This window comes from Algoriphagus boseongensis (assembly GCF_004362805.1).
GTDB lineage: Bacteria > Bacteroidota > Bacteroidia > Cytophagales > Cyclobacteriaceae > Algoriphagus > Algoriphagus boseongensis.
In genome coordinates, this window is sequence record NZ_SNYF01000009.1 from 57,672 (window position 1) to 115,342 (window position 57,671).

The window sequence follows — 57,671 nt, forward strand, 5'->3', positions numbered from 1 at the left end:
AGGCAGATGAGTTTGATCGTTCTTTCCTTCGTCTACATCCGAATGAAGCTGTTTTGACTAGTGCCGATCCAGACCATTTGGATATTTACGGAGATGAATCAACAATTTTAGAAGGATTCAGGGAGTTTATCCGCTTAGTGGATAAGAAAGGCAAGCTCTATCTCCAGTCCCATGCCTGGTATAGACTTGGGGAAAACTTGGGTACCGTCGGAGGAATTAGAGAATATGGACTCAGATCCAATGGAATCCACGCGGAAAATATCATCGCCAAGCCGGGAATGTTCCAGTTTGATTTCATGGGGATAAAGAACCAAATCAAAGGTTTGGAATTGCATATTCCAGGATTTCACAATGTAGAAAATGCCTTGGCTGCGATAGCTATCGCCCTAGATCATGGCGTAACAGAAGATCAGATTCGTGCAGGAATTAAGTCTTTCCGAGGTGTGAAGAGAAGATTTGAGATTCATTCTTCAATCCCTGGAAACATCTATATCGATGATTATGCTCATCATCCTGAAGAAATTAAGGCTTGTCTGAGTTCGGTCAGAGCCATGTATCCGACCCAGCGCTTGACGGTGATTTTCCAGCCTCATTTGTTCACACGTACCCGAGATTTTGCAGAAGGATTTTCTGACAGCCTTTCTCTGGCAGATGAAGTGGTGCTTTTGGATATCTATCCAGCTCGGGAATTACCAATTCCTGGAGTGACTTCTGAGATGCTTTTGGTAGGCATTCAGGCAAATAAAAAGACTTTAATCAACAAAGCTCAGGTAATGGATTACCTGAAGGAATCCCAACCCGAAGTTCTGGTGACGATGGGGGCGGGAGATATTGACCGGTTGGTGCCGGGGATAGCAGATTGGATGAATTCAAGAACTAAACCTACGGTAGCATGAATTGGAGAAAAATTAAGCGAGTAGCAGGAGTGATTTCTCTGGGATTGATTCTGGTGGGATTCATTGGTTTTGTGGAAAAGAAAAGCCTGGAAAAAACTTTCCAAGGATTGGATATCCAAATCAAAGCCGTCAGCGGACTCTACTTTGTGGAGGATAAGGAAATCAATTCCATCATTTCCTCAGGTTTTCCTGAACTAAAAGCAGGACTTCCCTTGAAGGAAATTCCATTGGCAGAAGTGGAGGAAAGATTAGAAGGGCATCCTTTTGTCAAACATGTGGATGCATCTCTTGGACAAAAGGGAATTCTTCGTGTGACTTTGGAACAACATGAACCCATCGCAAGAATTGCCCGACCATTGGCAGCAGATGGCTATGTCACCACGGAAGGATTGATCATTCCTACTTCTAATTCTTATACCAGCCGGGTTTTGATTTTGGAAGGAGAATATATCGAGAAGCTGATGGATCAGGGGAATCTGGATCAAATGCCGGAGCTCATGCCTCTAATTGAATTCATTGTTAAAGATGAATTTTGGAGCGCTCAGGTCACCGAGCTGGAAATCAGAAAAAGAGATGATATCCACTTGCACCAGCAAGTTGGTAAGCAGGTGATCGAGTTTGGAGATGCCTTGGATTTTGAAAGTAAGTTCAAAAGAATCGACGTGCTCTATAAGGAGATTTTGCCGAGAAAAGGCTGGAATGCCTACGATCGGATCAGCGTGAAATTTAAGAATCAAATTGTTTGTGAATAAAGCTTGGATATGGAAAACGACAAACTAATTGTAGGTCTAGACATCGGGACGACTAAGATCTGCGCCATCATTGGCAGAAAAAATGAATTCGGTAAGCTCGAGGTCCTGGGAATGGGCAAAGCTGTATCGGACGGTGTCGATCGTGGGATTGTCACGAACATCGAAAAAACTGTCAATGCCATTCAGAAGGCGGTGACAGACTGTTCCAATATGGCTGATGTGGATATTGCCGAGGTCATTGTTGGGATTGCCGGACAGCATATCCAGAGCAAGATCATGCATGGAAGTATCATGCGACCACCATCCGAGGAGGAAATCACCATTGAGGATGTCCAGCGCTTGACTGCAGACATGCACAACATCGTCGTTCCTCCAGGAAATAGCATCATCCACGTAATGCCACAGGATTACACAGTGGACTACGAAGGAGGAATCAAGGACCCAGTTGGAATGGCGGGTGCCAGACTCGAGGCGGATTTCCATATCATCACTGCCCAGACTACCGCTATTCACAACATCAACAAATGCGTTAAGCGCGCAAATCTTACCTCAAGCCAGTTGATCCTTGAGCCATTGGCTAGTTCGCTATCCGTCCTAAGCGATGAGGAAAAAGAGGCCGGTGTTTGCTTGGTGGATATTGGTGGAGGTACTACTGACATTGCCATTTTCTACGAAAATATCATTCGCCATACCGCAGTAATTCCCTTGGGAGGAAATATCATCACCTCGGATATCAAGGAAGGCTGCATGCTGATGCAAAATCAGGCAGAATTGCTTAAAACTAGATTTGGAAAAGCGATCTCCAAGGAGGCCAATACCAATGAAATCGTGTCCATTCCAGGCCTGAGAGGTAGACCACCAAAAGAAATCTCCGTGCATAACCTGGCCTGCATCATTGAAGCCAGAATGGAGGAAATCATAGAGATCGTTCAGAACGAAATCATGCAAAGTGGCTATTACAAGAAACTTGCAGGCGGGATAGTCCTTACTGGTGGTGGATCTCAGCTTCAGTGCATTGCTCAGCTTTTCGAATACATGACAGGGTTAGATACCCGAATTGGCTATCCAAATGAGCATTTGGGTAAGTCGGTGATCGAAGAAATCAAGAGCCCAATGTATGCTACTTCGGTAGGATTGGTTTTGGCAGGATTCAAATCCCTTGATAACAGAGAGGAAGAATACCTCAAGCGAAAAGCTAATAGCGGAAGAAAGCCAAAAATCATGGAAAAGCGAGAGCTGATAGCCAATAGCTTCTTTAAAAACATCACAGACAGATTGAAAAATATGATCTCCGCTGATATCGGGGACGACGATAATTATAACAACTAGGGCTTATGATTGGGGGAGATAATCGGCCCTGCGGATTATTTCCCTTTTGTTCCCTTTCACCAAAACAACTAACAAAAAGAAATTTTCACCAAACCTAAAATATGTCAGATAACATGAAAGATTACAGATTTGATCTCCCAAAGAATCAAAAGTCAATTATCAAAGTAATTGGCGTCGGTGGCGGCGGCAGCAATGCCGTAAATCACATGTATGCCCAAGGTATCAAGGATGTGGAGTTTGTGGTAGTCAATACCGATGCCCAAGCGCTAAAGTCTTCCCCGGTACCTTTAAGACTTCAGTTGGGCGCCAACCTAACCGAAGGACTTGGAGCAGGAGCTAATCCTGAACAAGGAAGAAACGCAGCAATCGAATCTCAGGATGAAATTAGAGAGCTGCTTTCAGACAATACCAAGATGGTGTTTATCACAGCTGGAATGGGTGGAGGAACCGGTACCGGAGCCGCTCCTATTGTAGCTAAAATTGCCAAAGAATTAAATATTCTAACTGTTGGTATCGTGACTGCCCCTTTCATGTTTGAAGGGAAAAAGAAAATGGCGGTAGCCCAGGCAGGAATCGAATCACTTCGTGAAAGTTGCGATACCGTATTGGTTATCCTCAATGACAAATTGAGAGAAATCTATGGTAACCTCGCTATCCGTACTGCATTCAGCAAAGCTGATGATATTTTGACTACTGCGGCTAAGTCTATCGCAGAAATCATTACCATTCATCAAGATGTAAACGTCGATTTTGAAGACGTGAAGACCGTAATGAAAGATGCCGGTGCCGCTGTAATGGGTTCATCTACAGAAGAAGGAGAAGGCAGAGCTATCCGTGCAGCTGGTGCTGCGATTTCCTCTCCTTTGTTGAACAATGTAGATATCAAAGGGGCTCAGAAAATCTTGCTTTCCATCATGTCTGGTGAGGAAGAGGAGCTTTCAATGGACGAATTGAGCGAAATCACAGAATATATCCAGGAGAAAGCTGGTGATAACGCAGAGGTTATCTTCGGTCAGGGTATCGATCCTGAATTGGGTAAAGCTATCCGGGTGACTGTAATTGCTACCGGATTTGAAATGGATAAGCTTTCTGACAAGCCTGCCAGAAAAGAATTTGTTGCACCTGTTTCTGCTTTCGCAAATCCAGTTTCTAAAGTAGTTGAAGAGGAAAAAGAAGCAGTAAAAACCGTGATCAACTTGGATTCAGGAAAATCTCAGCAAGTAAAAGAAGAGCCGGTTTCCGGAGCTACTTTCTCCTTCAATTTCCCTAAGGCTCCAATTGCTGCTACCCCAACTCCTCCAAGCCAGGAAGAAGATGACTTCACTTTTGAATTGAAGCCTTTGGAAGAGGAAAAAGTAGAAGAAATCAGAGATGAAAAGGTCGTAATTGATCTTTATGAAGAAACTGAAAAACCTAAGGCAGAACTTCCAAAGGAATCTGAGCCGGTACCAACTCTTTTTGCAAATGATTACTATGAGCAAATGAAGCAGAAGGCTATCCAAAGAGCTCATGAAAGATTCGAGAAGCTAAAAGGAAAGCGTTCTTTGAACCCTTCTCCAGAAGAATTGAAGGAGAAAATGGAGGTTCCAGCTTATCAGCGTAAGAATGTTGTGTTGAACGAGCCTCAGCATAGCTCTGAGCCTGCGATCAGTAAGTATAACCTAAATGACGAGAACGAAATTCTCGGCAACAACAGATTCCTGCATGATAATGTGGATTAATTCCTAAAACTCAAGCAGCATGTCTGCCTGGGTATGTAGGAGTTCTACATACAGCCTGTTGGTGAGCAGGTTATCTGACATATTTTGCTCGATTTTGGCAAGCTTCGGCTTGAGAGCAAGAACATGCATACCCAGATAATGGAATATGTCGGTGAGGTGGCTCAATGCGATGCCACCTCCCCCAATTCCAGAGGAGATGCCTACTAAAGCACATTTCTTATTTCGAAAGGTGTTTGGATAAGTCATCCCGTCAATAAATGTTTTTAGTATCCCGGGGAATGAGCCGTTGTACTCAGGAACTATAAAAATGAATTTTTTCCCATCTTTAACCCGGTCGTGAAAGGCATTGTAGCCCGGATTTTTACCGTTGTTTTCATAAAGTGCCGTAGCCGCAAAATCAGCCGGCAAATCTTCTAATTCCAGAATTTCAGCATCCGATCCTTTTTCTCTTAAAATACCCTGATAGGTTTCAGCGATTATTTTTGAAACAGAGTTTTTACGGTTGGTGCCTACGATAATTTTGATCATGGGAAAATAATTTCTGTCCACAATACACGGAAGTAGGGGTAAAAGTTCTAAGCAGAGGGTAAAATTCTATATTTACACTCCTTTGAATAGAAAAAATGGAGTATCTAAAGCAAATAGAAGAGGCTGAAGCCTATATCAAACAGGTGCATCCTGAAGAGGTGCCCATCGGAATTATTTTAGGAACTGGGCTAGGCAATCTGGGAGATCAGATTGAAGTCGAGCAAGAAATTGACTATGGATTGATTCCTCATTTTCCTATTTCTACCGTAGAAAGCCATTCAGGTAAACTGATTTTTGGTACCCTCTCGGGGAAAAAAGTGGTAGCTATGAAAGGCCGCTTTCATTACTACGAAGGCTATTCTATGAAACAGGTGACTTTTCCTGTTCGAGTGATGAAAAAACTTGGGGTTAAGACGCTTTTGGTTTCCAATGCCTGCGGTGGCCTTAATCCCGATCAGGAAGTGGGTGAGGTCATGATCATTTCGGATCACATCAATCTTTTCCCAGAGAATCCCCTTCGAGGAAAAAATTACGAGGAATTGGGTCCAAGATTTCCTGACATGAGTGATGCCTATTCTTCAAGATTAATCCATCAAGCTTTAGAGATCGGAAAGAAGCATAACATTAGATTACACACTGGAGTCTATGCTGGAGTTGACGGACCTAATCTGGAAACTCCTGCAGAATACAAATACATGCGAATCCTTGGAGCTGATGCTGTCGGAATGAGTACTGTACCCGAAGTTCTCGTAGCCAGACATATGGGAATTGAGGTATTTGGAATTTCTGCGATTACCGATCTGGGTGTACCGGGTAAAATTCACCAAATCAGTCTTCAGGATGTTTTGAATGCAGCTGCAAAGGCAGAGCCTGTAATGAGTCTGATTATCCGGGAATTGGTGAAATCCTTATAAAATGAAAAGTCCTGCCTCAATTGGGCAGGACTTTCTTTTATTGTTCAGGAAGCTGATCAAGGGCTAGGATCAGTTTATTCATAAATGGCTTAATCTCTTCCGGCCAAAGGGAAGGATCCTTACCTACCTGCCACCACAACACTCCGGTTTTGTTTTCAAATGCCAGATAATAGGCGCCTTGATCTACGCATTCTGGACAAGCAATTAGGTTGTTTCCTAAGGGTCGAAGGAATGTTTCCGGGAAAGAAGTTCTGAGGTCTTCTACTAAAGAATTATACTGGGATGCCAATGGCGTACTTTTGTAAGTGATCACCGGCGCATCTCTGAATGAATTCAGGTTATCGATATAGAGCTTACCTTGATCATACTTATAAATCTGTATGCAATTCCCTTCACAGAAGAAATTCCATTCTCCAAAGATGAAGGCTTCCACATTGGGTTCTTCTTCCTCCTCTTTACAGGAAAAGAGCAAGGGAAGAGACAGGAATAGAATAAGAAAGAACCGTTTCATATAGCTATCTTTTTTCTGCATCAAGTAACGATTGTATGGGTCATTTCGTTACGGCAAAATAAGCCAATTTGAATGATTTATTGTTTATTTCAGGGTATGCGAAAATTTGGATTTCTTTTTTTAGTTCTTACAACTCTTATTGCTTTCTCGGCTTTTTCACAGACAGATTCTCTGGTCTATTCTTTTGGGAAAAAGTCCACAACTCTACCGGCTTCCTATATTTTGACAGGTAAAGTAACGATCAAAGATTCCGGGGAACCTTTGGCTGGAGTCGGGCTGCATGTGGATGGACTCTTTTCTGGAGTAAGTACGGATAGGTTTGGTACGTATTACATCAACATTCCCCCAGGCAACCATAAAGTCACTTTTCGGCATATTTCACATATTCCGATTTTTACAGAAATCAATCTCTACGACAATGGAGTGATTAATCTGGAGATGACTGAGAAAAATTTCGAGCTTGAAGGGGTAGTGGTGATGTCCGATGAACCCGATAGAAATGTGCGTGAACCCATCACAGGAATTACCAAACTCACAACCCGAGAGCTCAAAGCCATTCCGGCCTTCCTTGGAGAGGCGGATATTTTCAAAGGGCTACAGCTTTTGCCGGGGGTTTCTTCAGTTGGGGAAGGTACTTCAGGGATCAATGTTCGAGGAGCCAAAACGGACCAAAACCTGCTTTTGATGAATGAGGCCTTGGTGCTGAGTTCCAACCATGCCTTGGGATTTCTTTCTGCTTTTAATACCGATGTCACAGAGACTTTTACCCTTTACAAAGGCAATCTTCCTTCTACTTTTGGAGGACGTGCAGGATCGGCTTTGAATATTCTGATGAGGCCCGGAAGCATGGAAAGTTGGGGAGGTCAGGCTGGACTGGGTACTTCCAATGGAAAGCTTTTGCTGGAAGGGCCTATCCTGAAAGATAAAGTGAGTGTGATTGTAGGAGGTCGGATTTCCAATGTGAATTGGTTGTTGAATCAAAGCAGAGATTTGGACATCCAAAATAGCCGTCTCAATTTCTATGATGGATATCTGGGGCTGAATTGGAAAATTGCCCAGGGACATACCCTGGAATTCAACACCCTAATGACTAGAGATGAGTTTCAGTTTTCTAATCAGTTTGGCTACGAATGGGAAAACCGAGTTAGTTCACTCCGTTACAAAGGAATTTTAGGAGAAAATCTATCGCTCAATGCGCTTATTGCGGATGGAGATTTTGATAATGCATTTTTGGATCCTGAAGGAGTGGAGGCAGCGAAGGTCCAAAATGGAATGACTTACCAGCAGGGAAAAGTTTATGCCACTTGGGCAAATGAACAATTGGCTATCACCGGAGGACTGGAAGCCATTCGCTACAATGGAAAACCAGAACGATTGAATCCATTTGGTGAAACCTCGGCAGTCCAACCCGAGCAAGTGGGAAAAGAGCAGGGAATTGAGGCTTCCGGATTTATTTCTTTGGAATATGAATTGGGAGAAAATACAGGTTTCGTGGCTGGATTGAGGTATTCCACTTATTCCCAATTAGGGACTGATACCGTGTACCAATACAATCCGAATGCTCCGATCAGTGAGAGTGAAATTGTGGGTCAGACGCCTTTTTCTTCAGGAAAAATCATTTCCTACTCCGGGCTAGAACCTAGATTTTCTCTTCGACAAAATCTTACTTCCACAGCTTCTCTCAAGCTGAGCTACGCCAGATTATTCCAATACGTGCAGTCTGTTTCCAATACGTTTGGTCCGACTCCTATTGATTTGTGGCAGTTGAGTACGACGTACATTCCTCCCCAGCGCTCGGATAATTTCTCTTTGGGGATATTCAAAAACTCGGAGGATAATACATGGGAGTATTCTGTGGATGCTTTTTATCGGATAGGAAGCAATCAAGTGGAATACCGGGATTTTGCCAATATTTTCCTGAATCCGCACATGGAGACCGAGTTGGTATTTGGTGAAGGAAAGGCTTATGGGGCGGAATTTATGATCAAGAAAAACCTTGGAGTGGTCACCGGCTGGTTGGCATACACGTATTCCCGCTCTTTTTTCAGATCCCAAAGTGAGTTTGAAGATGAGCAGATCAATCAGAATGAATGGTTTCCATCCAACTATGACAAGCCTCATGAGGTTAATTTTATCCTCAGCCGAAAGATGTATCCCCGAGGCATGTTCAACTTTACCGTAAATTATTCCACAGGCCGTCCAGTCAGTGCGGTGAATGCTTCCTATTTATTGAATGGAGGGCTGCTGGTTCCGGATTACTCAGAAAGAAACAAATACCGAATCCCGGATTATTTCCGGGTGGATGTCTCCTATACGGTTGAGAAGGTCTTTTCCAAGAAAGGGGATAGCCTCAATTTCAGCATTTATAACTTGTTTGGAAGGCGAAATGCCTATTCTGTCTTTTGGCAAAAAGACGGGGATTCTCAGAAGTTGAGACCGTATCGCTTGGCAATTTTGGGATCCATTTTCCCATCGATCACTTATAGCATTCAGTTTGGAGGTGCAAATGAATAAGCTTAGAATTTTCGTCCTTGTCCTTCTCTTTTTGGGTTTTAATTCCTGCGTGGATCAGATCAGTTTTCCTTTGGAAAAGCCGGAAACCGAGCGACTCATCGTTTCTGGACTTTTCACAAATCTGGATGAGCCGCATACGGTATTTTTAAGCCAAACCACTTCTCAAGCAAGAGAGCCTTTATTTACAGGTGGGTTTTTTACACTAAATGATGAGCCAAGACCAGTTAGAGGTGCCATCGTAAGGTTGGTTGTTCCGTCCTTGTCCACTTCCTTTAACTACAATGAAATCAGACCCGGGGAGTATGAATTGGGGAAAGTGGGCATAACTCAAGAGGGATTGGAGTATTATCTTCAAATAGAAATCCAGGGGAAAACCTACCGATCTGTTCCTCAAAAAATGCCAGAGCTGATTGGTTCGGATGAATTGAGCGTAGCAGTGGAGCGAGCAAGGCTGGAGGATAATCCAGATGCTGCTTTGGCAATAATTAGCACAGCATACACTTTGCCAGAGGTAGTTGGGGGCTATTACCTGAGATGGACAGTGGATGAAGCTTATTTCTGGGATTTGACCTTTTTCCCCAATCCTTTCAATAAACCTCCTCCCAATTGCATTGTTTTTGGTTTTCCTGATCCGGAGCGGATTACCTTAGTCAATGGAGATTTATTGAATCAAGCTGGCGCAAAAAGCACCCAAATCGTCGCCAAGCGCCTGATCGATCAGTCCTTCTTGAGCCGTCACTATTTCAATGTGCGCCAACTCAGCATCACCAAAGAAACCTACGAGTACTGGAGAAAAGTAAGAGAACTGGTCAATAACACTGGCTCGGTATTCGATTCTCCTCCGGCACCAATTCGGGGGAATATCTACAATGTTTCTGATCCTGATGAGGTGGTTTTGGGCTATTTTGAGGTGGCAAAAGCTAGTGTAGAAAGAATCTATACGACTCGGGCCGATATTCCTTTTTTCATTGAAAAAGAATGCGAATATATCCCGGGAAAATCTGCCCAGCTCTACGAACCTACCTGCTTAAGTTGTTCTGTTTTTCCTCGAAGCCAGGAGCCATTTCCAGAATGGTGGTTTGATCAGTAAAATAAAACCCCTCCCGAAATCTTTCAGGAGGGGTTTTTCTATGGACTATAGTCAATAATCTATGGGCTAATCACTTCTTCTTCCCCATATAATCCACCACCAAATAGCTGAGGGATTTTACTCCCAACACAAATCCATCTTCCTCAATATGGAACCCGGGGGTATGGTGAGAAGGGACTTTAGCTGGATCTTCCCCCTTTTTCATCGCGCCGAGCATCATGAAAAAACCAGGCTTTGCTCTTTGGAAAAAGCTAAAGTCTTCTGCTCCTGTGATAGGATCCATGATGACCACATTTTCTGAGCCAATCGCCGCCTGTAAGGAAGGAATGGCTTGGGCGGTAAGCTCGGGCTGGTTTACTGTAGAGGGATAAAGTTTTCGAATGTTTACATCGGCTTTAGCACCTGCACTTTCGGCGATATTGGTAATGATTTCGGTAATTCTTTTATGCACCAAAGCCTGCTGCTCGTCTCCGAAAGTTCGAATGGTTCCGATCATTTCTACTTTCTCCGGAATGATATTGTGACGGATACCTCCATGAATTGCTCCTACAGTTACTACCGCTGGGTTTTGGGTAATATTGACGCTTCTGGATAGAATGGTTTGAAGACCGAGGATAGCTTGAGCGGAGGTGACGATTGGGTCTACGCTGGACCAAGGAGAAGCTCCGTGCGCTTGTGTTCCGGTAATGGTGACATTTAGATCATCTACAGCAGCCATGAATGGACCTGATCGATAACCAATCTTCCCAGTTTCCAATTGAGATTGGATATGAAGTCCAAAGATGGCATCCACATCCTCCATTACACCCTCTTCCACCATTTGCTTAGCTCCAAAAGTGGTGACTCCCGGTTCATAGATTCCTTCTTCAGCTGGTTGGAAAATAAATTTCACCGAGCCTTCCAATTGGTTTTTCATCCCTGCTAAAACCTCAGCCACACCCATCAAAATCGCCACGTGGGAGTCGTGCCCGCAAGCATGCATCACCCCGGTTTCCTGGCCATTGTAGGTCGAGGTATTGACGGATTTAAAGGGAAGGTCGTTTCTTTCGGTTACCGGTAGGGCATCCATATCGGCGCGAAGTGCGACCATAGGACCTGGTTTCCCACCTTTTAGAACTCCCACGACACCAGTGACTGCTACGTTTTCAGTGACTTCCATGCCCAAAGCGCGAAGATGATCTGCCACGATCTTAGCGGTTCGGAATTCTTTATTCCCCAATTCAGGGTATTTGTGAAAATCACGTCTCCATTCGATCACTTTGGATTCGATGGCAGCAGATTTCTGATCGATTTCTGGGCGTAGTTTGGATTGGCCTAAGGCAGTAATGGAAAGTAAGAAAAGAGGTAGAATTAGCTTTTTCATAGGATTCTGTTTGGTAGGTTTAAAAATAGAAAAAATCTCGCCCGAATATGGAATTAAAATAAAACCCCTCCTGAATTCCCTAAAGAATGGTTTTTCTGTGGTTTGCCGACCAAATTCTAAATCGAATCCGGACTAAATTGGATAATTCTAAACCACATAGACACATAGAAAATTAAGACAAGGATGCTCAAAGGGTCTCCCTATATGTCCTTATGTCTCTATGTGGTTTAATCCAAAAAATAAATTAGGTGAAAATCAGATTCTTATTAAATTTCTTTTAGTTCGCTATTGACTTTTTAGTTGGGGGGGGTATTTTCCGATAACTAATTTAATTTTTATGAAGAATACTTTTAAACAGGGCCTTTCTGGGGCCGTATTCTTGATGGCCATTTGGTCGTGTACTTTGGAGGAGATCGAGACTCCTCAGCAATCGGCAATGCTTGATCCTATTCCATTGGCTCAGGCATTTTATGAAACGGAGAAGCCCAAGCAGGGGAATTTCTACGGTAGAATTACTTCTGATTTGGAGGTTTTTCCACATTGGGAGGGAGCGAAGAGCTATTCGGATGGAAGAATTCTGATTGTTCCGGCACATCGGAAGGTAAAAGCGACCTATGCCCAGGGATATCTAAGAAGACTCGTCTTTCAGGTGGATGAATCTGGCGAAGTCATCCGCGGAGGAATCTTAGAAATCGCAGGAAAAGACGGAGATTTTCTTTTGGACAATGAGGAAGTGCTGATCGAAGGATTTCTCTCCGGTGTGAAATCTTCCCAACTGACCTATTTGTGGTCTGATTTTGGTTCCAAGCCCTTGGACGGAATGCAGGCCAATGGACGGACCGTCGAGCGATCGATAGATCGGCTGCTTAATTCCAGAAAAGGAACCGAAGGATTCAGCTTTGAGAATTGCATCGATTGGTACTGGGTGTACAGCATTGGCGGGGTAGTGGTCTATGAAGAGTACAGCCATACGACTTGTGGGGGGGAAGGATGTGGAACTGGTGGATTACGTGTTACCAATCAAAACGATGCCTGCTTAGATGATGGTACGAATGGAGGGGGAGGAGATGGAGGTCAGATAACCTATAAAATTGAAAACAAAGTCCAGAATCCTTGCATTTCAGGACAAGTGGACAAAGCAGTTGATTCTCAATTTAAAAACCAAATAACCAATTTGATTAATAATGCATTTGGACAAAGCGAGAAATTTAACATTCTATTGGAAGACATGGATCTCAATGATAATTCAAAAGACGGAATCACAGGGACATCTTTTACAGATATGGCTGTAACCTTTACAATTACAATAAATTCAGGAGTATTAGCTTCTTCCTCCCAGGAATATATTATGATTACAGTTTTTCATGAATTGCTCCATGCTTAAATGAATTATTTAGGTATTAATATGTCATCAAATTCAATAGATCATGTAAATATGGCTAATTCATACCTTACCTTATTAAGCCAAGCATTAATGGAACATTTTGAGATTGGAGCTGTAGATGCCTACCATTTGGCTTGGGGAGGATTGCAAAATACTCATAAATGGTCTGAATTATCCCAAACACAAAAAGACCATATCGCTGAAACAAATCAAAAATACCGGTCTGGAGTTAAAGGCAATAAATGCAATTAGAAGATTATGAAAATAAGATTATGTTTAAAATTAGGTTTGATAATTTTTCTTAGTTCGTTAAATCAAGTTCAATCTCAATCCTTTGAGGAGGATCAGTTTTACGCAGAATTAAAGAAAATAGTATCTAAGACAGCGATGCTTAATCCATTTGATTCCACTGGGAGAAAATATATTAGTTTTTCCTATGAGTTGAGAATTGGAAATGAGGCAAGAGTCAAAATAAGTGAAGATGCACCTTGGGGGGCGAAAAATAGAATAGAGAAATTAGGAGACGATTTGGTTAATTATATTGAAAGCCTAGGAAAGGGATTTGATAATGAGTTGATCATTATTTATCCCGTGCTTTTTAATTTTGACTATTTGATGGATGATTCAAATAGTTTAGGGGCTGCAGTCCAATCTTTGATTAAAGGTTCGGACCTGAAGAATTGCCCCAGAATTGAGGCGCCAATTTATGTGGTTTCGAAAAAATCAATTGTAAACTAGAAGTCAAAACTATTAGGTAAAAACCCTCTCAAATCTTCTGGGAGGGTTTTTTCTTTGAACTAAAGCCCGTAATCCTGTAAACAAACCAAACCAGGACTTTAATCAGTGCAATAAATAAGAAACCATATAGCCACATAGAATACATAGACTATGTGAACCTATGTGTCTATGTGGTTTAATCCTTTTTTGAAATCGAAAAAAGTTCTTTTGCAAATCCTAAAATAAGGGTTTCTCTATAGTTTAAATTCGGTGGTCTATGGTCTGTCGACCGTTGATCAAAAAATAAATTAGTTTAAAGTCAGGGACTTACTAAATTTCTTTTAGTTTGCTATGGACTTTTTAGTCATAGGGGAAGGGTGTTCTCCGTTAACTAATTTAATTTTTATGGAGAAAACAGAAATACCTTTTGCCATGAGAATAAATAGTCCAAAATGATACATGAGGAATTCCAAAATGTCCAATACAAGTCATACAAATAGCCAAATATTAGAGAAGATCAGGTTCATTTTCATTCTTTCAGTGATTTCTATGTTTTGCTTCAGCTGTACTTCAAGGGAAGAAAAAGAGATCAAGGAGCTGATGAATGCCGTATTTGAATGGGAACTTAATCGGGGCGAAGAAGTCATCGTGTTTGCGGAAGCGGAGGAGAATTGGGAAATCCCTTGGCTAGACTCTTGTTCGGTAGAAGGCATACTGAGTTTGCAAAGTGACTTCCATTATAAAGTTTTGTTCAAGGATGTGTTCACAGAAGCAGACGCAGAAAAGATTTGCAGGGAAGGAAAGCAAGCTTTCCGATTCCAACAGGATATGTTTCCGGCAGGAGTGAAAGTCTCTTCTGAAAAGGGGAGGTACGACAGTTTGTCAAATGCCTATTAAAATGCTTTAGGTAAGCCGGAAGTAGTCGAACTTGATATGGAATTGAAGAAATACATGAGCTATAAGACTATTTCCAAACCTGTGTTTTTGCAAGATTACCAATATGCATTTCTATATGTTTTTAGTGAAGGAACCGGGCTTTTGATATATAAAAAGCAGAATAATAAGTGGGTTCATTACTTTACCAGTACTTTGATGCTTATATAGTAGAAATATTAGAATAGGATTAGGAGAAAGATGAAGAGAGTTATAGGGATTTTATTGGTTTTCGTTTCAGTTTTTTCTTCTTGCGGAAGCGGATCTGAAGAAGATTGTTTCACACTCTCTGAACTTTCTGATCAGCAAAGCCTAGATACTTTACTTATTGCCTCACCCAATCGAAACTCAATCTATCATGCCGAACTCCGATTTTCAGGAGAGGTTAAAGACACCATAAGTATTGCCTTTGAATCAAATTTTCAGCTGAAGCTGGCACCAGGAAAATATGATTCCTTGATTTACAAAGGAGATTGGTATGGCGATCCGATGGTGGTGAAAACTTCAGGAGGGGAAGGTAGTGTTGGTGAGTTTTGCGCAAGGTTTTTTTATTAAAAAATTAGAAACCCCCTCCTGAAATCCTTCAGGAGGGGGTTTCTATGGACTATGGTCTATAATCTATGGTCTAATCACTTCTTCATCCCCATATAATCCACCACAAAGTAGCTTAGTACTCGCATCCCAAGGACAAATCCTCCCTCGTCAATGTAGAAGTCAGGGGTATGGTGGGAAGGAGTTTTGGTAGGATCTTCCCCTTTTTTCATCCCTCCCAAACCGATAAATAATCCGGGTTTTTCCCGCTGATAAAAGCTGAAATCTTCTGCCCCGGTTACTGGGGGATTGTAGTTGATGTTTTCTTTTCCAGCGGCAGCTTCCATGGAAGCAACCATTTTGGAAGTGAGTTCTGGATCATTGACCGTGGAAGGGTAGAGCTTTTGGATATTCACCTCGGCTCTAGCTCCGGCACTTTCGGCAATATTCGTTGCGATCTCAGTGATTCGCTTGTGAACCAAAGCCTGTTGCTCGTCACCGAAGGTTCGGATCGTTCCGATCATTTCTACTTTCTCCGGAATGATATTGTGACGGATACCTCCGTGAATAGCTCCCACAGTGACCACGGCGGGGTTTTGGGTGATATTGACACTTCTGGATAGGATGGTTTGAAGTCCTGTTACAATTTGTGAGGAAGTCACAATCGGGTCCACACCGGACCAGGGAGAAGCTCCGTGGGCTTGAGTTCCATGGACGATGATTTCCAGGTTATCCACTGCAGCCTGAGCAGGACCGGAACGATAGCCAATTTTCCCCACTTCGGTCTGGGAAGAAATATGCAAACCGAAAATCGCATCCACATCTTTCATTACGCCTTCTTCCACCAGTTGCTTGGCTCCCCAAGAAGTAACTCCGGGTTCATATATGCCTTCTTCAGCAGGCTGGAAGATGAATTTCACCGAGCCTTCCAATTGATCCTTCATTCCTGCCAGGACTTCTGCCACGCCCATCAGGATGGCCACGTGAGTATCGTGTCCGCAAGCATGCATGACGCCGGTTTCCTGTCCATTATAAGTGGTGGTGACGGTAGACTTGAAAGGTAAATCAACCCGTTCAGTAACAGGAAGGGCATCCATATCCGCTCGAAGTGCGACGGTTGGTCCGGGTTTGCCTCCTTTTAAGACACCGACTACGCCAGTCACGGCCATTCCCTCGCTCACTTCTATTCCCAAGGAGCGAAGATGATCGGCTATTTTCTTGGCAGTTCGGACTTCGTTATTGCCGAGTTCCGGATGTTGATGGATGTCCCGTCTCCATTCGATCACTTTGGATTCGATGGAAGAGGCTCTTTGATCAATGGTTGGGCGAAGTTTACTCTGCCCAAAGGCTGTTCCGCTTACCAGGAGTAAGGGTAAAATAAGTTTTCTCATAAGGTCTGGAGGTTGAGCTGGTGATTGACGAATGATTATGCTGTTGAAAAATAAAACAGAAGCTTTGAATTTCCTTGGCCAATTTGATAAAAAGCAGGGGAGGGAGAACTTTTGGGGTTGATTTTGCTTTAGATAAAGGAGTATTCATAAACTCAAAGCGGGATTTTCGGAGATCAAATCCCCCTTACCACCTTAAAAAGGGGGAATTAGCTTACGTTGATCCTCCAGTCCTGAATGGGTAAAATACTGTCTTAGATTTTAACTAGTTGAAAAAGTAAAAATGGAATTGAAAAATAAAATTGCCGTAGTCACCGGAGTCAGCAAAGGAATTGGCTTGGAAGTGGTGAAACTTTTGGTAGAAAAAGAAACAATTGTAGCTGGTTGGGGAAGAACTCAGCCGGATTTCCAGCATCCGAATTTTCATTTTTTCACCTGTGATGTTTCCAATGAAAGCAGTGTGGAAGTTGCCTACCAGGCGACCCTTGCCAAGTTGGGGGCAGATATTAGAATTCTGGTGAATAATGCAGGTTTTGGCGTTGCAGGACCTTTTGAAGAAATGAGTTCAGCCGATTGGAAATCCATGTTTGACACGAATGTGCATGGAATATTTTACGTGAGTAAGCGCTTGATTCCTGCCATGAAAGCTGCAGATGAAGGACATATTCTTAATGTAGCTTCAATTGCAGGCTTGAATGGGGTGGCCAATTTTGCTGGCTATGTAGGAACCAAGCATGCTGTGCGAGGAATTTCCCATTCTATGTACATGGAGTTGAGGGATTTTGGAATTAAGGTTTCTACAATCTATCCGGGCTCTGTTCAGACCAATTTCTTCGATGAGATTCCTGGAATGAGGGCTCATGAAAACATGATGCGACCTCAGGATGTGGCTTTGACGATTGTCCAGACTTTGGAAACCCACCCGAATTACTTTGTGGCGGATGTGGAGTGCAGACCTTTAAGACCGAAAGGGAAGAAGCAGTAATCAGAAGGCAGTAGGCAGTAAACAGTGGGCAGTAATCAATTCTGCCAACTGCTCACTGAAATCTGCTCAATGAAACCTTGCCTTTCCCCCCTCATTTCCTATTTTTGCCCAAGACCTGACCAAAGGGGATTTTACCCCTGCCATGCGGGTGATTTTCTCTTTGGTCCTTCTTTTTATGTCACTCGAAGTCTCCCGTCTCAGTAAACTTTATGGTTCCCAGAAAGCACTGGATGAAGTAAGCTTTTCAGCTGCTCCGGGGAGAATATTGGGTTTTTTGGGGCCAAATGGTGCCGGAAAATCCACCACCATGAAAATCATTACAGGATACCTTGAAGCTGGTGGGGGCGAGGTGAAGGTTTTGGGAATTAATGCCCTCGAAAACCCCAAGAAAGTAAGCCCAAGCATAGGCTATTTACCGGAGCACAATCCTTTGTACTTAGACATGTACGTGCGTGAATTCCTTGAATTTTCGGGAGGAATCTATGAGATGAAACCAGCGGATATCAGAAGAAGAGTTGCCGAATTGATCCAGAAAACCGGACTCCAACCTGAGCAACACAAAAAGATCGGACAGCTTTCGAAGGGTTATAGACAGCGGGTTGGTTTGGCAAGAGCCTTGATCCATGATCCACAAGTGGTGATTTTGGATGAACCCACCACAGGATTAGACCCTAACCAGTTGGTGGATATTCGAAACCTTATTCGTGAAATAGCCGCCAATAAAACCCTGATCCTTTCCACCCATATCATGCAGGAAGTAGAGGCTATTTGTCAGGATGTGGTCATCATCAACAAAGGAAAAATTCTGGCGGCAAGTCCTCTTTCTGAGCTTAAGGCTGCTTCTTCTCAGACCGAATTGATTTTGGAGACTGAAGAGGAAATGGAATTGGACTGGTTTGAAAATCTGGGAAAAGCTCGATTCGGGGCCAAAGGAAAAAAGGAACTGATTTTAGAAACTTCCGATCCTGCAGAATCAAGAAAGATTCTCATGCAGGTGATTGCTTCCAAAAACCTCAATTTGACGAGTTTGAATCAGGGAAGAAAAAACCTTGAAACGCTATTTAGAGAAATCACCCAAGCCCAATGAAAAGCCTGTTTTTCAAAGAAATCAATGCATTTTTGGGTAGCTTGACCGGTTACCTGATCTTGATTTTGTTTTTGGTTGCTTTGGGTTTGATCGTTTGGGTTTTTCCGGAAAGTTCGGTTTTGGACTACGGCTTTGCTGATTTGGAGTCGCTTTTTTCCTACACTCCTTACGTGTTTACATTCCTGATTCCTGCCATTTCCATGCGGACTATAGCTGAGGAGAGAAAGAATGGCACTTGGGAATTGTTAAAAACCTCCCCTCTTTCACTGATTCAGATCATTTTGGCCAAGTATTTTGCCTTATTAGCCTTGGTGATTTTGGCAGTCTTGCCCACCCTTTTGTACGCGTTCTCCATCAGTCAGCTGGGAGATCCTCCAGGAAATCTGGATTGGGCTGGCTTTTTCGGAAGTTGGATAGGACTACTGATGATCGGGGCGACTTTTGCAGCAGTGGGATTATTTGCAAGTTCATTGACTGCACAGCAAGTTGTAGCTTTTGTATTGGGAGTCTTTCTTTGCTTTGTCCTTTATTTTGGATTTACTGCCTTGTCAGAAATGCTCACAGGCGAACTCGCCTACTGGGTGGAGGAACTCAGTTTGAGTTACCATTACATCAGCCTCAGTCGGGGAGTGGTGGATAGCAGGGATATTTTCTTCTTGCTGGGAATGATTGGATTGTTTTTGGGTGCCTCATTTTTGACTTTGAAAAACAAATGAGAAAGAGTCCTATCCGTCGTTTGCTGTCTTTTTTGATACTTCTGGGAGGAATTTTGCTCCTGTTTCTCCTTGCCCAGTTGGTACGATTCCGATTGGATTTGACAGAAGAAAAGCGATTTTCCCTTCATCCAGCTACCAAAGAATTATTGAGCGAGCTGGATCGACCCTTGCACGTGGATATCCTGCTGACTGGGGAAAATCTGCCCGGGGGCATGCGTCGACTCCAAAAATCCATCGAGGAAACAGTACGAACCTTCAATGCCTATTCGGCTGAAAAAATCACGGTTTCTTATTTCGATCCGCTTTCTGTGGTAGATTCTCTGAAGGAAGATTTCATCTATACCTTGGCGGATTACGGAATCAACCCGACCAATCTTTTTGTGAATCAGAATTCCGGTCAGCAAGCCCAATTGATCTTCCCCGGTATTTTGGTCAGTGATGATGAGTTTGAAGTTGGTGCTTTGGTGTTGAAAGGGGAGTTGGGTATGAGTCCCGATCAAATTCTCAATACCTCCATAGAAAACCTCGAATTCGAACTGAGCAATGCTATTCGTAAGCTGGTGAATCCCGAACAGGGAGCAATTGCGATGGTCATTGGCCACGGAGAGCTTTCCGAAGATGAGGGATATGGCATGGTGGAAGCGCTGGATGGGCAATTTGAGCTTTTCAAAGTTCCTTTGGAACAGGCCAAAACCGTAGCTGATTTGAAATCATTCGGAATCCTTTTGATCCTTGGGCCTAAGTCTAGCTATACAGATCGAGAGCTTTTCCTTTTGGATCAATACGTGTTGGGAGGTGGGAATTTGGTTGTAGCAGCCGAAGGAGTAGAGGTTGATCTTAGCCAGGCTGCCGGAGAGGGTACGGTTTCTTTTCCTTTGGAAAATGAGTTGGACCGATTGCTTTTTCGCTATGGAATACGGATCAATAAGGACCTGATTCAAGATTTGAACTTTGGATACCTTCCCATCATGGGAGGTAATTTTGGCAATCAGGAGCAAATGGTTCCTTTGCCTTGGCCCTATTATTTTAACGCAGGAAGGGTATTTCCTCATCCAATTACCAAAGGATTGGATCAGGTTAATTTCAGATTTGCCAGTAGTTTGGATACCGTTTTGGCACAGGGAATCCGAAAAACTCCTTTGATATTCGGGTCCGATAATTCCAGAATTCTTCCCGCTCCTTCTCGAATTGCCTTTGCAGATATGCAGCAGGCACCGGATGTAGAGGCTTTTGGCTTGAAAAATTTGCCATTGGCCTACCTCTTGGAAGGCGAGTATACTTCGCTTTTTAAGAATAGATTTCGACCAGATGAATTTGCTCAAGCGGATTTTCTGGAATCGGGATCAGGGAAAGTTGTTGTATTTGGCGACGGATCAGTTTTTCAGAGCCAAAGCAGCCTTCAGGGTAACCAGCCTCTCACTTTGGGCGAAGATCCATTTGCTCAAACAACTTATGCAAACAAGCAGCTTCTCCAGAATTTGGTCCAATACCTGATCGACCCGGATGGGATAATCGCCTCACGGGAAAGGAGTTTGAAGATTCGTCCATTGAATCGGATCAAAGTTTCTGAGCAAAAGTCTTTTTGGCAGATACTCAATATTGGTCTTCCGATTTTGATTTTGGGAATAATTGGAGGCACAGTTGTCCTTTTGAGGAAAAGACGATTTAGCCAAAAAGCTAAAAGCTGAAGCTGAAATTTAATTAGAGAAATTTTCCAGGAAAGGGGAGAGCGATCCCTCGAATTTGCATTTTATTTCTAAATTTACCCCATTGGTTAAAATTTACAATTAAGCCCTACGATATGAAATCGAGCATGAGGAAGAACTTCTAAGGAAGTGATTGTTTTAGACCATGCGAGATTCCATATGGCCCTAGATAAAAACTAAAAACATATGAAATTTATTGTTTCCTCTTCTGCTTTGCTGAAGCAGCTTTCGGCCATCAACGGTGTTGTCACTACCAATCCGGTAGTTCCGATTTTGGAAAATTTCCTTTTCGAGATCAAAGACTCCGAATTGACCATTACAGCTTCCGATTTGCAGACTTCCATGATGACACAAATCCATGTGGAGGCGAAAGAGGATGGAAATATTGCTGTGCCTGCAAGGATTTTGATCGAGACCTTGAAAAATCTACCAGAGCAGCCGGTTACTTTCAGCATCGACCATGATACCTATGCTGTTGAAATTAGCTCCGATAATGGCCGTTACCGATTGGCTGGGGAGAATGCGACTGACTTCCCGAAAATCCCGACAGTAAGCAATGCTACTTCCGTGGATATGTCTACCGAGGTTCTTTCTTCGGCGATTGCAAACACAATTTTCGCAACTTCCTCGGATGAGTTGAGACCAGCTATGACTGGTGTTTACATCAACTTGAGTCCTACCAATACGACTTTCGTTGCTACGGACGGTCACCGTTTGATTCGTTACAGACGAGTGGATGTGGCTTCTTCTAATGGAGCAAGCTTGATCATCCCAAGAAAAGCCTTGAACCTACTGAAGTCTACTTTACCTTCTGAGAATGTTCCAGTATCTGTGGAATTCAACCAAAGCAATGCCTATTTCAAGTTTGGCAACATCAAAATGATCTGCCGTCTGATTGACGAAAGATTCCCGGATTATGAAAATGTAATTCCTGTAGATAACCCGAATAAGATGACTATCGACAGAGCGGAGTTGTTGGGTTCATTGAGACGGATTGCGATTTATGCCAATAAGACTACCCATCAGGTTCGTTTGAAATTGACAGGAAGTGAATTGATGATTTCTGCTGAAGATTTGGATTTCTCTAATGAAGCCAACGAAAGACTTTCCTGCGATCACGAAGGTGAAGACATTGAAATCGGATTCAATGCGAAGTTTTTGGTAGAAATGCTCAATAACCTAAGCTGCAAAGAGGTGAGCCTGAAGTTTTCTGCTCCTAACCGTGCAGGTTTGATTTTGCCAGTTGAGCAGGATCCTAATGAAGATATCCTGATGTTGGTGATGCCGGTGATGTTGAACAATTACGTATAATCTTGACCACAACCATAAAACGAAAGCCCGAATCATTGATTCGGGCTTTTTCGTTAGCTCTTTTTGATGTCTCTCAGCATCTTCAAATACAAACCTTCCACTCTTTCCCTTGCCCAGGGAGTTTGTCTGAGAAATTTAAGACTGGAACCCACAGAAGGATTGTGGGTAAAACAGCGGATAGGTATTCTTTCCCCAAGTTCTTTCCATCCGTAAAATTCAATCAGCTGCTGAAGCATGGCATCCAGGCGGACACCATGCAAAGGATTGTTGGGTTGAGAATTTTCAGGGTTTGAAGTCAAAATCGTTGTTGATTAATGAGTTTTGGGCTTTTGTAAAACCCCATTTTTATTCGGTAAAGATAAGGCAAAGAGTCGTTCACAATTCCGGAGCTATCTGGATGATTCAATCTTGAGAGTCTGGATTAATTTGAAAGTAGCCGATTCTTCCATTTCGACATTCCAAAAGAACTGAACCCCCTTTATTCTGGTCCCAGATCTTTTGAAGTTCCTCCAGGGTGTGGATTTTTTTATCATTGGCTTTAACAATCAGTTCTCCCAGTGGCCATTCCATTTCATCTGCCTGTGAACCCTGGTAAATGTGCGTCACAGCCAGCATCGGCTCATCCTGATCAATGGTTTTCAACATTTCGATTTGCGCATGCGGATCGAATTCTTGAATAGCCTGAATTATCTCGAAGCTTAAGGGCTGGATGATCATGCCAAAAACCTCTAGATAATTTCTTTCACTAAGTAAAGGATTGGAGATGATTCCTTTTTCGGGATTCCGCATGGCATGCGCCTTGGTGGTTTTTATTTCTCCGTTTCTTAGATACTTTATCTCCACTTCCTCGCCAATTGGCACCAGTTTCATGACATCAAAAATGTTTTTGTGTCGGTATAGACCCTCCTTCCCGATAACAATCCCATGCCGATCAAATTCCACATTGTTGATGGAAAGAATCACATCTCTTTGCTGAATCTGGGCTGCTTCCAAAAATCCTTTTGGAATAACCTGAGACACGATCACTCCTTTGGCACTTGACTGTTTTAGGAGAGGGTTAAAATTTTCAGCATTCTTCTGGAGTTTTCCTCCTATGTCTGCAAAATGAGGCTCATTGAGTAGCAGAAGGTTTTCGATGATGATTTTCACGAAACTCGCCGGAGTGATAAAACCTATATTTTCGGCATCAATCATCACCGCGGTATTTAGACCTACGACTTTTCCATCCTCATTGATGCTTGGACCTCCTGAGTTTCCCGGATTTATCGCAGCATTGGTCACAAATCTTTCGGTGGTAAATTCCGAACCCGAAATGAAATTTGTGATTTCCCCACCGGTAATATTAGGCTCAACCATGCCTAATGGGTAACCGATCGCCTTAATAGCCTCTCCTCTTGAAGGGCTTGTTCCTTCCCGAAGTTCAAGGTATTCAATAGGTTGGATAGCAAGTTTCTTGAACCGAATCAGCTCTTTTTCGGTCAGTTTGATTAAGGCAACATCAGGTTCCAGTTGTTTTACCAAGCCAACGACCTCAGCTTCAAATCGTTCTTCACTGGTCAGCATAGAACTGATTTCCACTTTCACAGAGTTTCTTACGACATGTGCGTTAGTGACAATGTAACCTTCTAGCTTTTTGTATTTTACAAAAAATCCCGAACCAGTCCATATGCCCGGGATTTTTATGGAGGGATTTAATACTGACTGAATGTCCTCTTCGATATACCCTTCAACATGAATTTGAACGACACCGCTCATCATTTGCCGGGCAACATCAGTGAGTTTGCGTTTAGCTTTTGTCATGGTTACCTCAAGTAAATGAATCGAATGATTAATGACAAGCTAAAAGCGGGATCGAACATTTTCAGCATTAGTTGTTCGGCTGGATTAAATCCCAAAGATTACCATACAAGTCTTTGAACACAGAAACGATTCCATAGGCCTCTTGAGCAGGTTCTCTAATAAATTCCACACCCTTAGAAGTGTAATTTTCATAATCCCTATAAAAGTCATCGGTATATAAAAATAAGAAAACCCGACCTCCGGCTTGAAGTCCTATTTGAGCAATTTGGGCTTCATTAGCGGCTTTGGCTAAAAGTAAATGGCAGGAAGATCCCGGTGGTGATACCCTGACCCAGCGCTTGGTTTCACTCATTGGAGTGTCTTCAAGAAGTTCAAAACCCAAAACCTGGGTGTAATATTGGATCGCTTCGTCATAGTCTTTGACGAGAAGTGAGATTTGTCCGAGTTGTTGCTTCATCACTTCTTCCGCTCTCCTCTAAATGTACCATTCGGCTGGATAAAGCTTACAGCTGTAATCTCACCCTCTTTTTCCTCAAACTTCACTTTGAAGCCTTCCAGTATTTTCAAGCTAAATTCGTGTTCTCCGATATTCACCAATTCATATTCGGGTTGGCTGGGAACTAGGGCGAAAAGCTTTTCATTTTTGATATAAAACTTCACCTCCTGAACGCCCATCAGCAAATAGGCTCCCTCGTACTTTTTCAGATCATCTACAGAAACTTCCAGAGCTTTCGGTGTGCGCTTGAATTCAATGGGATCGAGGGTAGGTTCAAAAGCCGCGTTCAACCCAGAGATATCTCCAGTCATATTGCTGACAAACTGAAACTTGAATGGATTATCCCGATTGGGTTTCCCTTGGTAGATCAGAATCATGTCAAAAACATCGTAATGCTTGTGGTCTAAAAATCCACCCAGAAGGCCAGTTTGCACAAAAAGGGTGTCATTCTTCAGCGTGATTTCCATTTTTCCATAGCCCGGATTGTCATATGATCCGGTGTAGTCGATCTTAGTATGTGAAGGCTTGGTATTGGAAATAGCTGTGGAATCCGCTTGGGCTTTTGCTTTGGCTTGAGCTTCTTTCGCTTCCTCCAATCGCTTCACTGCCTCTCCCAACCAATCTGCAGCTTCCAATTTGAGCATCTTATCGGCTACCATATTGCGGACTACTCCAGGGAGCGCCGAACCGTTTTGATTGGTCAAAACCATAATCCCTAAACTATCTGTAGGGAAAAAAGAAGCCGATGCCGAAAATCCGTCGATATTACCTCCATGCTCTACTCGGTAGTGACCTCGGTAGGAAGACAAAAACCAGCCATAGCCATAATTCGAAAAATGGGCATCCGGATGCTCCTTTGAAGGAGTTCCTGCAGATACCACCATTTGGGCACTCATGGCTTCCTTGACGTAGTCTTCAGGAATGATTTGTTCTCCTTTGAATTTTCCACCATTGATCCAAGTGATCAACCAGTTTGACATTTCGAAAACACTGGAATTGATCGCTCCTGCTGGTCCCATGGCGGCGATATTGTAGTAGTCCATTCGAGTGGTTTTCCCTTCTAGATCCACTGAATAGCCAAAGGATTTATCTCCGTCCTTCTCCAGTTCAGGAATTCGGAAATTACTTCGGGTCATCCCCAATTTGTCAAAAAAGAGCTCTTTTACGTTTTGCTCCCAGCTATCGCCCGTAATTCTAGCGCCTATTTCTCCTTGGAGGAAAAACATCCAGTTGTTGTAATACCACTGCTGTCGCAATCCTGTGAAAGGTTCTTGAAACTCTAATCGTTTGATCAATTCGGACTTGGATTCTGAAGGAAACATAAACCAGGAAAAGTCATGCCTAGGCAAGCCAGTTCGATGGGCCATCAAATCCTTGACGATGATTTGCTCATTCATCCATGACTCTTTGAACCGCAGTTCGGGGATGTATTTTCCCGGTCTTTCGTCAAAGTCGATTTTTTCATCTTTTCTCAAAACCCCCAAAACTGCTGAAGTGAAAGCTTTGGAAGAAGAGCCGATGGCGAAAAGCGTGTTCTCCGTTACCAGAACCTGATTTTCGAAGTCCTTATAGCCAAATCCTTTCGCATAGACAATTTTATCCTTTTGAACAATGGCCACCGCAAAACCTGGTGCCTTTAAGGCTACTCTGGCCTTTTCAAGTTCGGTGTCGAGGGTTTTAAAAACATCTTGGGTTTTTTGAGAAAAGGCATTGACGGATAAAAACCCTACAAAAAGTACTGCAAGTAAAATTCGTTTCATGGTTAGCTAGTTTTTTTCAATATACCGCAGATGGAAGAGAAAAAAAAAGCTCCTGTTAAGGAGCTTTTCACTTAGGCATTTTCTAATGTCCTTCGGACTTGATCCAGATTGACCCGAACCTCTTCGATGGTTTCCCATTCCCGACCTCGCTCTCCATGCTCAATTCCCACATAGCCATGATAGTTATGCGCAAGTACGATCTTCATCATTCGTTCATAGTCCAGACCGGTTTCACGACCCTGATCATCCCAAACAGTCGGCTTCAAACTTACCCCTTTTGCATAAGGCATCAGTTCATCTACACCTCGATAGGAGTCGTAGCTCAAGATTCCATTTGCATCTCGCTTCATGGCAAAATTTCCAAAATCAGGAAGGGTTCCTGCTCGTGGATGGGCAGTTTGCTTGATCAGTTCAGCCAGCCATTTTCCGTTGGAAGAGTATCCCCCATGGTTTTCGATGATGACGTTAATCTCGAAATCATTCGCGAATTCACAAATTCTCCTCAAGGTAGAGCTACAAACATCAATCGCCTCCTTTTCCAATTTCGGATCTTGGCTAAAAGGCACCGCCGTGTAAGCATTTACCCGTATGGCATGGCAACCTAGGAACTTGGCAGCCTCTACCCACTTCTTGTGATTTTCTACGGTTTGTCTTCTTTCATCAGGAGTGGCAGCACCCAATTGCCCTTCTCCATCGACCATGATGAGTACATTGGTCACTCCCTCTCCATCCGATCGAGTTTTCATTTCTTGAAGATAAGCCTTGTCTTGAGCTTTGTCCTTGAAAAACTGGTTGACATACTCCACGGCTTCGAAGTTGTGCTTCTTAGCCTCGACGGCAAAGTCCAGATTATCCATTTTTCCACCAAAAAGCAGGGGATTGAGTGACCACTGTGCCAAAGAGATTTTAAAAATCGGGTCTGCTTTTGTTTTTGCCATGGCAAATTCAGGTAATCCAAGCCCTAAAGCTGCAGCTGCCAGGCCTGTTGTTTTGAGAAAGTTTCTGCGGTTTTGCATAAGGTTGTTTTGGTTGGGTTAAAAATTAGGAGTAATAAGTTAAGATTTTTATTTCTAAAAATCAGAGGATTATATTTCCCATCCAGACCGATACTCACGAATCAGGAATTGGTTGGCTGATTCATCATTGGTGATATTGACCAGATTGGAATCGAATTCTACCTTTTTTCCGGCCCTCAAAGCAACAGCTCCTAGATTGATGGTATCTGTGATGCACTGGGCTCGGGTAAAACTGCCCGGAGTCTGCTTGCCTTCGAGCATGGACTCTACCCAAGAATCTCTCATCCGTTCAACCTCCCTGGAATTGATCCTCTCCGAATCTCTTCCCTGCATCTTGGTTGATTCTGGAAGTAAGACTGGGTTTTCCCCTCGGAAACCTCCCAAAATTTTCCCCTTGGTACCTACGATCATCAGTCCTTCCTCGGGAGTATCTTTTCCATCTACTTCCAGTTCTTCACAGGCAAAAGGTTTCATGCCTCCGTCATACCAGAAAAGGTCAAAGGCTGGAAGTGAAGCTTGGGCCGGAAACTGCCATTTAATGGTGCAACTTGCGGGAAAGGCCACGTCATTTTTTACCCATTGGTAGACCTGATTGATTTCTTCTCTTGTGGTCGTGCCAAAGGCTCTTGCTGAGAGTGGACTTCGATTTATTCCCAGAGTTTCAAAAAGTGGAAATAAGCTGTAGTGCCCCATGTCCGCCACAGAACCTCCCCCGAATTCATACCAGCCTCTGAAGACATTGTGTGTATAATTTTTATGATAAGGAAGATTTGGGACAGAACCCAGCCAGAGTTCCCAATTTAAGCCCTCAGGGATGGGTTGAGATTCTGTGGGTTTTTTGGTCCATTGTTGCCAAACAGGCCTATAAGACCAGTTGTGGATTTCTTTTAATTCCCCAATCAATCCCGCATCCATCCAAGCTTTGATCTGTCGGTATTCGGGGCGATCTGACCAGGCTAGTAGATGGGTGACCAAGCCGGAGTCCTTTGCTTTTTGAATCACTTTTCTTCCTTCTAGCAATCGGTTGGCGATGGGTTTGTGCGTGACCACATGCATTTTGTTACTCATTGCTGCTAAGGCAATAGGGGCATGAGTATGATCAGGAGTCATGATTTTGACTGCATCAATTCCTTTTTCTTTAGCAAAAAGCTCCCGATAATCTTCATAAGATGCACATCCTTTATATTTCCCGGAAGGTTTGTTTTTGGAGTAGAATTTTTCCACATACTCCTGACCGATATCTCTACCGCCAGGAATTCCGGGTTTTCCTTCCCACCATGTTTCATCCCCGATCGTTTTTCGGATATCATCCCGGATACCGTAAGGAGACCAGTCAAAGTAATCCGTTGAAAATTTGTTCACATCACATACTGCCACCACTCGGACTTTAGGGTTTTGGAGCAATGATCCCATTTCTCGTAAGCCTTGAGTTCCACAGCCGATATTCGCCACAGCTAATTGGTCGGATGGGGGGATTTTACCCAAACCTGCAATCACATTGGAGGGTACAATGGTAAATGAGGCGGCGAAAGTAGCTGCTGAACTTAAAAAATCTCTTCGGTTGATTTTTGGGATATTGTCCATGGGGTATCATGTTGTCAAAAAGAAATTTAACCAAAAAATCTCTAATCCCTTATTTTGAATGCGTAATGATTTGCAAGTCAGGGGAGTAAAGGAATGTAAAATATTCTGAAAAGTTTATCTTGTAAAATACAACCCAAAATCCCCAAGTTCATGCGAATCTTCCTTGCTGTATTTTGTCTCGCCCTTGTTTTTTCTTGTTCAACTAAACAGCCTGAGGTAAAGGAAATAAGCTATCCCGAGCGGCCCAATATTGTCTGGATCGTGGTGGAAGATATGTCACCTGAGCATTTGGAAACCTATGGAGGAACCGGTGGAAAGACTCCTAATCTGAACGCTTTAGCAGCTGAATCTTTGCAATATCAAAATGCATTTTCCACGGCAGGAGTTTGCGCACCCAGCAGGGCGGCATTGATCACCGGAGCTTACCAAACTTCCATCGGGGCCATGCATATGCGGACCTTGGGAATGTCTGCCAATGCCCTAGATGCCTATCCTCCGGGTTTTAAAAGTTACTCAACTGTGCTTCCTGAAGGGATGTGGCCCTATCCGGTTCATTTGCGAATGGCTGGATATTATGTGACCAACAATGTTAAGGAGGATTATCAGTTTAGAACTCCGGTTGTGATGTGGGATGAAAGCAGCAACAAAGCCCATTGGAGAAATAGAAAAGATCCCAATCAGCCTTTCTTCTCCATTTTCAATTTTACCACCACCCATGAATCTCAGGTTTGGGCGAGAGAAGGTCAGGACAGCTTACTAGTTGATCCAAAGGATGTAAAAGTGCCTCCTGTTTACCCAGATGATTCCCTTACCCGAAGAACTCTGGCTCGCTTCATTACCAATGTGATGCGAATGGATCAGCAAGTTGGAGAAGTGATAGCGCAACTGAAAGAAGATGGCTTGTACGAGAATACCATTATTTTCTTCTATTCCGATCACGGGGATGGAATGCCTTATTTCAAGCGGGAGTTATACGATCGGGGATTGAAAGTGCCACTTTTGGTGAAAGCACCTTGGTTGGAAGGGGGGACGAAAACAGATGAATTGGTCAGCTTTGTGGATTTTGGACCGACACTACTTTCTCTGGCAGGAGTACCAATTCCTGAATCCATGCAGGGGCAGGCTTTTTTAGGAGAGCAAAAAGCAGAACCGCGAAAATACATTTATGCTGCCCGTGACCGAATGGATAGCGAATACGATAGAGTGAGAGCTGTTTCGAATGGGAGGTTTAAATACATCCGAAACTATATGCCCGAAAAACCCAACTATCAAAATATTCAATATCGACTTCAAAATCCATTGATGGGTCACCTGTTGGAATTGAATGAGAAAGTACAGCTCAATGAAAATCAAGCCCGCTGGTTTGCTCAAAGCAAACCCGATGAAGAACTCTATGACACTCAATCCGACCCTTGGGAATTTACCAATCTGGTAGGTAATCCAGAATACGCCGAAAAGCTTGCTGAGCTACGCAAAGCGCACGAAGATTGGATAGCCAAGTATGGTGATATGGGTGCAATGAATGAAATGGAAATGGTAAGGAATTGGTGGAATGGAGCTGAAAATCCACCGGTCACTGCAGAAGCTGAGGTAAGTTTTGCCGATGGTAAAGTCACCTTAACTTGTCCTACCCCTTCAGCACTGATCGGCTGGCGAAAGTCCAGTGGGGATGCTTGGAAGATTTACAATGGGCCTTTTGAGGCGACAGCAGGAGATTCACTGTATGTGAATACCCATAGAATTGGGTTTGAGGCTTCTGAAATTTCTCTGGTAATTCAATAATTCATTTTCAGACATGAATCAGCGCTTGCTTAATCTTTCAGTTTTTGTGATTCTTTTCTTTAATGGGCTTTTTGCCTCAGCTCAGGAAAATATGCTTTGTCAGGGAGCTTATTGGACTGAGGATCAAGCAGAGCTTTTTATGAAAGAAACAGGCTCTTCCTGGATCAATCGAATGGAATGGGAAAAGAGGGCTGAGCTGATTAAGAAGGGTATGATCCAAGGGATGAAACTGGATCAAATGCCTGAAAGGAATACTCCATTTAATACTATCATCCATAGTACTCGGGAAATGGATGGATATATTGTCGAAAATATCGCCATTGAAAGCTTTCCCGGATTTTTCATCACAGGTAATCTGTATCGCCCGCTTAATCCAGCTCCATTTACAAAAAGTCCCGCCATTTTGAGTGTGCACGGACATGGAAATGACCCGAGATTTGGAGAAAGTATGCAAAAACGAAGTGCTGCGTTTGCAAGAATGGGTGCGGTAGTTTTTGCCTATGATATGATTGGATATGGAGACTCTAAGCAGGTGGATCACAAAATTCCAATCGCCCTTACTATCCAAACTTATAATTCTCAAAGAGTAATTGATTATTTAATTTCTCGACCAGATGTGGATCCAGAGCGAATTGGTGTTACTGGAGAATCAGGTGGAGGAACCCAGACAATTCTAATTACAGCGATTGATTCGAGGATAAAAGTTTCAGCTCCGGTGGTGATGGTGTCTGCTTACTTTTTTGGTGGTTGCACCTGCGAAAGTGGAATGCCGATTCACAAAAGCGATTACCATCAGACCAATAATGTAGAAATCGCTTCCTTGGCGGCTCCAAGGCCTTTATTGCTGGTTTCTGATGGGGGAGATTGGACAAAAAACACTCCTGTTATTGAATTTCCATATGTCCAGAAGGTTTATTCTAATTATGGGGCTTTGAGCAAAGCAGAGAATGTTCACCTTCCGGGAGAGCGACACGATTATGGGAAAAATAAAAGAGCAGCCGTGTATAATTTTCTTGGGAATTATCTGGGGTTAAATCCGGGGAAAATCCCTTACCGAGATGGATATGATGAAAGCTTTGTTACCTTACTCTCACCGGATCAATTGCGGGTTTTTAATTCGGAATATCCTGTTCCGGCTACTGCGCTTCAAGGAGATGCATCGGTGATCGAATACCTTAGGCTGAATTAACGAGGCGGCATTTTCAACTTATGTAACTGAAACCTTCCACCTCTTAGGATATTGAGGTCGATATGCTCTCCAATTCCATCCAAGCTGCCTTTTTCAGAAAATTGCCAGATCACCCAGTTTTCTGTTTCAGGTTCATAAATAGGATTATAATTGGCTACCCAAATCGGGTACTCATCGAATCCTTGATTATGAAGCACTTCCCAAAAGAATCGATCTCCAGTGTAGATCATGGGTTTTACACCATAATGATTTTCCACAATCCTGAGCCAGTTTTTAATTCCCTCTCTTAATTTTTCCCGGGATTGAATCGTGCTGTGCTTTTCAATGTCTAAAACAGGAATTAAATCTCCGGATTGAAGTTTGACTGTTCGAATAAAATTTTCCGCCTGCTTGGTACTGTTTTCATTCGGGCGATAATAATGATAGGCTCCTTTCACCAGTGGGAGTTTGCTGGCTTCTTTCCAATTTTGCTTAAACCTCCGATCCATAGCATCAGAGCCCATAGTTGCTCGGATCACTAAAAATTCAACGGGACGATTTTGAAGTTGGAATTGAAGCTTGGAAAAATTGATTTTACCCTGATATTCAGAAATATCTATACCCAAAATTCCGTCTGGGAAATTCTCAAAGACCTGTTCAAATTTGTAAGACTCAGTCCATTTTGGACTTGGGCCTTTATAGTCGGAAAGTTCTTTTTTGATCCACTTTGAATAGCGAATAGTTATGAAAATTCCACCCACAAGGCTCAGGGAAAGCAACACTATCACCCATGTCCAGGAGCTGGAATTACGTTTTGGAGGCATGTTTATATAAATCCTATTGGATTTCAAAAATTGCAGATTCCCAAGGTCCAAGAATTAGGTCCAAATCTGCGCCATTTTCATTTACCCGAAGGGTTGTCTTTTTCTTTCCAAACATCACTTCTTTGATCACCCGTTCGCCTTTTTCCAAATTCCATTCCTTGACTAGCTCGGGAGAAAGTTTTAGGGTTGTTTTTACCGATTGAAACTCGTCGAAATTGGTAACCACGATCAGCTTCTGACTTTCATCCCAGCGGGCAAAAGCAAAAGTTTTGTCTGTATAAGCTGGATTTTGCTTTCGGTTGAAAGAATGCAATTCCAAATATTCTCCCATTAAAGCAGGACTGTTTCGGGTGAAGTTTAGCACCTCAGCGTAGTAGTTTCTCAGGGCTTTTTCATTATCCGAAAGTTGTCCCCCGTCAAATTTCCCTCCATTCATCCACTTCTGATGCTGAGGAACTCCCACGTAATCAAATATGGACGTACGGCTGGGCTGTCCAAATCCAGCCATTTCTGCTCCTGGTTCCCCGACTTCCTGGCCAAAATAGATCATGGTTGGTGACGTCGAAACCGTCGCAGAAACGACCATAGCAGGCATAGCTTTCCAGGGATTTCCGGCAAACTCCGGACTGGCAATTCGCTGCTCGTCGTGATTTTCCAGGAAGTGGAGCATGTGGTGCTCAATGTCTTTTAATCCCTCCAGAATCGGAGCCAGGTTGTCCGTGGAACCGTGACCCTGCATGATATGCTTCAGCGTGTCGTAAAGCTCTACCTTATCGTAGAGGTAATCCATTTTTCCCTTTCGGATATAGTCTATGTAGAGGCTAGGATTATAAACTTCTGCCAAAAGGAAAGCTTCCGGATTGGTCATTTTGATATGGGAATTGAGGTAGGACCAGAACTCTACAGGCACCATCTCGGCCATATCAAATCGGAATCCGTCTACTCCTTTACCCAACCAAAACTGGATGATGTCCTTAAATTTTTTCCATGAATCCGGAACGTCTTTTCCCTGCCAAAAGTCATAATGAGCTTTCCAATCTAAGGAATTCGCTCCCGTAGGCAACTCGTCAAAATCTTTTTTTCCATCGGGACTTACTCCATAATTGATCTTGACAGTTTCGTACCAATCGTCAAAGTTGGGTTGTGCGAGACGAGAGCCATTCCCGGTCCATTTGGCTGGATTTTCGTCAAACTTTCCATCGGCAAAGGGATGCTTTTCTCCTCCCAGTGGGCGATAACCATTTTTGGAAATAGGTACTTGAAAGGCCTTTCCCGGGATATAATAGAAGTTATTGTTTTTAGCGTATTCTACTGTTTTGTCATCATCGGCTCCAAAATCCCTAACTCCAGCAGGATTGTTTTTTCCTTCGTAATGTCTAGAAACATGGTTGGGTACGATGTCGATGATCACCTTCATGTCGTGCTTGTGAGTTCGGGCAATTAGCGCTTCAAATTCCTCCATTCGCTTGGTCACATCCACCGCCAAATCGGGATTGACTTGGTAATAATCTCGCACAGCATAGGGTGAACCCGCACGGCCTTTAATCACATCAGGATCATCTGATTCCACACCGATCTCAGGAAAATCTCCGATTACCCCATGATGCGGCACACCCGTGTACCAAATGTGGGATACGCCAAGTTTTTTGATTTCCTCCAAGGCGGTATCCGTGAAATCGTTGAATTTTCCCACTCCGTTTTCTTCCTTGGTACCCCAAGGTTTGTTGGTCGTATTGGTATTGCCAAACAGGCGTGTGAAAACCTGATAAACGATTATTTTTTTAGGCTTCATAGATTCTGGTTCTTGCAGCTCGGTTTCTTGGCAGGAAAATGTGACCAAAGCCATGGCTGCTAGGATGAAAAATTTCTTCATCAGGTTATCGGGTCAATCGGTAGAGTAAAATAGTATTTCTCTTGATCAAATCAGGGAACTGCTTCATGTTAATTGTTTCTCCAGGTGCATGGGCACCAGAGCCAGAAGCTCCCAAACCGTCAAGGCAATCCAGGTATTCCGCCACAAATGAAATATCTCCTGCACCTCTGCTTCCAGGATCTCCAGGCTTGACGATACCGAATCCCATATCCTGAGAAACCTGGCTTAAAACTTCTGCCAAAGCATAATTTCCTTCCGTTGGGGCCATTGAAGGGATGTAATCGTAAAAGGTGATTTCGGCACCAGTTTGAGGAAGATTCTTGGCTACAATTTCTCGCATTTTTGCTCGTGCAGCTTCTTTTTGAGCTTCACCCAAAAACCGCAAATCTCCTGTGACAATAGCCTCTCGGGCTACGATATTGGTTTTTCCAAGGGATGTTGCAGTTCCGGTTACTTCATCAAATTTCACATCAGAACCTCCCACAAACTGACCCGGATTGAAGGTTAAGTATTTTTCCCCAGCCAAAGCTTCACGGAATTCATCCAAGATTCTGGCAGCTTCATAGATAGCTCCATAACCTGCATTTTGACCAAAGACTCCGCTGGAATGAGATTGCTTTCCACTGGTTTTTAGCCTCCAGCCACTTGCACCACGGCGAGCAACTGTAGTGGTACTAAATCCCTGAGCCGTCTCATAGCCCAAGGCAATGTCATGCAGTTTTGCCCGCTCGATGAAGTCTTTTCTGGAAAGTTTTTCGTTTCCTGTACTTTCCTCATCTCCATTGAAATACACGGTAATTGTGCGGTCATCCAAAAGGCCGAGTTCATGAAGTGCCTTTAAGCTTGCTAAAACCAACACGTCTCCCCCTTTCATGTCGTTTGCTCCTTGACCAGTGGCAGTGCTATCATTTAGGTAAGTAAATGGGGTAAAAGGCATGTCTTTTTCAAAGACGGTGTCCAAATGCCCGATTAAAAAAAGCTTTTTGCCTTGGGTTCCTTTTCGGGTTGCCACAAAATGACCTGCACGATTGACTTCTGCAGGCACTTCCACCCATTCGGTTTGGAAGCCGATTTTTTGAAATTCCAGTTCGAAAACCCGGCCAACTTCTCGTACCCCTTCTTTATTCAAAGAACCCGAGTTGATGTTCACTACTTCTTCGAGGAGGGCAAGAGTCTCCTGATAGTTTTTATCGATTAGTTCGATGAGCTTTTGCTCTTCTTTAGTAAGTTTTTGCTGGGCAAGGGAAAGAATAGGTCCACTGACCAAGATGAGAATCAGGATGATTTTTTTCATGGGAGGAAATTAGGAGAAAAAGAGTCTAGGGGCAAGAAAGCACCATCAATGAATTTGAAAACTGGATTTTTACCTCGATTTATTTGATTTCAGAAAATCAAAAAGCACATAGGAAATTGGAACCCCTATGAAGAAAATTAAAGCAATTAATGAAAAATAATCAGGTAGCTGAGTTTGATTTCCAAGCCCAATTTGAATTGTGCCATAATTAATAAAGGCAAAAAGGAAAACCATCCCCGCATTTAATATCCTAAGCATCCTTGCGTATTTCATTTGAAAATACTCAAGTCTTTCTGGATCTGGTTTAAAGGGGAGATTAATAAGGCTTGGAATATGGCTTACTACTCCGATGACTAGGTAAAGGATAAACCCGGTAATTGGAAGTAGCCAAATTATTCCTTTTGAGCCGTATGCATTAGGTAAACCATCCGAGTTAAAGTGTCTCGGAATAGAATCAGGCAGGTTTTGATAATTGATCGCTGGAAGGATAAAAGATGCTAAAACCAGAAGAATTCCAAAGATTTCAAGGAATTGATCAAATGGATGTTTTTTAAGGCTTTGCATTTGGGTAAAAGTTGAATTGGGATAGAAATCTTTATTTGATCAAAAGTTAGGTATGTGATTTTGGTACTTACTAAACTATCAATTTCATTCGGGAAGCTTGAATTTCTTTTTTAGCTATCCTTTATCACACACCTATCAGTGCCAACACCTAGTCCATCTAGGTGATTTGCAGTATTTTTTAAAGAGGGAATATGAAACAACTTTGGTTCAAACATTAATCAATCATATTATGAATAAGAATATTCTCTTTCTTTTTGTCTTCTTAGCCATATTTTCCTGTAAGGATGAGGAAGATACTTCACCCGATTCCACCGCGTGTGCAGGTACTGTTTGTTCTGCAACTTTAGGATCAGGAGAGACTGCAGCTACCATTCCTAGTTCTGCTGTAGGAGTTTTTAAAACAGTGGTGACTTTTGCCGAACCGACTTCCCCTTTCAAATTGGGTACCAAGGCTACATTCGAGGTAACAAAGGACCAAAAATTGATCGTTAGTATTGAGGGAAAGGACTGCATTACCTTGACCAATCCAATTTGGAGATTTGGAGCTACTTCGGGTTCAGGGAACTACACCTTCAAAGACAATTGCAGAGACAATGTAGCCTATAACCTTTCTTTTAATACCAACGGAACCTTCAATGAAGTAAATATTGAAAACGTAAGCGGGCCTGGCTTTTTCGGGCAATTTACGGTAGAGTAAAAACACCAATTCATTTTAGAATTGATGGGTTTTGTTGGAAAATGGCTAATATTAATAGTCAATTAAACCTATTATAAATGGCCAATTTTAACATCGATGCCGATAAAAATCTAACCTATGACGCCATCGTCATCGGTTCGGGCATCAGCGGGGGTTGGGCAGCAAAGGAACTTTGCGAAGCCGGCCTCAAAACCCTTGTTCTCGAACGAGGACGAATTGTAGAGCATGTCGTGGATTATCCCACCATGACCCTGGATCCTTGGGAGCATGAACTTCGTGGAGGACTCACTCCAGAGCAAAAAGCCAAGCATCCCAAAGGAGGAAGGTCCGGCTTCATTGGGGCTTTCAATGAGCATTTTCATGCTAATGATCTTGAAAATCCCTACACGGAGGTCAAGCCCTTTATGTGGGTCAGAGCTCATCAAATGGGTGGGAGATCCCTACTTTGGGGGAAGCAAACCTATCGATGGTCGGACTTGGACTTTGAAGCTAACGCTAAAGACGGGCATGGGGTAGATTGGCCGATTCGCTACAAGGACATCGAGCCTTGGTATACCCATGTGGAGAAATTCGCCGGGATCAGTGGGGAAGCTTTGGGGCTACCTCAATTGCCGGATTCTCATTTTTTACCTCCTATGGAATTAAACTGTGTGGAGAAACACGTCAAGGCTAGGATTGAAAAGGAATTCAATGGCCGAAATATGATTATCGGCCGGGTGGCCCACTTGACCGAACCTCTGAATGGTAGAGGCAAATGCCAATTCCGAAATCGATGCGATCGGGGATGTCCTTATGGAGCGTATTTCTCAAGTAATGCAGTGACTTTACCAGCGGCAAATGCTACCGGAAACCTGACCATCCGCCCATTTTCCATTGTCCAATCTGTGGTTTATGACGAGCAAAAGGGTAAAGCATCCGGCGTTCGAATTATTGATGCAGAAACTGGGGAAGACATCGTTTACAAAGCCAAAATTGTCTTCGTAAACGCCTCCACTTTGAGTACAACTCAGATATTGCTGAATTCCACTTCCAATCGGTTCCAAAATGGATTGGGTAATGATTCTGGTGAGCTTGGTCACAACCTCATGGATCATACCTATCGAGTGGGAGCCATGGGAACTGTGGAAGGATTTGAAGATCAGTATTACAAAGGACGGAGACCAAACGGGATTTATATCCCTCGCTATGTTAATCTAAAAGGTGGTCCGCAATCTGACAAATTTGTCCGTGGCTTTGGCTTCCAAGGCGGTGGTGGAAGATCAGGTTGGGGAGCGGGAAGCAATCAGGAAGATTTTGGTGGAAACTTTAAAGACGGATTAATGAAGCCAGGACCTTGGGAGTTTTTTATCACAGGATTTTCTGAGTGTCTCCCGTATCATGAAAACCAAGTATATCTCAACAAAGACGTCTTGGACAAGTGGGGTCAACCTACTCTTTCGATTGATGCAGAATGGAAAGCCAATGAATTGGCGCTAAATGATCAAGCAAGACAAGATGCCAAGGAAATGCTGGAAAGAGCTGGTCTCAAGGACATCATGGAATTTGACAACAAGCATGAAATGGGCTTTGGAATCCATGAGATGGGTACCGCCCGAATGGGGCGAGATCCAAAAACTTCTGTGTTAAATGGTAACAATCAGGTTCATGGATGCGAAAATGTCTTCGTCACGGATGGAGCGTGTATGACTTCTTCTTCCTGTGTGAATCCTTCCTTGACTTATATGGCCTTGTCAGCACGAGCGGCCAATCACGCGGTTTCCGAACTTAAAAAATTGAATCTCTAAGCCATGAATAGACGCGACGCACTCAAAAAATCAGCTTTAGCGCTCGGAGCAGCAGCTGGAGCACCGACTTTGCTCAGTTTGCTTCAGGCTTGTGCAAAAACGGATAGACTTACTTGGACACCTCAATTTCTTGCTGAGAACCAGGCTAGATTCATTTCTTCATTTGTAGATTTTCTTTTACCTAAAACAGAAACTCCCGGTGGCTTGGATGTCAAAGCGGATGTTTTCATCGATCTGATGTATGCAAAAACTTATGATGAGGCAGGACAAAAGCAGATAGTTGCAGATATTGAAAAATTCAATGCAGACTGCAAGGAGAAATTTGGGAAAATATTTGCTGAGCTTTCTGAAGAAGACAAAACAGCTTGCTTCAAAGAGCACGAAGCTAATTCTCCTAAATTTCCCAAAACTGTTTGGGGTGGAGCAGTTGGACCTCGAGAACCAGTAGGATTATACCGAGGATTAAAATCAACCGTGCTTTGGGCCTATTTTAGTTCTGAAGAAATCGGAAAAAATGTACTGAGTTACGATCCTATTCCAGGTGAGTATTTGGGATGTATTCCCCTCTCAGATGTAGGAAATACCTGGAGTTTGTAGTTTTTTCTCATAGATGCCACAGATAATCACTGATTCTTTCATCCGTGATTATCTGTGATCCTATTAAAAAACTTGCAAGGAATTGCCTGAAGGAATGTGGTAAACAGGAAGTCCCGGCATATTTTGAGTGAGCCAGTTTTTGACAAATTCTGATCCTCCCTCCTCGCTTGCTGAATGACCGATCTCGATCATGGATAGCTTCATGCCGATCTCATTAGCAGCACGGACATATTCAGGAGTTTCCCACTCATTGGATTCTCCGCAAACCAGTACATCAGGTCTGTGCTCCATGATCTGGGTAATCTGAAGACGCCCGCCAACAGCACCGGGAAGAAGAAGTACTTTAGAGCAAGTCTGGTTCAAATCACCCACATAGCGCATGGCAGGCACACCAAGCTTGGTTTTGATATGATTGATTAAGCTACGAAGATTCGTTTTTGGGATGTTTAAAATTCGGCTTCCTGGAGTATAATATTCATTCCAACCCAGGTCTCCCACTACTCCTACACGCACTCCATCATCTTGCATTCGGTGCACATAGTCATGGTTTCTCCAAAGCGTAATTCCATTTTTTTCCATCAAATCATACTTCGCTCTAAAGACAGGATCCTCCTGTAAGTAATCCGTGTCGTCCTGTCCCGAGAAAAAGGTGGGCTCATGGGGAATGATCAGATTTGCCTTAAGTTCGATTGCTTTATGGATTATTTCCATGGTGGTAAACATGGTAGTTACCACGCCTGTGACAACAGTTTCCCTGGATCCTACTTTGATTGTATCCACAGTTCTTTCGAATGGAGCATTAGGAACTTGACTGATGAAAGTATCCATGATTTCTCCAACTGTCCATGATTTTTTGGAATCAAAAGAAAAAGCTGAAAGAGGAGAAGATAGGAGACCCGCACCAAGAAGAGCTCCTGATTTGAGCATGAATTCGCGTCGGGAAGAATTGTTTTTAGATTCCATGGGCATTGTTTTTTGCCAATTTAAACAAATCGGGAAGAGTGGTCCACCCTTTTTATAGGAAAAGAAAAAGCCTTGAGTTTCAACCCAAGGCTTTTGATGAATTGTATGGAAAGGCTATTCTACTTTGATATTCGAGATCCAAAGTGTTCGCTGTCCTTCTGCATTTTTATGTGTGGTGACAAATTTTAATGGTCCATGGGTTTCTACATCTTCCCAAGTGGTGGGACGTCCCTCAGGACCATTTCCTCTGCGAAACACCCATTCTGTAATCATTTTATTTTCATCCAAATACAGGTCATAAGCATCACCTGGGGTGTAGCCCATTCCCGGAGCTGCAGGTTCCCCTGATTTGTAGACGATCGTTAGTTTGGTAGAATTTTTTCCAGCTATCGGAGAGGGTACATTTTCTTCCACTTCGAAGGTATATCCGGTATCCCAAGCCAATTGGAAAGGCATCATCGCCCAGTATTTGTCGTTGATAAATCCTCCGTCCTGCTTGGGTAGGGAGTCAGCAGTGAGGCTGTAAGTCAAGGTCGTATCCGGACCGGAATAGTAGACGGTGCTGTCTTTGATATTCCATTTCCAATCTCTGGAAAATACATTTACTGAATCCCGCTGTACATTCCAGGTGTAGGAAATTGAGTTGACTTGGTCGAAATTTTCAAATCCATAGGCCTTGGCTACTTGAAAAGGCAAGGTGTCTGGCATCTGAGGTTTTTGTTCGCATGAGCTAAAAAGCCAAAGCAAAAGGAAAAGAGGTAGGAGGTTTTTCATGGTTAGGTTGATGATTGAGTACTAAACTACTGATTATTAGCTTTGTTTTGAAATCCATTTTTTGAATTTCTGGTATTCCAGATATTGGTAGAATGGCCGAATTACATAAATGAAATTGTTGAGATGCAATAAAACCCGGAATAAGGTCGACGGAAAAATCTTCTTTTTCCCAGAAATTACTCCTTTGACGATGGCTTGAGCCACTTTCTGAGCAGATTGCAATGGGAAGGATTTTGGAGTTCCTTTTCCGGCAGCTTCAAAAAACCCGGTTTTCGTACCTATCGGAAATACCAAAGTCAACCAATTTCCTTCTTTTTCTGCCCAAACCGCCCTGGCCCATTGAAGCAAAGCCGCCTTGGTGGCACCATATAAGCTATAGCCGGGGATCGCCCAGAAACTTATGGCTGAGCAAGTGATGATGTGTTGAAATCCCGAATTTTGGGAAAGTGATTTTAAGGAAAGACCCAATTGAATGGGGGAATGGACATTCAATTGGAAAAGGGTTTCCATATTTTCCCAATCCTGTTCTGTGAAAGGTTTGTATTCAGCTTTTCCTGCATTGGCAAAGCAAAAATCAACAGATTTCCAATTAGACTTGACCCAATTCAAGATGTGTTGATTGCCTTCCTTACTACTCAAATCAGCCTTTAATACATGGATTTCAAGGAATTCCTTTTGCAATTTTTCCAAAAGTGAATCTGAAATATCCACCGCCAAAATATTTCTGGCTTCCGGGTAAATCAATCGGACCAGTTCCAAACCAATTCCAGATCCCGCGCCGGTAATTATTACATAGGAATTCTTAAACGATTTCATCCTTGAAAATCGGTTCGGGAAATTCTAAGTGAAATGGGTCAATTTTTACAGAAAGGAGAGGTTTGATTTCTCTGAAGTCTGGAAAGAACTCAGGATTTATATCGACTGCCTCAATTTTAGCGAGTTTTCCCCAGCCTGTCCCGGTGGGTTTGGTGTAGTATTTAATCTTCTTCCATACCTGACGCAGGTGTATTGGTAGGATGGCAGTTGTGACAGGGAATTTGATTCCTCCGTGTTTTAGACGGATTGAAAAAATTGGTTTTCCACCTGAGAGTACCTTGATTTCTTCAGTATTTCCATTCTTTTCCCAGGAAAAAGGCAAGGTCTCCTTCGGAATTCCCCAATTGGCCTGTCCATTGAGAGTACTGCATTCTGAGTCCACGTAGATTTTGGTGATGCACTGGGTTTTGCTTTTTCGAAATTTCCCCGGAATAAAGAGTAATTCCTTATAGGGACCAACAGGAGATTCGGTGTAATTAACCAGCATCACATAACCCAATCCACCTCTAAATCTGCCTTTTAGACTTTCGGGAAGAAAGCCATTGTCCTCCACCCAGTTTTCTCGGAATTTAAACATCAAAATGAATCCATCTCCCTTAAGCTTCCAGGGCGCCGGAGCCTTTTTGACTAAATGAAGATCTGAGAGAGATGCTTTATTTTCAGGCATAAGGAGAGGGGCTTATAGAGGTCCATCCCCCGTCAATAATGAGGGTTTGTCCTGTGATGTGTCTTGCTGAATCTGAAAGTAAAAATGCTGCCGCGTTGGCGATATCAGTGGCTGAGGCAGGCCTGCCCATAGGCGTTAGTCGAGACCATGTGCCTGCATATTCTGGGTCAGAGGTAGTTCTTTCCGTTAATGTCGCTCCTGGTGCAATAGTATTTATTCGTATTCCTAAAGGAGCTAATTCAAGCACCAGATTTTTGGCTAGCATTTCAATGGCAGCTTTGCTCATGGCATAAGCGGCGAGGTTTTCATGACTCTGATGAGCTGTCACTGATGAGGTGAATAATATAGCGCCTCCTTCAGCTTGGTTTTTCATCACTCTTGCGGCTGCCTGAGTTAAGAAAAAGGTGCCAGCCTGATTTACTCTGACTACTTCCAAAAAATCTGCTTGGCTATAGTCCAGAAAATTTCCGAAAAGCGTTATTCCTGCATTACAAACCACCTGATCCAATCGACCAAAATTGCTTAAAGCGAGTTCGATTAATTCATCAATGACAGATTGATCAGCCGCATCTCCTGAGCATCCAAGAACGGAGCCTTTTCCCATTCTGGAAAGATTTGCCACTGCTTCCTCTGTGAGGCTTTTTTCTAAATCATTCAGGACCACATTTGACCCTTCCTCCAAAAGTTTCCTCGCGATTTCAAGACCAATTCCTTGTCCTGCTCCGGTGACTATGGCTACTTTTTGGGTTTTCATGGCAATGGAAGTTTAATTGGGAGAGGTTGGGTTTTCTTAGTGCGAATCTCTTTTTACCACCGATCCTGAACTTCCCTGAAGAAAATCAAAATCTACTCCTTCGTGAGCTTGATTTACTTTATCCAAAAACAGATTTACATATCCTCTCTCATAAGGAAGTTCTGTTGGCTTAAAGTTTTCTTTTCGCTTTTCAAAGTCCTCCTCTGAAATCAAAAGATTCAAGGTTCGGTTAGGCACATCCAATTCGATCATGTCTCCATTTTGGACAAAAGCCAATGGTCCGCCAATGGCTGATTCTGGTGAGACGTGAAGGACTACCGTTCCAAAGCCAGTTCCGCTCATCCTACCGTCAGAAATTCGAACCATGTCCTTGACTCCTTTTTCCAGGAGTTTTTTAGGTAAGCCCATATTTCCAACTTCCGGCATTCCGGGGTATCCTTTTGGTCCCACATTTTTTAAAACCATGACGCAGGTCTCATCGATGTCCAAGTTTGGATCGTCGACCTTGGCTTTGTAGTCATCTATATCTTCAAAAACCACGGCTCTTCCTTTATGCTTCAAGAGGCTTGGGGTTGCAGCTGATGGTTTTAGTACTGCTCCATTCGGACAAAGATTTCCTTTCAAAACCGCAATTCCTGATTCCGGTTTAATAGGATTTTCAAGTGTTCCAATCAGATTTCTATCCCAACATTCGGCTTTGCTGATGTTTTCGCCGATAGTTTTTCCATTGACAGTAATGGCATCAGTATGGAGATGCTTTTGGATTTCTCGCATGACCGCAGGCATTCCACCGGCGTAAAATAAGTCTTCTACCCAATGCTCTCCTGAAGGTTGGACGTTTGCGATCAAAGGGATTTTGGCAGAGAAATGGTCAAAATCTGTAAGATCCAATTCAACTCCAATTCGCTTGGCGATAGCGGTCAAGTGAAGGATGTAATTCGTGGAGCCTCCGATAGCCGCATTGACCATGATGGAGTTTTCAAAGGCCTTTCTGGTTAAGATTTTATCCATGGTTAGGTCTTCTTTGACCATCTCCACGATTCGCATTCCAGCCATATGAGCAAGGACTTTTCTTCTTGAGTCAGCCGCAGGAATGGTTGCATTATCCGGCAAGGCTAAACCTAAGGCTTCAACCATCGCAGCCATGGTAGAGGCAGTTCCCATGGGAGCACAATGCCCGATAGATCTGGACATGGAGGATTCGACCTCAATCATGTCTTCTTGGCTTAGTTTGCCCACTTTATAGTCTTCGGCAAATCTCCAAATGTCAGAGGTTCCGATTTTTTTTCCTCTAAATCTCCCCACAAGCATGGGGCCACCGGAAAGAACCAAGGTCGGAAGATTGACTGAAGCAGCTCCCATGACCAAAGAAGGAGTAGTTTTGTCACAGCCGCACATCAATACCACACCATCCATTGGATTGGCTCGAATGCTTTCTTCCACATCCATGGATGCCAAATTTCGGAAAAGCATGGCTGTTGGTTTGATCGAACATTCCCCGAGCGACATTACCGGAAACTCAAGCGGAAATCCTCCAGCCTCCCAAATTCCTCTTTTCAAGGCCTCGGCTAGATCTCTAAAATGTGCGTTGCAGGGGGTGAGTTCGGACCAGGTATTACAAATTCCGATTACTGGTTTTTCTCCTGTGAAAAGATGATGGGGAAGTCCCTGGTTTTTCATCCAGGAGCGATAGATGATTCCGTCTTTTCCCGTTCTGCCGTACCATTCTTGGCTACGGAGTTTTTTCTTGGACATAGGTTACTGGGTTGAGATAATTTGTCCAGAAGTTAGAAAAAAATGACAAGAAGGGGAAAAAAGTAAAGTTTAATGGCAACTATTTCCTTTGAAATGTGGAATTCAAATCAACTGGATTCTATTTCTTTGATCGCCTCTTCCAAAGCCTCCAAATCAATTGTAAAATTTGTCATGATGGTATCCTTGTTGTCTCCTCGATTTAAAGTGTAATAGTAGGGAAGTCCTAAGGCAGAAGCTAAGTTGAAATAGCAATGGGTAAGGTCGTCATCGAAATTTCTCATCTCTAGTACTTTAGCTTCCCTTGGGAGAAAAAGCATATTGGTAAGCGCCGCTCCGTGGAGACCAACCAGAATTTTTGTTTCTCCCATCAACTTGATTTGCTGTGGAAGTGTGAGTTTTTCTGTATATACGATTTCAAAACCCTTTTTCTGAAGCAATAGCTCTATCTCGGTCTCGTTATTTGCTATTCGTTTGGAGGCAAGTTTTCTGCTGATATATGTTTTCCTCCAAGGTTCCTTTATACTGGATATTGAAAGATTTGCTCTGGTTTTTTCGACCAGATCTTCATGGAAGTTTGGGAATTCAGCTGATTTAGCGGTAAGAATCAAGGTGTCAACGTGAACGTTTTCACTTGATTTAAAAAAATCCACTTTTAAACCAATTAATTGTAAGGATTCAGTTACAAAGTCTAGACTACGGTAAGATTCAGGTAAAATTACGGGGCAATCTCGATCTCTTTCCCTGCCTTCCCAGATTCTGGGTAGACAATCGGTCATCCAGTGGAAGTAATTGGCACTCCATTCATCAATTACCCACATCCCTTTAGGGATTTTTCTCCAGGATTTTGTGGCGCAGTAAGCAACTCTTTTTGCAAGTGGCAGAGGGCCTAAGCCTGAATTATGAGTAAAATTTGAATAAAATTTAATTTCCCCGGGAGAAAAAATGGTGTCCTGAAGTACCCATCCGTTTTTTAAAATTAAAGGATGAAGGCGTTCAAACCTTGCTGAAAGTGAGTTCTGAAACAGAGGTAAATCCTTTGTTTTAATATTGGCAGGTAATTTTCGGTTGATGATAATTTCTTGTCGCAAGTCACCAATATTTTAAAATTAAAAGGGAGTTTTCACTCCCTTTGCAATTTATGGTATTCGTTCGATTTTAGCTCCAAGAGCATTCAATCGTTCATCGATATGTTGATATCCGCGGTCTATCTGCTCGATATTGTCAATGATGGAAGTGCCATTCGCTGACATGGCTGCAATCAAAAGTGCCACACCGGCTCTAATATCTGGGGAGGTCATCCGGATTCCTCGAAGCGGATATTTTCTATCCAAACCAATTACTGTTGCCCGGTGAGGATCACATAGAATAATCTGAGCGCCCATATCAATCAACTTATCCACGAAGAAGAGTCTGGATTCAAACATCTTTTGATGAACCAAGACCGTTCCTTTTGCTTGAGTGGCGGTCACCAAAACGATGGATAATAAGTCTGGGGTAAAACCAGGCCATATCTGATCAGCAATAGTCAAAATCGAACCATCGATGAACGTTTCAATTTCATAATGCTTCTGTGCTGGGATGTGAATATCGTCTCCACGAAATTCCATCTGGATTCCCATTCTTCTGAAAGTTTCCGGAATGATGCCCAATCGGTGGATTTGACAGTCTTTGATGGTGATTTCGGACTGGGTCATAGCCGCTAAACCAATGAATGAACCAATCTCAATCATATCCGGAAGCATAGTATGCTCTGTACCTCCCAAAGATTTCACTCCTTCGATTGTCAGTAGGTTGGAACCCACACCGGTGATTTTGGCTCCCATTCGGTTAAGCATATCACAAAGCTGCTGCAGGTAAGGTTCGCATGCTGCATTGTAAATGGTGGTTTTTCCTTCAGCCAAAACTGCAGCCATGACAATATTTGCAGTACCTGTCACTGATGCTTCATCAAGCAGCATGTAAGTACCTTTCAGGTTCTTGCCATCAATATGGAAGATCTCGTTTTTGGCATCGTAATGGAATTGAGCTCCCAGTTTTTGAAAGCCAAAAAAGTGAGTGTCCATTCTTCTGCGACCGATTTTGTCTCCTCCTGGCTTGGAAAGTTTTCCTTTCCCAAATCTGGACAAAAGCGGTCCAAGGATCATCACAGAACCTCTGAGAGCTGAAGCCTTTTTAAGGAAATCTTCTGTTTCCAGATAATCCAGATTAACCTCATCAGCTTGGAAGCTATAGGATTCGGGACCTAATTTGGTCACTTTAACTCCCATGTCACCCAATAGCTCGATCAGCTTATTGACATCCCGAATATTTGGGATTTTGTTGATGGTGACTTTCTCTGGGGTTAAGAGTACAGCGCAAAGAATCTGAAGCGCCTCGTTTTTTGCTCCTTGGGGTATAATTTCACCTTTCAGACGTGTGCCTCCGGTGACTCGAAAAGATGCCATTTGGAATTATCTGCGTTTTTTGTGACCGTTTCGGTTTTTCTTGCTGTTGTTGTGGTGCTTCTTTTTGTGCTTGTGGTTTTCCTCCTCAATGTGCGGGATTTTGAAATCTCTCCGCGTGTTGGATTCAAACAAAGCATTGGCTCTTACCTTTTCCAAGTCGATATGAAGCTTTCCCTTGGATAGAGTTTTGATATCGTCAATGATTATTCCATCGTCGAAATTGTCCCGATTCCAGGTGGAATGGAAACTTCGCATAAGCTGACCAATGTAGATGATGGCGTTTTCCTGCTCCTCATCATTTTCGATTTCAATGGCTTTTTCAATCAGCTTTTCGATATTTCTGCCGTAGTGTTTGAATTTGACTTCACCTTTTGGGTACCCAACAGGCAAAGGTTTTTTCCCCAGAAGCTCTTTTTCAGGCATTGGAAAAGGCCCATCCACATCCAAGGTGAAATCTGACATGATGTAGATGTCATCCCAAAGTTTTTGGTCGTTTTCCTGCTTTAGTGAAGGGTTGAGTTGCTTGATGATTTCAATAACGGTATAGGCACTTTGTGTGCGCTTTTCCCGGTCTTCAATAGCTGCAACATGATTGACCAGCTGTTGAATATTTTTGCCGTATTCTTTCAAAATAAGTTGTTTGTTGTCTGAATCTTTATGCTCCATATCGCTCCCCGGTTTTGCCTCATATAAGGTAGTAAAAAATCACCAAAAGGCAGGGGAGCAGGTGATTAGTCAATAATTCTGAGCTTGGCAAAGCTAAGCAATAATGTCTTTTCGCCAAAATGCTCAAATTGGATAGTGGCTTTTTTATTAAGTCCTTCAGTTTCAATTTTTTGAACTTTCCCAAAACCAAATTTAGGATGCTCAACCAGTTGTCCGGCCTGGAGGTTATTGGTGTTGCTGGGTTTGAAATCTGGACTTGGGGTGTGAATTTTCATCTGCACCGCTGGGCGTGCTTCCGGTTGTTTTTTGATCCCTATGAAACCCTGAGAACCGGGTAATCCCTCCCTCCTTAAAGCTCCAGGGAACTCTCGGGCTGTGGACATTTTCTTATTCACCTTGATTGTGGCAGGATCCACTTCTTCCAAGAATCTACTTGGCTCACAATTGAGGAGTCGTCCAAATCTATACCGGGTCAGCGCATAAGTCAGATACAGCTTATCCATGGCCCGAGTGGTAGCCACGTAGAAAAGTCTCCTTTCCTCTTCCAAATCTTCCCGACTTTGCATCATCATCTGGGATGGGAAAAGGTCTTCCTCCATCCCAACCACAAAAACCTGCTTGAATTCCAGTCCTTTGGAAGAGTGGATGGTCATCAGTGTGATGGCATCTGTCTTGTCCTTATCCTGATCATTATCCGTCAGTAGGGCGATTTCCTGAAGAAAAGACCCCAAACTTTTATCTGGATTTTCAGGGTTATCCACATACTCCTTGATGGCATTGAGCAATTCCTGAACGTTTTCGTATCGGTTGAGTCCTTCGATGGTTTTGTCTTCGTAAAGCTCCCGTAAAAGTCCACTTTGTTTGGCGACCGAATTGGCTGCTTCGTAGGCGTCTTTTCGTTCGATTTCGATTTGGAAAGCTTTAATCATGGTGGCAAAATCGTCCACCGAACTTCCGGCTCTTCCTCCCAAAAAACTATGGGCATTTTGTACTACTTCCCAGAGCGGAATATCATGCTCGTAGGCAGAAACTAGGATTTTTTCTACAGAAGTATCCCCGATTCCTCTTTTAGGATAATTGATGATTCGCTTGAAGGCTTCCTCATCCGCCGGATTGACTGCAAAACGCAAATAGGCCATCAAGTCCTTTATTTCCTTTCTTTGGTAAAAGGAAAGTCCACCAACAATCTTGTAGGTGAGGTTCATTTTGCGAAGTGCTTCCTCTATAGCTCTTGATTGGGAGTTGGTCCTATAGAGAATGGCAAAATCGCTGTTATTAAGCTTTTTGTTGTTCTTTTCTTCGAAAATGGTCGTAGCCACGATCCTGCCTTCCTCATTGTCTGAAGTAGCTTTGATCAACTCGATCAAGTCTCCATCTGGATTGGAGGTCCATACGACCTTTTTCAGCTGGGCTTTATTCTTATCAATGATGGAATTTGCAGCTTCTACAATGGTCTTGGTCGAACGGTAATTCTGCTCCAGTTTGACTACAAAAAGATCTGGATAGTCCTTTTCGAAGTTGAGGATGTTTTGGATGTCTGCTCCACGAAAAGCGTAGATGCTTTGTGCATCGTCGCCGACGACACAAATATTCTGGTGTACGGAAGCCAGCTTTTTGGTGATTAAATATTGGGAAACGTTGGTGTCCTGAAACTCATCTACCATCACATACTTGAAGCGCTGTTGGTACTTGTTGAGCACGTCCAAGTGATCCCGAAAAAGCACATTGGTATTGAAGAGCAAATCATCAAAGTCCATTGCTCCAGCCTTGAAAAGCCTTTCCTGATACTTTTGGTATACTTCACCCATTCTGGGTTTCATGGCAGCTTCGTCATCAGCCTTGACAAAAGGGTCTTGCTGGTACGCTTGCCAGGAAATCAGTCGGTTTTTCGCACCGGATATTCTGGACAAGACCACACTGGGTTTGTAAACTTTATCATCCAGCCTCATTTCCTTGACAAGGGTTCGAATCAGCGATTTGGAATCGTCTGTATCGTAGATGGTAAAATTGGAAGGATAGCCGATTCGGTCGGATTCTACTCTTAGGATTTTTGCAAAAATGGAGTGAAAGGTACCCATCCAGGTATTTCTGGCTTCCAGACCTACTAGGCGCTCAATCCGGTGCTTCATTTCATTCGCCGCCTTATTGGTAAAGGTCAAGGAAAGAATATTAAATGGATCAACTCCTTTGGCATAGATCAAATGAGCAATGCGATAGGTGAGCACCCGGGTTTTCCCCGAACCTGCACCTGCAATGATCATCAGCGGTCCATCCGTGTGTTCTACAGCTTGTCGTTGTGGAGGGTTTAATTCCTTAAGGTAATCCATTAAATAAGTAGCCAGTCGCTAGATTTTAGTATTAAGATAGGAGAATTAAGTATCAAGAGGCAAGACGGAAGCAAGGAGACGGAAGACCGGAGACGGAAGTTGGAAGACCGAAGATACTATAGCTATGATTTTTAGAATTTAATGGAAAAATGGGTAAGACCAATTTTTCAATCTTCAAACATTTCAATTTTTCAATTTAAATCTTCCACCGCTTGTGGCTCCAGAGGTATAAGTCAGGTTGAAGCCTAATGTTTTCCTCGAGTCGTTTACAAAATTCATCCGTAATGCTATGAGGCAAATCTTCCCCGTAAGGAGGAGTAGCCAAAGGAGAAAACTCGAATCGATAATGCCCTCGCTTCAATTTGGTCATAGTACCAAAGAAAACAGGCAATTCCATTTTTTTAGCCATAAACTCACCCCCTTCAAAGAAGTAGGCAGGTCTATTCATGAATTCTCTTTGGTAGCGGTTCTCTTTTCCCGGAGGTCTTTGATCTGCAGCCAAATGAATGATCCTAGGCTTACTGCGCATGGTGATCATGCTTCTTCGGAATTCACTTTTTTCAGTCATCACTCCACCAAAATGAGTTCGGATGGCAAGCATGAGTTTATTGAAAAAAGGATTGTTTAATTTCAAATAAACCGTTTCCGCAGTGACTTCAGTATTCAATGCTACCCCCAAAATGGCCATTTCCCAATTGAAGACATGTCCTGCCATCATCAAGGCACTCTTTTCTTTGAGTACCTCTTGATCCAAGAGATGCTGATTGATTACCTGAAACCTTCTCCTCAACTCCTTTTCCGAAATAGTCAGCATTTTGATGGTTTCGGCAAAAAAGGCGTCGGTGAAATTGCGGTAAAACGAATTACGTATCGCCTTTCTTTCTTTTTCGGACTTTTCTGGAAAGGCAAATTTCAGATTCTCATCGATAACTTTTTTTCTATATCGAATCACATACCTCGCCAGCAGATAGAGGAGGTCGGAGAAGAGGTAAAGCACCCCAAGGGGTAATCTGGAAAGTAATCTGAAAAAAAACATCAACTAAGGGAATTTTTTAAGGGATATCTTCCTTTTGGGTAAATCTCTTGGACAAAATAAAGGAAATAGGCTGACTTTAAGTTCAGACTTTAGGGATAAATTGGGGCAATGATTACTTTTGGTGCTTATGTCTGAAGTACAGCGAAGGAAATATTCTCAGGAAGAGAAGACTGCCATCTTCGATGGGGAGTTTATGCCACACATAGACTCTATGTACAATTTTGCTTTTCGACTCACCTTTGATGAGGATGATGCCAAGGATTTGGTGCAGGATACCTATATGAAGGCTTTCCGATTTATCAATTCATTTGAGCAAGGAACGAATGCCAAAGCTTGGCTTTTTCGAATCCTGAAAAACAGCTTCATCAACGAATACCGGAAAAAAAGTAAGCAGCCTGCGAAGGTAGATTATCAGGAAGTGGAAACTTTCTACAACTCGGATGATGTTGACTACCAAAGTACTACTGATTTGCGTGCGGAATCGGTGAAGGATATGCTGGGAGATGAAATTTCCAATGCACTCAATGCCTTGGCAGTTGACTTTCGCACAGTGATCATTTTGGCGGATTTGGAAGGGTTTACCTATGAGGAAATGGCGAAAATTCTTGACATTCCTATAGGCACGGTGCGGTCTAGGCTTCATAGAGCCAGAAATTTATTGAAAGAAAAATTAAAAGGGTATGCCCAAACTATGGGATACAATACGGACGAAGAGGAGGAATAAAACGATTATAGATGGAAGACAAAGAATTATCATCCGGGGAGCGAAAGCTCGAATGCAGTGATGTAAGCAGGTGTTTTCAGCTGTTGGAAAGCATCTTGGACGGTGAAATGGGAGAAGAAAGCAAGGACCTTCTTCAGGAAAAATTGGCCAAGTGTCAGCCCTGCTTTGAGCATTATCATCTCGAGCAAGCCATTCGCGAAGTGCTCAAGACCAAATGCACCAAACAACCCTGTCCTGAAAAATTGGCTGACTCTATCCGCCAAATGATCCACGATAGCAAATGAGTCAAGCCGCTGGCAAAGCCATCATATTTTCAGCCCCTTCCGGTTCCGGGAAAACCTCCCTGGTCAAACACCTGATTCAGCATGTTCCCAATCTGGGGTTTTCCATTTCTGCCTGTACCCGTGACAAGCGTGGTCGGCATGAGGTTCATGGAAGAGATTATTACTTTTTAAGCATTGCTGAGTTCAAAGAAAAAATCGATGCCGATGCCTTCGTTGAATGGGAAGAAGTTTATGAAGGTAACTTCTACGGTACGCTCAAAGAAGAAGTGCAGCGCATCTGGGATAGTGGCAAGGCAGTCATTTTTGATGTGGATGTCAAGGGAGGAATTGCCCTCAAGAAATACTTCAAGGATCAAGCCTTGGCGATTTTTGTAAAGGTTCCTTCGATGGAAGTGCTTGCTTCCCGACTGAATGATCGGGGAACGGAATCTCCAGAATCACTTTCCAGAAGACTGTACAAGGCCCAATTTGAGATGACCTTTGAGCCGCAGTTTGATGTGACGATTTTGAATGACGACTTCGAAAAGTCCTCCAAAGAAGCCGTCCATCTGGTTTCTGATTTTTTGGCGAAGTAAACATGAAGATCGGGCTCTATTTCGGAAGCTTCAATCCCATTCATGTTGGGCACCTGATCATTGCCAATACGCTTTACGACCGCACCGACTTGGACGAAGTCTGGTTTGTGGTCAGTCCTCAAAACCCCTTCAAAAAGCAGCAATCCCTGATTCATGAATTTGATCGCTTGCGGATGGTCGAGTTGGCCATTGCGGATCATTTCCATTTTAGAGCTACTGATGTGGAGTTTCGGATGCCCAAGCCAAGCTACACGATAGACACACTGACTTATCTGAGCGAGCAGTATCCACAGCATCAGTTTTGTCTTTTTTTAGGTTCAGATAATTTGACTCATTTTAAGAAGTGGAAAAACTATCAGGCCATTTTGGAGCATTATGAGGTTTTTGTCTATCCGAGACCCGGAGAGACTAAGGGATTTGAGCATCCAAAAATCAAAACCATAGAGGCTCCATTGCTGGATATTTCTGCCACTTTTATCCGTAAATCCATTCAAGAGGGATATTCTGTCAAATATCTCCTCCCTGAAAAAGTGGAAGAGTATATTCTTGATAAAAAGCTTTATGAATGAAAAAGTCCCGAAGAAACTCGGGACTTTTTTGATTACTTACTTGCCACTTGTTTTGGCTTGGTAGAGATCCTTTGCCAAATCAGTTCACCCACTTGGGTTCCTTGGGTCACTCCATACTCGATGGCTGGTTTGTAGTGAATTCCACCATAGAATCGGCTGATTGCTGCTTCTTTGGCTGCGCTGGAAAAGGATTCGTATTCTCTTATCGGTAAGCCATAATCCACTTCTGAGCTATCCACCAAATGGAATTCGTCTCCAAAGAGCTGTGCCAAAGTATAGGCAGAGGCTGCTGAAGCCACGCTATGACCGCTTGTATGCTCAGGAAATGGAGGAGTCTGAAGTAAAGGCACCCAGTTTTCGTCAATGTGCTGATTGATGTAGGTTTCTGGACGGATCAGTTTGCTTCGGTACTTTTCATCCCAACAGGAAATAAAGGCCTCATTCAAGGAAATGCCGGTCAGGGCTAAGGTTTCCACCGTGCCTTTCCAGTCTTTGCCTGCTCCAGCAGCGGCAATGGAAGCAATGCTCATCCAATGTCCCCCGGGAGTGATTTTTTTCTCCGCAAACATCACATGCCCTTTGACATTCATTTTGTAGGGATTGCAATCCCAAAACATAGCGATGTCCTTATTTTCCTTAGTGGCATTGACATCCGCCTCATAAACCTCTTTCGCCAATTTGAAGAATTCCGAATTGGGATCTGTGGAAAAAGGAGGTGGAGGAAGGGGTTTGAATTGAGCAGCTGAGTCCAGGACAAAGGTTCTGATCTTGTTCCAATGCGGCTCGATCGCTTCCATGTAGGCCGGAGGAGTAGGCTGCCAAGTGCCCGGGTCACTGACTACGGTATACTTGGGGAAAGATCGACTTTGGTGGTAATTGTCCTTTTTGGAATAGGCGATGACATGATCCGCGATCTCTTTTCCGAAGGCCAGAGAAGCTTCAAAAACCTCATCAGGAATTCCTTTTTCTTTCAATTCTGCATACACCTTATCCCTGTGCTCATGCATCATTTCTTCTGAGAAAATCAATGCAGTTCCTACCTGATAATATGCCGCTAAAGCAGCAAGAGGAGGATAAATTCCCTCAGGGACAGTGACAGAAATAGGTTCAGATCCATTCAATTGCCCCATCAAAGAGGCATAATTGGTAGGGTCGGTAGCTGCGGCTACTTCATAAGCTGCCAAAGAGGTATAGGAATAAATTCGGGCTGCCACAGGAGGGGAGAAGATGTCGTGAATGATGACTTCTGTTACCCGTTTTTGGGCTCGGTGAAAGTAGCTTCCATCCGAAATGGCTTGGGAATAGTCCTTTTTTTCCTGACAGGATATTGCCAAAAGAACCAAGGCCAAGCCGGTAAATAGATATTTAAACGTACGCATAGTGGGTTTTCAATTTAAGTGTGATAAATCATTGCTCCAGATTGGGTTTTGAGCGATTGATCAACTTACATGAGAATTCAAAGCTAAGGATATGCAAATCAATCCCAAATGATTTAATTCAGGTTTTTTAGAGGGATCCAGTGTAAAGGCCCATTGTTTTCTGCGCCCAGGTAGTAGGACGAGTTCTTCCATTTGATCCTTTTGATTCGTCTGATTTCAGGTTTGGGAGAGGGGGCGAGTTGGATAGTTTCTAAGTTCCATTGACCTTTATTCCATCGGAGTAGATGGGGAGGGTTTTGGATAGATTTCCCTAGATCTACTCTTAGGTCAGCCGAATTACTTCCGATGGCGATACTGCCGCTCTCTTCATCATAGGCTAATGCCATTACCGGGCTCCACTGAACGGGATCAGGGAATGAAACAAATTCAAAGCTTCCATCAGCCTGTTGAAAATAAACTCCAGATCTAAATTCATAAGCCGGTAGTTTTCTGGCCTTTTGAATTTCCTCTTTCGGGAAAAGATCCTCAGGTTTGCTGATTTTGGAGTATTCAGCATAGGAAGAATGGGTTCGTTTGACTCCAGGAATCTGCCTAATCAAATCATCCCGGGTTGCAAAAGGAACCAACTTTTCGCCCATGTAATGAAAAATCAGGGGATCGGCCTGTCCGTTTGCGTCAAAATCGTGGTGATAGAGCCAAACAGGTTTCTCGGAACTTGCCTTAAGCTTGGAGTTTAGACCAAGATTTCCAACCAGAATATCCGGTTTACCATTTCCATCCAAGTCAGCGATTTCCAAGGATTGAATCCAGCCTGCAGAAAATTCTAGCCCTTTAGGTTTGAATTCAGTAGCTTTTTGATTGGCAAATTTGAAAACCCGAATGGGATTCCAATCTCCAGTCAAAATCAATTCGTGCTGATTATCTCCATCCAGATTTGCAAACTGGAGGGTATTAACCATCCCAAATTCAACGTTTCCTCCAAACCAAAGGGCGGTTTCGTCTTTGAATTGCCCTCTTCCATTGTTGATCAAGAGGCTGCTTTTTGGACTGGCGCCATAGTCTCCGGTTTTCACTGAAGAACCTACAAACAAGTCCAAATCTCCATCCCCGTCCACATCAGCAATGGCCACTGATGAGGTGTTTTCCCCGATTGGAGGAAGAGAATTCATGGAAAAAATAAAATTTCCAGATCCATCCCCAAAGAAAATCCGATCAAAATTGAACAAGTCACCTGTAGGATTTTCATTTCCTCCACTTCCCACAAACAAGTCCAAATATCCATCCTGATTAAAATCTCCAAATTCAGCCACCACATCTTCTGCTTTTGCCAATTGCTCAAAAATCGGATTTGGCATCGGATCAAATCCCCCATTTTGGTTTTGGATCAAAAGAGTCCCGGCTTGATCTTTGGCTCCTCCGAGGTACAAATCCTCTTTTCCATCCCCGTTTACATCTCCCACAGCCAGTGCGGGACCCATTTTGGAAAAGCTTTTAGGAGCTAAATATTCCCGCTTGAGGAAATCGATCTCATCTTTTTCGACATGTCTCCAAGGAATTGAGGGAAGTTCTAAATCTGGAGAACTCAAGTTTTCAAAGGGTTTTGTCCAAGGATTACCTTTTCCTTCTTCCAAAATCAGCTTTTGATTCGCAGGGCAAAATGGAAAGAGTTCAGCGTATCCTGTTGGCCAGAAAACCGCAATAGAGTCCACCATGGGAATTTTCCCAAGACCAAAAACCAAATCAGGGGAAGGGCCTGACTGGAAGCCTCTGGAAGTGCTGATTCGTTGGGAAAACTGCTGGTTTCCTGCAAATAACGTCACTTTTCCTCCTATACCTTGGGGATTATGGATTTGGGATTTCAGGCGAATTTTCAAAAAATTATTACCGGATTGCTCGCTGTGATTTTGGTAAATAAATGCTGGTTGATCGATGTTATTTACAACCAGATCCAAGTCCCCGTCATTGTCCAAATCGGCATAAACAGAGCCGTTGGAATAGCTTTCCTGATCCAACCCCAGCGTTTTACTTTGATTTTCAAATCGAAGTCCTCCAAGATTTTTCCAGGCAAAATTTGAAATTTTCAACTGAGGAAGCATCTCGATTTGCTTTTGACGGAGTTCCTCAATTGGAGTTTTCAAATCCACATCCTGGCTGTATTGGATGAAATCCAAGTCATTAGGTCGCTTGGTGATTCCATTGGTCACATGGATATCAACCAGTCCGTCGTTGTCAAAGTCGAAAAGTAGGGGAGACCAGCTCCAATCCGAGGCATAAACCTCAGAGAACAGGGCAATTTCTGAAAACCCTTTACCGGATTGATTCA

The 57,671-nt window shown here is 43.1% G+C and carries 53 protein-coding genes (2 of these 53 cut by a window edge); 26 read left to right on the forward strand and 27 right to left on the reverse strand.

The features are described from left to right. The 4 genes from murC to ftsZ all read left to right on the forward strand — a co-directional run. Positions 1-896 carry the 3' portion of a UDP-N-acetylmuramate--L-alanine ligase gene (gene murC / locus DFQ04_RS15905; RefSeq protein ID WP_133557691.1) on the forward strand. 511 nt of this gene lie to the left of the window's left edge, so 896 of the gene's 1,407 nt are visible here — the last part of the coding sequence; the start codon falls outside the window, past its left edge; it ends in the stop codon at positions 894-896. After that, entirely contained in the window at positions 893-1,648 is a 756-nt protein-coding gene (locus DFQ04_RS15910) for a cell division protein FtsQ/DivIB (RefSeq protein ID WP_133557693.1), read from the forward strand. Before murC ends, DFQ04_RS15910 begins: the two co-directional genes overlap by 4 nt. A gap of 9 nt (positions 1,649-1,657) precedes the next feature. Beyond that, positions 1,658-2,977 (forward strand): cell division protein FtsA, encoded by a 1,320-nt coding sequence (gene ftsA, locus DFQ04_RS15915; RefSeq protein ID WP_133557695.1) that lies wholly within the window; start codon positions 1,658-1,660, stop codon positions 2,975-2,977. Positions 2,978-3,078: 101 nt separating this feature from the next. Continuing rightward, a complete protein-coding gene (gene ftsZ / locus DFQ04_RS15920) occupies positions 3,079-4,698 on the forward strand; it encodes a cell division protein FtsZ (protein ID WP_243739702.1) in 1,620 nt (539 codons plus the stop codon). A gap of 3 nt (positions 4,699-4,701) precedes the next feature. On the opposite strand, the gene DFQ04_RS15925 is transcribed toward ftsZ, so the two are convergent. Then, positions 4,702-5,226, reverse strand: a complete 525-nt coding sequence (locus tag DFQ04_RS15925) for an NADPH-dependent FMN reductase (RefSeq protein ID WP_133557697.1) — start codon at positions 5,224-5,226, stop codon at positions 4,702-4,704. Between the two features lie 95 nt (positions 5,227-5,321). Here DFQ04_RS15925 and DFQ04_RS15930 point away from each other — a divergent pair, with 95 nt between their 5' ends. After that, positions 5,322-6,140 carry a purine-nucleoside phosphorylase gene (locus tag DFQ04_RS15930; RefSeq protein WP_133557699.1) on the forward strand — a complete coding sequence of 273 codons (819 nt, stop codon included), beginning with the start codon at positions 5,322-5,324 and terminating at the stop codon, positions 6,138-6,140. 37 nt (positions 6,141-6,177) lie between these two features. Here the strand turns inward: DFQ04_RS15930 and DFQ04_RS15935 are convergent, their stop codons facing one another. Next, on the reverse strand, positions 6,178-6,651 hold the full coding sequence (locus DFQ04_RS15935) for a hypothetical protein (RefSeq protein ID WP_133557701.1): 474 nt from the start codon (positions 6,649-6,651) through the stop codon (positions 6,178-6,180). Positions 6,652-6,723: 72 nt separating this feature from the next. Between DFQ04_RS15935 and DFQ04_RS15940 the strand changes: the two genes are divergently transcribed. Beyond that, a complete protein-coding gene (locus DFQ04_RS15940) occupies positions 6,724-9,165 on the forward strand; it encodes a TonB-dependent receptor (protein ID WP_133557703.1) in 2,442 nt (813 codons plus the stop codon). Continuing rightward, on the forward strand, positions 9,158-10,255 hold the full coding sequence (locus DFQ04_RS15945; protein WP_133557705.1) for a DUF4249 family protein: 1,098 nt from the start codon (positions 9,158-9,160) through the stop codon (positions 10,253-10,255). Before DFQ04_RS15940 ends, DFQ04_RS15945 begins: the two co-directional genes overlap by 8 nt. A gap of 70 nt (positions 10,256-10,325) precedes the next feature. Here DFQ04_RS15945 and DFQ04_RS15950 read toward each other — a convergent pair whose 3' ends face one another. Then, complete coding sequence (locus tag DFQ04_RS15950; RefSeq protein WP_133557707.1) at positions 10,326-11,618, reverse strand: amidohydrolase; 1,293 nt, start codon at positions 11,616-11,618, stop codon at positions 10,326-10,328. 337 nt (positions 11,619-11,955) lie between these two features. On the opposite strand from DFQ04_RS15950, the gene DFQ04_RS15955 reads away from it, so the two are divergent. From DFQ04_RS15955 to DFQ04_RS15975, 5 genes are all read left to right on the forward strand, one after another. After that, a complete protein-coding gene (locus DFQ04_RS15955) occupies positions 11,956-13,002 on the forward strand; it encodes a hypothetical protein (protein ID WP_133557709.1) in 1,047 nt (348 codons plus the stop codon). Further along, the gene (locus tag DFQ04_RS15960) at positions 13,003-13,254 is read left to right on the forward strand and encodes a hypothetical protein (RefSeq protein WP_166637319.1); all 252 of its coding nucleotides are present in this window, start codon (positions 13,003-13,005) and stop codon (positions 13,252-13,254) included. It begins immediately after the preceding gene. 6 nt (positions 13,255-13,260) lie between these two features. Next, positions 13,261-13,740, forward strand: coding sequence for a hypothetical protein (locus DFQ04_RS15965; RefSeq protein ID WP_133557713.1), 480 nt, complete (start codon positions 13,261-13,263; stop codon positions 13,738-13,740). Between the two features lie 438 nt (positions 13,741-14,178). Beyond that, entirely contained in the window at positions 14,179-14,616 is a 438-nt protein-coding gene (locus DFQ04_RS15970; protein WP_133557715.1) for a hypothetical protein, read from the forward strand. Between the two features lie 237 nt (positions 14,617-14,853). Continuing rightward, entirely contained in the window at positions 14,854-15,207 is a 354-nt protein-coding gene (locus DFQ04_RS15975; protein WP_133557717.1) for a hypothetical protein, read from the forward strand. Positions 15,208-15,281: 74 nt separating this feature from the next. On the opposite strand, the gene DFQ04_RS15980 is transcribed toward DFQ04_RS15975, so the two are convergent. Further along, positions 15,282-16,574, reverse strand: coding sequence for an amidohydrolase (locus tag DFQ04_RS15980; RefSeq protein ID WP_133557719.1), 1,293 nt, complete (start codon positions 16,572-16,574; stop codon positions 15,282-15,284). A 280-nt stretch (positions 16,575-16,854) separates the two neighbouring features. On the opposite strand from DFQ04_RS15980, the gene DFQ04_RS15985 reads away from it, so the two are divergent. The 5 genes from DFQ04_RS15985 to dnaN all read left to right on the forward strand — a co-directional run bounded on the left by DFQ04_RS15985 (position 16,855) and on the right by dnaN (position 22,376). Continuing rightward, positions 16,855-17,556, forward strand: a complete 702-nt coding sequence (locus tag DFQ04_RS15985) for an SDR family oxidoreductase (protein WP_133557721.1) — start codon at positions 16,855-16,857, stop codon at positions 17,554-17,556. Between the two features lie 175 nt (positions 17,557-17,731). Further along, complete coding sequence (gene gldA, locus DFQ04_RS15990) at positions 17,732-18,643, forward strand: gliding motility-associated ABC transporter ATP-binding subunit GldA (RefSeq protein WP_133557723.1); 912 nt, start codon at positions 17,732-17,734, stop codon at positions 18,641-18,643. Further along, the gene (gldF, locus tag DFQ04_RS15995; RefSeq protein ID WP_133557725.1) at positions 18,640-19,359 is read left to right on the forward strand and encodes a gliding motility-associated ABC transporter permease subunit GldF; all 720 of its coding nucleotides are present in this window, start codon (positions 18,640-18,642) and stop codon (positions 19,357-19,359) included. Before gldA ends, gldF begins: the two co-directional genes overlap by 4 nt. After that, on the forward strand, positions 19,356-21,047 hold the full coding sequence (gene gldG, locus DFQ04_RS16000; protein WP_133557727.1) for a gliding motility-associated ABC transporter substrate-binding protein GldG: 1,692 nt from the start codon (positions 19,356-19,358) through the stop codon (positions 21,045-21,047). The genes gldF and gldG overlap by 4 nt, the downstream gene beginning before the upstream one ends. 204 nt (positions 21,048-21,251) lie before the next feature. After that, positions 21,252-22,376, forward strand: coding sequence for a DNA polymerase III subunit beta (dnaN, locus tag DFQ04_RS16005; RefSeq protein ID WP_133557729.1), 1,125 nt, complete (start codon positions 21,252-21,254; stop codon positions 22,374-22,376). Between the two features lie 53 nt (positions 22,377-22,429). Here dnaN and DFQ04_RS16010 read toward each other — a convergent pair whose 3' ends face one another. The 6 genes from DFQ04_RS16010 to DFQ04_RS16035 form a co-directional block, all read right to left on the reverse strand. Further along, positions 22,430-22,675, reverse strand: coding sequence for a VF530 family protein (locus DFQ04_RS16010; protein WP_449353862.1), 246 nt, complete (start codon positions 22,673-22,675; stop codon positions 22,430-22,432). 103 nt (positions 22,676-22,778) lie between these two features. Further along, a complete protein-coding gene (locus tag DFQ04_RS16015; RefSeq protein WP_133557733.1) occupies positions 22,779-24,176 on the reverse strand; it encodes a S1C family serine protease in 1,398 nt (465 codons plus the stop codon). A 67-nt stretch (positions 24,177-24,243) separates the two neighbouring features. Beyond that, positions 24,244-24,633 carry a VOC family protein gene (locus tag DFQ04_RS16020; protein WP_133557735.1) on the reverse strand — a complete coding sequence of 130 codons (390 nt, stop codon included), beginning with the start codon at positions 24,631-24,633 and terminating at the stop codon, positions 24,244-24,246. Next, positions 24,633-26,432 (reverse strand): serine hydrolase, encoded by a 1,800-nt coding sequence (locus DFQ04_RS16025; RefSeq protein ID WP_133557737.1) that lies wholly within the window; start codon positions 26,430-26,432, stop codon positions 24,633-24,635. The genes DFQ04_RS16020 and DFQ04_RS16025 overlap by 1 nt, the downstream gene beginning before the upstream one ends. 71 nt (positions 26,433-26,503) lie before the next feature. Next, on the reverse strand, positions 26,504-27,448 hold the full coding sequence (locus tag DFQ04_RS16030; RefSeq protein ID WP_133557739.1) for a sugar phosphate isomerase/epimerase family protein: 945 nt from the start codon (positions 27,446-27,448) through the stop codon (positions 26,504-26,506). A 69-nt stretch (positions 27,449-27,517) separates the two neighbouring features. Continuing rightward, positions 27,518-29,032, reverse strand: a complete 1,515-nt coding sequence (locus DFQ04_RS16035; RefSeq protein ID WP_133557741.1) for a Gfo/Idh/MocA family protein — start codon at positions 29,030-29,032, stop codon at positions 27,518-27,520. A 150-nt stretch (positions 29,033-29,182) separates the two neighbouring features. Between DFQ04_RS16035 and DFQ04_RS16040 the strand changes: the two genes are divergently transcribed. After that, complete coding sequence (locus DFQ04_RS16040) at positions 29,183-30,814, forward strand: sulfatase family protein (RefSeq protein WP_133557743.1); 1,632 nt, start codon at positions 29,183-29,185, stop codon at positions 30,812-30,814. 13 nt (positions 30,815-30,827) lie between these two features. Then, positions 30,828-32,003 (forward strand): alpha/beta hydrolase family protein, encoded by a 1,176-nt coding sequence (locus tag DFQ04_RS16045; protein WP_133557745.1) that lies wholly within the window; start codon positions 30,828-30,830, stop codon positions 32,001-32,003. Here DFQ04_RS16045 and DFQ04_RS16050 read toward each other — a convergent pair. The 4 genes from DFQ04_RS16050 to DFQ04_RS16065 all read right to left on the reverse strand — a co-directional run bounded on the left by DFQ04_RS16050 (position 32,000) and on the right by DFQ04_RS16065 (position 36,537). After that, positions 32,000-32,806 carry a glycoside hydrolase family 25 protein gene (locus DFQ04_RS16050; protein ID WP_133557747.1) on the reverse strand — a complete coding sequence of 269 codons (807 nt, stop codon included), beginning with the start codon at positions 32,804-32,806 and terminating at the stop codon, positions 32,000-32,002. The two genes, DFQ04_RS16045 and DFQ04_RS16050, sit on opposite strands and share 4 nt — an antisense overlap. 13 nt (positions 32,807-32,819) lie before the next feature. Then, on the reverse strand, positions 32,820-34,679 hold the full coding sequence (locus DFQ04_RS16055) for an alpha-amylase family protein (RefSeq protein WP_133557749.1): 1,860 nt from the start codon (positions 34,677-34,679) through the stop codon (positions 32,820-32,822). Positions 34,680-34,683: 4 nt separating this feature from the next. Beyond that, positions 34,684-35,973 (reverse strand): M20/M25/M40 family metallo-hydrolase, encoded by a 1,290-nt coding sequence (locus tag DFQ04_RS16060; RefSeq protein ID WP_133557751.1) that lies wholly within the window; start codon positions 35,971-35,973, stop codon positions 34,684-34,686. A gap of 69 nt (positions 35,974-36,042) precedes the next feature. Then, complete coding sequence (locus tag DFQ04_RS16065; RefSeq protein ID WP_133557753.1) at positions 36,043-36,537, reverse strand: DUF1648 domain-containing protein; 495 nt, start codon at positions 36,535-36,537, stop codon at positions 36,043-36,045. A 229-nt stretch (positions 36,538-36,766) separates the two neighbouring features. Here DFQ04_RS16065 and DFQ04_RS16070 point away from each other — a divergent pair, with 229 nt between their 5' ends. From DFQ04_RS16070 to DFQ04_RS16080, 3 genes are all read left to right on the forward strand, one after another. Further along, positions 36,767-37,234, forward strand: a complete 468-nt coding sequence (locus tag DFQ04_RS16070; protein WP_133557755.1) for a hypothetical protein — start codon at positions 36,767-36,769, stop codon at positions 37,232-37,234. 77 nt (positions 37,235-37,311) lie between these two features. After that, complete coding sequence (locus DFQ04_RS16075; protein WP_133557757.1) at positions 37,312-39,018, forward strand: GMC oxidoreductase; 1,707 nt, start codon at positions 37,312-37,314, stop codon at positions 39,016-39,018. Positions 39,019-39,021: 3 nt separating this feature from the next. Next, complete coding sequence (locus DFQ04_RS16080) at positions 39,022-39,615, forward strand: gluconate 2-dehydrogenase subunit 3 family protein (protein ID WP_133557759.1); 594 nt, start codon at positions 39,022-39,024, stop codon at positions 39,613-39,615. A 63-nt stretch (positions 39,616-39,678) separates the two neighbouring features. Here DFQ04_RS16080 and DFQ04_RS16085 read toward each other — a convergent pair whose 3' ends face one another. The 11 genes from DFQ04_RS16085 to DFQ04_RS16135 form a co-directional block, all read right to left on the reverse strand. Beyond that, the gene (locus tag DFQ04_RS16085; RefSeq protein ID WP_243739703.1) at positions 39,679-40,578 is read right to left on the reverse strand and encodes a Nif3-like dinuclear metal center hexameric protein; all 900 of its coding nucleotides are present in this window, start codon (positions 40,576-40,578) and stop codon (positions 39,679-39,681) included. A 114-nt stretch (positions 40,579-40,692) separates the two neighbouring features. Beyond that, positions 40,693-41,352 (reverse strand): hypothetical protein, encoded by a 660-nt coding sequence (locus tag DFQ04_RS16090; protein ID WP_133557763.1) that lies wholly within the window; start codon positions 41,350-41,352, stop codon positions 40,693-40,695. A gap of 36 nt (positions 41,353-41,388) precedes the next feature. Beyond that, positions 41,389-42,168 (reverse strand): SDR family NAD(P)-dependent oxidoreductase, encoded by a 780-nt coding sequence (locus DFQ04_RS16095; protein WP_133557765.1) that lies wholly within the window; start codon positions 42,166-42,168, stop codon positions 41,389-41,391. Then, positions 42,155-42,835, reverse strand: coding sequence for an acetoacetate decarboxylase family protein (locus tag DFQ04_RS16100; protein WP_133557767.1), 681 nt, complete (start codon positions 42,833-42,835; stop codon positions 42,155-42,157). Before DFQ04_RS16100 ends, DFQ04_RS16095 begins: the two co-directional genes overlap by 14 nt. After that, positions 42,828-43,589 carry an SDR family NAD(P)-dependent oxidoreductase gene (locus DFQ04_RS16105; protein WP_133557769.1) on the reverse strand — a complete coding sequence of 254 codons (762 nt, stop codon included), beginning with the start codon at positions 43,587-43,589 and terminating at the stop codon, positions 42,828-42,830. The genes DFQ04_RS16100 and DFQ04_RS16105 overlap by 8 nt, the downstream gene beginning before the upstream one ends. A 36-nt stretch (positions 43,590-43,625) precedes the next feature. Then, on the reverse strand, positions 43,626-45,344 hold the full coding sequence (locus DFQ04_RS16110; RefSeq protein WP_133557771.1) for an IlvD/Edd family dehydratase: 1,719 nt from the start codon (positions 45,342-45,344) through the stop codon (positions 43,626-43,628). Positions 45,345-45,451: 107 nt separating this feature from the next. Then, entirely contained in the window at positions 45,452-46,162 is a 711-nt protein-coding gene (locus DFQ04_RS16115; RefSeq protein ID WP_133557773.1) for a glycosyltransferase family 61 protein, read from the reverse strand. Between the two features lie 318 nt (positions 46,163-46,480). Then, positions 46,481-47,788 (reverse strand): UDP-N-acetylglucosamine 1-carboxyvinyltransferase, encoded by a 1,308-nt coding sequence (gene murA, locus DFQ04_RS16120; protein WP_133557775.1) that lies wholly within the window; start codon positions 47,786-47,788, stop codon positions 46,481-46,483. 6 nt (positions 47,789-47,794) lie between these two features. Next, a complete protein-coding gene (locus DFQ04_RS16125) occupies positions 47,795-48,454 on the reverse strand; it encodes a DUF4290 domain-containing protein (RefSeq protein WP_133557777.1) in 660 nt (219 codons plus the stop codon). Positions 48,455-48,519: 65 nt separating this feature from the next. Next, positions 48,520-50,781, reverse strand: coding sequence for an ATP-dependent helicase (locus DFQ04_RS16130; protein ID WP_133557779.1), 2,262 nt, complete (start codon positions 50,779-50,781; stop codon positions 48,520-48,522). A 196-nt stretch (positions 50,782-50,977) separates the two neighbouring features. Continuing rightward, positions 50,978-51,817 carry a lysophospholipid acyltransferase family protein gene (locus DFQ04_RS16135; protein WP_133557781.1) on the reverse strand — a complete coding sequence of 280 codons (840 nt, stop codon included), beginning with the start codon at positions 51,815-51,817 and terminating at the stop codon, positions 50,978-50,980. Between the two features lie 127 nt (positions 51,818-51,944). Between DFQ04_RS16135 and DFQ04_RS16140 the strand changes: the two genes are divergently transcribed. From DFQ04_RS16140 to nadD, 4 genes are read left to right on the forward strand one after another with little or no spacing between them, the layout of a single operon-like run. Further along, positions 51,945-52,541, forward strand: a complete 597-nt coding sequence (locus DFQ04_RS16140; RefSeq protein WP_133557783.1) for a sigma-70 family RNA polymerase sigma factor — start codon at positions 51,945-51,947, stop codon at positions 52,539-52,541. An 11-nt stretch (positions 52,542-52,552) separates the two neighbouring features. Beyond that, positions 52,553-52,825: a mycothiol system anti-sigma-R factor gene (locus DFQ04_RS16145; RefSeq protein ID WP_133557785.1), complete on the forward strand. Its 273-nt coding sequence runs from the start codon at positions 52,553-52,555 to the stop codon at positions 52,823-52,825. Further along, complete coding sequence (gene gmk, locus DFQ04_RS16150) at positions 52,822-53,400, forward strand: guanylate kinase (protein WP_133557787.1); 579 nt, start codon at positions 52,822-52,824, stop codon at positions 53,398-53,400. Before DFQ04_RS16145 ends, gmk begins: the two co-directional genes overlap by 4 nt. Positions 53,401-53,402: 2 nt before the next feature. Further along, a complete protein-coding gene (gene nadD / locus DFQ04_RS16155) occupies positions 53,403-53,969 on the forward strand; it encodes a nicotinate (nicotinamide) nucleotide adenylyltransferase (RefSeq protein WP_133557789.1) in 567 nt (188 codons plus the stop codon). Positions 53,970-54,001: 32 nt separating this feature from the next. Here nadD and DFQ04_RS16160 read toward each other — a convergent pair whose 3' ends face one another. Together DFQ04_RS16160 and DFQ04_RS16165 are read right to left on the reverse strand one after the other, a co-directional pair. Next, positions 54,002-55,348, reverse strand: coding sequence for a vanadium-dependent haloperoxidase (locus DFQ04_RS16160; RefSeq protein ID WP_133557790.1), 1,347 nt, complete (start codon positions 55,346-55,348; stop codon positions 54,002-54,004). Between the two features lie 113 nt (positions 55,349-55,461). Continuing rightward, on the reverse strand, positions 55,462-57,671 hold the 3' portion of the coding sequence (locus DFQ04_RS16165; RefSeq protein WP_243739704.1) for a VCBS repeat-containing protein. 1,078 nt of this gene lie beyond the right edge of the window; the window shows 2,210 of its 3,288 coding nt (coding positions 1,079-3,288); its start codon lies off the right edge, out of view; it ends in the stop codon at positions 55,462-55,464.

Bases quoted from the DNA above. Each gene is read 5' to 3' on its own strand.
- DFQ04_RS16145 (WP_133557785.1), top strand. From the start codon at position 52,553: ATGGAAGACAAAGAATTATCATCCGGGGAGCGAAAGCTCGAATGCAGT.
- DFQ04_RS15975 (WP_133557717.1), top strand. From the start codon at position 14,854: ATGAAGAGAGTTATAGGGATTTTATTGGTTTTCGTTTCAGTTTTTTCT.
- DFQ04_RS15960 (WP_166637319.1), top strand. From the start codon at position 13,003: ATGAATTATTTAGGTATTAATATGTCATCAAATTCAATAGATCATGTA.
- DFQ04_RS16135 (WP_133557781.1), bottom strand. From the start codon at position 51,817: ATGTTTTTTTTCAGATTACTTTCCAGATTACCCCTTGGGGTGCTTTAC.
- nadD (WP_133557789.1), top strand. From the start codon at position 53,403: ATGAAGATCGGGCTCTATTTCGGAAGCTTCAATCCCATTCATGTTGGG.
- DFQ04_RS16050 (WP_133557747.1), bottom strand. From the start codon at position 32,806: ATGCCTCCAAAACGTAATTCCAGCTCCTGGACATGGGTGATAGTGTTG.
- DFQ04_RS15930 (WP_133557699.1), top strand. From the start codon at position 5,322: ATGGAGTATCTAAAGCAAATAGAAGAGGCTGAAGCCTATATCAAACAG.
- gldG (WP_133557727.1), top strand. From the start codon at position 19,356: ATGAGAAAGAGTCCTATCCGTCGTTTGCTGTCTTTTTTGATACTTCTG.
- DFQ04_RS16085 (WP_243739703.1), bottom strand. From the start codon at position 40,578: ATGGAATCTAAAAACAATTCTTCCCGACGCGAATTCATGCTCAAATCA.
- DFQ04_RS16070 (WP_133557755.1), top strand. From the start codon at position 36,767: ATGAATAAGAATATTCTCTTTCTTTTTGTCTTCTTAGCCATATTTTCC.
- DFQ04_RS16045 (WP_133557745.1), top strand. From the start codon at position 30,828: ATGAATCAGCGCTTGCTTAATCTTTCAGTTTTTGTGATTCTTTTCTTT.
- murA (WP_133557775.1), bottom strand. From the start codon at position 47,788: ATGGCATCTTTTCGAGTCACCGGAGGCACACGTCTGAAAGGTGAAATT.
- dnaN (WP_133557729.1), top strand. From the start codon at position 21,252: ATGAAATTTATTGTTTCCTCTTCTGCTTTGCTGAAGCAGCTTTCGGCC.
- DFQ04_RS16125 (WP_133557777.1), bottom strand. From the start codon at position 48,454: ATGGAGCATAAAGATTCAGACAACAAACAACTTATTTTGAAAGAATAC.
- DFQ04_RS16025 (WP_133557737.1), bottom strand. From the start codon at position 26,432: ATGAAACGAATTTTACTTGCAGTACTTTTTGTAGGGTTTTTATCCGTC.
- DFQ04_RS16115 (WP_133557773.1), bottom strand. From the start codon at position 46,162: ATGTGGGTAATTGATGAATGGAGTGCCAATTACTTCCACTGGATGACC.
- DFQ04_RS15985 (WP_133557721.1), top strand. From the start codon at position 16,855: ATGGAATTGAAAAATAAAATTGCCGTAGTCACCGGAGTCAGCAAAGGA.
- DFQ04_RS16160 (WP_133557790.1), bottom strand. From the start codon at position 55,348: ATGCGTACGTTTAAATATCTATTTACCGGCTTGGCCTTGGTTCTTTTG.
- DFQ04_RS16095 (WP_133557765.1), bottom strand. From the start codon at position 42,168: ATGAAATCGTTTAAGAATTCCTATGTAATAATTACCGGCGCGGGATCT.
- DFQ04_RS16105 (WP_133557769.1), bottom strand. From the start codon at position 43,589: ATGAAAACCCAAAAAGTAGCCATAGTCACCGGAGCAGGACAAGGAATT.
- DFQ04_RS15925 (WP_133557697.1), bottom strand. From the start codon at position 5,226: ATGATCAAAATTATCGTAGGCACCAACCGTAAAAACTCTGTTTCAAAA.
- DFQ04_RS15955 (WP_133557709.1), top strand. From the start codon at position 11,956: ATGAAGAATACTTTTAAACAGGGCCTTTCTGGGGCCGTATTCTTGATG.
- DFQ04_RS16055 (WP_133557749.1), bottom strand. From the start codon at position 34,679: ATGAAGAAATTTTTCATCCTAGCAGCCATGGCTTTGGTCACATTTTCC.
- ftsZ (WP_243739702.1), top strand. From the start codon at position 3,079: ATGTCAGATAACATGAAAGATTACAGATTTGATCTCCCAAAGAATCAA.
- DFQ04_RS15980 (WP_133557719.1), bottom strand. From the start codon at position 16,574: ATGAGAAAACTTATTTTACCCTTACTCCTGGTAAGCGGAACAGCCTTT.
- DFQ04_RS16030 (WP_133557739.1), bottom strand. From the start codon at position 27,448: ATGCAAAACCGCAGAAACTTTCTCAAAACAACAGGCCTGGCAGCTGCA.
- DFQ04_RS15910 (WP_133557693.1), top strand. From the start codon at position 893: ATGAATTGGAGAAAAATTAAGCGAGTAGCAGGAGTGATTTCTCTGGGA.
- DFQ04_RS16060 (WP_133557751.1), bottom strand. From the start codon at position 35,973: ATGAAAAAAATCATCCTGATTCTCATCTTGGTCAGTGGACCTATTCTT.
- DFQ04_RS16110 (WP_133557771.1), bottom strand. From the start codon at position 45,344: ATGTCCAAGAAAAAACTCCGTAGCCAAGAATGGTACGGCAGAACGGGA.
- gldF (WP_133557725.1), top strand. From the start codon at position 18,640: ATGAAAAGCCTGTTTTTCAAAGAAATCAATGCATTTTTGGGTAGCTTG.
- DFQ04_RS16020 (WP_133557735.1), bottom strand. From the start codon at position 24,633: ATGAAGCAACAACTCGGACAAATCTCACTTCTCGTCAAAGACTATGAC.
- DFQ04_RS15940 (WP_133557703.1), top strand. From the start codon at position 6,724: ATGATTTATTGTTTATTTCAGGGTATGCGAAAATTTGGATTTCTTTTT.
- DFQ04_RS16100 (WP_133557767.1), bottom strand. From the start codon at position 42,835: ATGCCTGAAAATAAAGCATCTCTCTCAGATCTTCATTTAGTCAAAAAG.
- DFQ04_RS15970 (WP_133557715.1), top strand. From the start codon at position 14,179: ATGAGGAATTCCAAAATGTCCAATACAAGTCATACAAATAGCCAAATA.
- DFQ04_RS16075 (WP_133557757.1), top strand. From the start codon at position 37,312: ATGGCCAATTTTAACATCGATGCCGATAAAAATCTAACCTATGACGCC.
- DFQ04_RS16080 (WP_133557759.1), top strand. From the start codon at position 39,022: ATGAATAGACGCGACGCACTCAAAAAATCAGCTTTAGCGCTCGGAGCA.
- DFQ04_RS16140 (WP_133557783.1), top strand. From the start codon at position 51,945: ATGTCTGAAGTACAGCGAAGGAAATATTCTCAGGAAGAGAAGACTGCC.
- DFQ04_RS16065 (WP_133557753.1), bottom strand. From the start codon at position 36,537: ATGCAAAGCCTTAAAAAACATCCATTTGATCAATTCCTTGAAATCTTT.
- DFQ04_RS16130 (WP_133557779.1), bottom strand. From the start codon at position 50,781: ATGGATTACCTTAAGGAATTAAACCCTCCACAACGACAAGCTGTAGAA.
- DFQ04_RS15935 (WP_133557701.1), bottom strand. From the start codon at position 6,651: ATGAAACGGTTCTTTCTTATTCTATTCCTGTCTCTTCCCTTGCTCTTT.
- gldA (WP_133557723.1), top strand. From the start codon at position 17,732: ATGTCACTCGAAGTCTCCCGTCTCAGTAAACTTTATGGTTCCCAGAAA.
- DFQ04_RS16035 (WP_133557741.1), bottom strand. From the start codon at position 29,032: ATGGACAATATCCCAAAAATCAACCGAAGAGATTTTTTAAGTTCAGCA.
- DFQ04_RS16040 (WP_133557743.1), top strand. From the start codon at position 29,183: ATGCGAATCTTCCTTGCTGTATTTTGTCTCGCCCTTGTTTTTTCTTGT.
- DFQ04_RS15950 (WP_133557707.1), bottom strand. From the start codon at position 11,618: ATGAAAAAGCTAATTCTACCTCTTTTCTTACTTTCCATTACTGCCTTA.
- DFQ04_RS15965 (WP_133557713.1), top strand. From the start codon at position 13,261: ATGAAAATAAGATTATGTTTAAAATTAGGTTTGATAATTTTTCTTAGT.
- DFQ04_RS16015 (WP_133557733.1), bottom strand. From the start codon at position 24,176: ATGACAAAAGCTAAACGCAAACTCACTGATGTTGCCCGGCAAATGATG.
- ftsA (WP_133557695.1), top strand. From the start codon at position 1,658: ATGGAAAACGACAAACTAATTGTAGGTCTAGACATCGGGACGACTAAG.
- DFQ04_RS15945 (WP_133557705.1), top strand. From the start codon at position 9,158: ATGAATAAGCTTAGAATTTTCGTCCTTGTCCTTCTCTTTTTGGGTTTT.
- gmk (WP_133557787.1), top strand. From the start codon at position 52,822: ATGAGTCAAGCCGCTGGCAAAGCCATCATATTTTCAGCCCCTTCCGGT.
- DFQ04_RS16090 (WP_133557763.1), bottom strand. From the start codon at position 41,352: ATGAAAAACCTCCTACCTCTTTTCCTTTTGCTTTGGCTTTTTAGCTCA.